Raw genomic sequence first — 57,671 nt, 5'->3', positions numbered from 1 at the left:
AAATAGACGGGCTTTTATTTCACTAAGGAGTTTTGTGCGATGAGCGAGTTTGAACCCCAAATAGTGGCGTTTTTTTGTAACTGGTGCACATTCACCGCCGCCGATCTTGCCGGTACTTCACGTCTTTCATACCCGCCCAACCTCAAGATCATCAGGGTTATGTGCAGTGGCATGGTTGATCCAAAATTCGTCCTTAAGGCATTCCTGAATGGCGCGGATGGTGTCTTGATCGGTGGGTGTTGGCCTGGGGATTGTCATTACATCAATGGCAACCTGAAGGCACGGCGCCGAGTGGCGCTCCACACCGAGGTTCTGAAACAGTATGGGATTGGTGAAGAGCGTTTCTGGCTTCGGTGGATCGCCGCTAGTGAGGGAACCATGCTGAAGGAAGTCGCAGATGAAATGACTGCGAAATTGAAACAGCTTGGACCAAGCCCCCTTCGGAATATCAGTATGGCAGTTTGAAGACACGGAGATGACTGAAAATGGCTAAATTCGCAAAATTGTCATTTAAGAAAGACGAATTGAATAAGGAACTGGCCGCATTCTCCAAACGCATGCTTGAAAATAGTGCGGTTGATGCTGTCCTCGTTCCGATGGCTCAGACTAAGAAAGGGGTCCGACTTACCCTCGTTACCTCTGCTGACCATACCGCTCAGGTGGATCCTTTTGCCCCGATCGCTGCCGTAAGTGGTGCAAAAATTGCTTCATCGCTTACCTCGCGCCCATCCGGCCGCAAGGTTGCGATGGTCCTGCGCCCCTGTGAGATTCGGGCTGTGGTTGAGCTCGCTAAATTAAAGCAAGTGAACCTCGATGATGTCCTGTTGATCGGTATGGACTGTCTCGGCCGCTATGAAAATACCGATTTTGCCAAATTCCAGGAGCAGGGAGGGACATCCGAGTCTTTCCTGGAGAACGCCCAGGCCGGAAAGACCTCCATGTCGGATTTCGATATCATCGGCTCCTGTAAGATCTGTGAATTTCCGACGGCTGACAATGTCGATATGAGATTGTGTGCCATAGGCGCGGGAAACGGCGCTGTCTTCATCGAAGCCATAACCGAAAAAGGTGAGCAAGCACTGGAAAAATCAGGCTTGAAGGCGGGTGCAGCTCCTGCCGGCCGGGACGAGGCGGTGAAGAAGCTAGTTGCGGTGCGTACCGAGGCCAGGGATAAAAAATTTGCTGAATTTCGGGCTGACACCAGCAGCTTTGAGGCGCTGGCAGACAAACTGGCTGCCTGTGTCAACTGCTACAATTGTCGGGTTGCATGCCCGGTCTGCTATTGTAAGGAATGTGTATTCATCACGGATACCTTCCGGCACACCGGCGAGCAGTTCATGATGTGGGCGGATCAAAACGGTAGGCTGAAGATGCCTAACGACACCTTGTTTTTTCATCTGACCCGCTTGACCCATATGAGCCTTTTCTGTGTCGGTTGCGGTCAGTGTACGAGTGCCTGCCCGAATGGTATTGATCTGATGCCGTTGTTCAGGACATGTGCCGATAAGACTCAGGCCCGATTCAACTATCAGGCAGGACGATCGGTCGATGAAGAACAGCCGATGGCTGGATTCAAATCAGATGAGCTGGTTGAAGTGACCGGTCAAGTCAAATAGGAGCGGTATTATGGCTGAAAAGAAGCCTACAGGCACAGTCCTGGTGGCTGGTGCCGGCATTTCTGGGATCAAGGCGGCCATAGAGTTAGCTGAGTCAGGCTATAAGGTCATTCTGACCGATGATTCCCCCCAGATGGGTGGTATCCTGGCCAAACTTGATTACCAATTCCCGACGGATCATTGCGGCATGTGCAGAATGTTGCCCCTGGTGGGCCGCGAGTATGCTTCGCAGTACTGTATGCGAAAAAGCCTGTTTCATGAAAACATCGAGATCCTGCCGTTTACGAAGATCACCTCGGTCTCAGGCGATGCGGGGAATTACAAGGTTGACCTGCTGAAGATGGCCCGCTCCATCGACCCGGCCATCTGCAACGAGATGGGAGAATGCCTCGACGTCTGTCCGGTCGAGGTCCCAGATGAGTTCAACCAGGGGCTGACCAAGCGGAAGGCAATCTACCAGGCGGTCCCGCATAATACGCCGAAGCTGCTGCTCATCGACAAACAGGCCTGTACCCGTTGCGGTGAGTGCCTCAAGGTATGTACGACCAACGCGATTAATCTGGATGCCGAAGACGAGGTGGAGACCAGGGAGGTCCACTCCATTATCCTGGCTTCCGGTGTGAAGCTCTATAATACCCAGGAATTCGAGGATGCCAAGTCATACGCGGTATCGCCGGATGTCGTCACATCACTTGCCTTTGAGCGGATGTTGAGCGGTTCCGGTACGTATCAGGGTGACGTGATCAGACGGCCCTCCGACGGCAGGCCTGCGAAAAACATTGCCTGGATCCAGTGTATGGGATCTCGAAACAGACGTCAGAAAAGAGACTACTGTTCCTCTATATGTTGCATGTTCGCGCTGAAAGAGGCCGTCCTGGCTAAGGAAAAAGGCGGGCCGGAGGTTGACACCACCATTTTTTATATGGACATGCGGACCTTTGGCAAAGGCTTCCAACAGTACAGAGATAAGGCCGTCGACGAGCACGGGGTGAAGCTTATCCGCTGCCGGGTGCAGGGGGTTATGCTCAAGCCTGACGGCAGTCTGCAGATGCGTTATCTCGATCCCGAGACCAACGAGTTCTTTGTGAAGGATTACGATCTGGTTGTGCTGTCAACGGGCCAGATACCCTTTGAGACCCATAAGAAATGGGCCGATCTGATGAATGCACCTCTGGATTCGCGCGGTCTTCTTGATACTGAGCAGTCCAGTAAGGTCAGGGTTGCCGGCAAACCCGGCCTCTTTCTCTGCGGCTCCCTGATGGGGCTCACGGATGTCAGTGAGGCAATGACCAGCGGTATTGCCGCGGCGGGCGAGGCAACTAAATTTTTGACCGCCTTGGGCGTGGACACGATGCAGGAGGAGGAAATTGCCGAGCCGGCCGCCCATAGGCGGGAACTGCCTTTAGTCTCGGTTGCCCTCTGTAAATGCGGTGAAAAGACAGGGACAGAAGGACTCGATTATGAGCTTCTCAGTGCTGAATTGAAACGCTACCCTGGAGTGGGTGCTATCCATGTCATTGATTCCATCTGCAAGCCGGATGGAGAAACAGCTCTCGTTGACATCCTCGGCGAGACAAAATGCAATCGGTTGCTGATTGGGGCCTGTCAGCCTTTCATGTATAGGCGGAAGCTGAAAAATAGTGCCAGGCAGGCAGGATTCAACTCCTCCATGGTGGAGATCTTTGATCTGTTCGGAATTGCCAGGAGAGGCATGGTCGAGCCGTCAACCGGGGACTGGACCTTACGGGCAGCGAGGGAAGTCAAATCGGATATCGAAAAGCTCAAATTTAAACCTGAGCTGCAGGTGAGCACCTTGCCTATTAACCAGACCGCCCTGGTGATCGGTGGTGGTATCGGTGGGATGCAGGCTGCCCTGTCGCTTGCCGATCGGGGTGTGCCGGTTCATCTGGTTGAAAAGGAAGCGCACCTGGGCGGGTATCTCGGTACTCAGGTGGAGCATACGGTTGATGGACTGGCTCCTATTGCGATGGCTACGGATATGAAGCTGAGGGTGTTCGAAAGCAAGAACATAACGGTCCATCTGAATTGTGAGGTTGAGAAAACCGTCGGCACCCTGGGCTGCTTCGAGTCAAAACTGCATTGTAAGGATAGTGACGAAAACACGTATCTGCATCACGGTGTGGTGATCATGGCCACGGGCGCGCATGAGGGAGCCACCACCGAATACGGTTACGGGGCCTCAGAGACGGTGCTGACCCAGGCTGAATTGAAGAAAGGTCTGGCCAGCGGTGATATCGATGCCAGTGAAGTCGAGAATGTCGTGATGATCCAGTGTGTGGGTTCACGGCAGAAGGAAGGGCGCCGGTACTGCAGCCGCATCTGCTGCATGGGCGCGATTGGCAATGCCTTGACGATCAAGGAGAAAAATCCCGATGCCCGGGTCTTCATTCTCTACCGCGATATGATGACGTATGGCTTTTATGAGCAGTACTATACCAAGGCGAGGTCAGCCGGGATTATTTTTATGAATTACAGCCTGGATGATAAGCCTCAGGTGGAGATGGTCGAGGGCAAACCGGTCGTCAAATTCATGGATCCTGTCCTGAAAGAAGAGATGGAGCTGCCTGCGGATCTCTTGGTTCTTTCCACCGGCGTGGATCCGGAAGAGTCCAACCAGAGACTTGCCGAGGCCTTCGGTGTTTCATTGACCGAGGACGGGTTCTTAGCCGAAGCGGATTCCAAATGGCGTCCGATTGAATTCCAGAAAGTTGGACTTTATCTTGCCGGTACGGCCCATTCGCCGATGCCGTTAAAGAGTGTGCTCCTGCAGGCCGAAGCCGCGGCCCAGAAGGCCTATACCTATCTGTCCGGACGTGAGGTGCATACGGCCGCGGTCACTTCCATGGTGAAAGACGCCCTCTGCATCCGTTGCCAGAGATGTGTAAACATCTGTCCGTATGGGGCGAGATCGTATGATGAGGTGGATAGGTGCATCAAGGTCGATGCTGCCGCCTGTCAGGCCTGCGGCATGTGTGCGGTTGAGTGCCAGAACAATGCGGCTGAGGTCAGAGGCTGGAGTGACAAACAGTTGATGGCTGTCATTGATGCAAAGCTCATGGATGTTCTTCTCTCGTCAACTGTGGGATAAGAGGTGGTGATTATGGACTTACAAGAAGGATCGACCAAGGATCTCTGGAAAGATATCTACAATACAGGTAATCTCCATTACTGTTTCAACTGCAGCACCTGCGTATCCGGATGTCCTGCCTCCCATGGGGATCCGCCGCTCCTGGTCAGAAATCTGGCCCGGAAGGTGATCCTGGGACTTGAGGAGGAGCTCCTCGCAGATGACACTCCATGGGCCTGTGTCTCCTGTTCAAGATGTGAGGAGATGTGCCCGATGGATGTCATGCCGTTCGAGATGATTCTCGCCATCCGGCAATGGCAGTGCAGAAACGATGAGACCCTGATCCCGCCGGCAATCGTCGAGATCTACAAGCGGGGCTATACTCAGGCTGTCGGGGTGAACACCGAGTTACGCGAGTCCTTGGGGTTGCCCCCCCTACCCACCATAACCAACAATCCTGAGCAACTGGAATTGTTTCGTGAAATGCTCATGAAGATAGAGCTACTCAGCGACAACGACTATATGTTCAAGGGATGAAAAAAGTGACTCTCAGTTGAACCTGGTTGTTTTCCTTCACAATCATAGGTGAACTGTGAAAATGATCGGTCGCCGCCTGGCTTTGAGCGATCATTTCATACACATGAGGACAAAGAGATGCAATTATGTTTCTTCCCGGGCTGTAATACACCTGCCATCCGACCGGATGTGGAGCGGGCCATAAGGGCGTCAATGCCCGTTCTGGGCATTGATCTGGTGGATGCCGACAACTATGTCTGCTGTCCGGCATTCGGTGCTTTCCCGTCTGCCGATGAGGAGGCCTGGATGGCGACTAGCGGCTGGAATCTTTCCATTGCCGAGCAGAAGGGGTGTGATTTCGTTGTGCAGTGTGGTTCATGTTACAGTTCCCTGCGCATGGGACGGGAGCATTTGATGCATGATGCTGAAAAGCTGGCGCACACCAATGAACTGCTCGAGCCGACCGGGCGGCAGGTCACGGGAAAATCGAAGGTACGCCATGTGTCGGAAGTCCTCTTTAGGGAAATAGGCCCGGAGAAGATTGCCTCGCTGCTCAAAAAGAGTCTGAAGGGACTCCATGGTATCGTCCAGTATCCCTGCCATACCTTGTTCCCGAGTGAGGTCGTGGGGTTTGAAAAATCCGCCAGGGCGCCGGAGGGCATGCGGCGGTTGGTGGAGGCGCTTGGTGCCACGGTGGACGGCTATAGTCGTGAACTGCAATGCTGTGGCGGCGCCGGCGGATTCATGAAAAGCACTCCGGAGCAGGCTATCGAGTTTGCCAAAACCAAGTTCGATGCAATACTCGATGAAACCAAGGCCGATTTTATCGCAGTCTCCTGTATCACCTGTCTGATGCATATGGAAAGGGTTCAGAATACCCTCAATGAACAGGTTGGCGAAGAGCGCTACAAGATACCGGTTTTCGATTACAACCAGCTGCTCGCCCTCTGTCTGGGATTTGATCCGAAACAGGTCGCATCGATATGCAACGTACCGAGGGACTCCGTCATAAGCCGCCTGGTGGACGTCAACCCGAATGCATAACGGGGCCTCAGCGACGAGATCGTAGTATCACCGCACCAGAACTTGCCGCAGACATCGCAGAGGCCTCCGGGAGTCGTCGTGGTTGAACTCGCCGGAAGCAGTGCGAGCCTATCGAAGCGGAGTCGGGGCGCGTTACACCATGTTGTAAGTGGTGCCGTCAGCAGGTTATTGACTTCACGCTCTCGTCCGTTCTCGTGATGGTCTCCGTCCTCGTCCCTTCGGGGGATGCCGTAGCCCGGTCCTGCACTCCCGTTGAGAGGATCTGGACTTCTATTCACAAACAGGCGCGGGATTAAAAAATCCGGGGAAGCTGCTTCTTTATTATAGTTATTCTTAATAGAATGATTTTTACCTCTATCAAGGAAACGCTAAAGTTTTGCCCTTACCTGGGATCATCGAGGCGGAACTGCGTGGCCGCTAAATCATCAACCTGGTAAATCTGACTTATTTCTCACCCTGGAAAATTCTGGGGGCCAACTACGCCGCAGGGGTCATTTTGGAGGCCGTGGCCAATACCTTCCTCAAAGACCAGGGCGGAGTCCTGAACCTTGTGAGCCGGACCCGGGAGAGCGATTACACAGGCGTAAGAGAGGTGTTCCGGTTTCCAACTAAAGCCAGATCAGGAAGGGATAATGCTGATGGCTAAAGCATCAGGCATCACAAAATAGGCATGGGGTTCTGACGACCTTCTTCTGGCCGGCCTTCCCCGCCAAGAGCGCACCCACCCTTTACCTCCCCTCCCCCCCCTTCCATTGACTTACCCCAGATCGTGGCTCAGACGATGCGTGGCGCATTTGAGAGGCAACCTGAGCAACTTACCACTCAAAATTGGAGTTCTCCTCGCTGGCCGGAAGCATGGCCTCTCCGGCTTACTCTCCGAACTAATAATCTATTTGGAATTTTATTATCGCCATGACAGACCCCCTCGTCCGGGTGTTCCTATCCCATAGAAGAACGGCCTCCGTTGGCCCGATTTTCGATGATTTTGTATTTGGGTGTTGGGGATAGTGTTGGGGGGAAATAAATAAGGGTTAGGCCGATTGGCCTAACCCATTGATTTCATTATGGCGGGGACGACGAGACTCGAACTCGCGACCTCCGGCGTGACAGGCCGGCGTTCTAACCAACTGAACTACGCCCCCGCAGGGCTGGTAGGCGGAACAGGGCTCGAACCTGTGACCCCCGGCTTGTAAGGCCGATGCTCTCCCAACTGAGCTATCCGCCCGCCTACTGTTTTCACTTGCAGTGTGTATACACCCGCTGGTGCCGAGGGTGCGAAAAATCTGATCTCTAATTTGCTGTAACACCATCTCGCTTGGTCACGGGACTATTTTACCACCATATCCTAGTTTGTAAATAGCCGTGAGAATTTTTCATTGCGGTTTAACAAGATCACCCGGTTATTGGTAAGTTCCCTAATTTGATTATTTCAAAAAATCCTTTTCTTCTCCCAGTCCCTTCTCTAAGGCGCGTTTATAAACCGCCAACCCCAGGGCGAGATCCTGAATAATTAGGCCGGTGGAGTCGAACACGGTGATCTCTTCCGGTGCTGTGCGCCCTGGCTTCTTACCTGCCACAATTTCTCCTAAAGAGCCATAGACCTGCTCCGGATTCAGTCCGCCTCGGGCCAGGGGAACGTTGATTTCTCCGGAGTGGGAAGCCTGGGCCCAATCGTCCACCACCACCTTGGAGCCGGTGAGGATGGCCGAGTCCAGTTCCTGTTTGCCGGCAGCATCCGCGCCGATGGCATTGATATGGGTGCCGGCCGAGACCCATTCCCGCTTAACCACTGGGGTCCGGCTGGGGGTGGTGGTGACCACGATGTCCCGATCCATCACAGCCTCAGCGGCGGCGCTGGCAGCCTGGGCTTTTATGCCGTAGGTCATGGCCAACTCATCCGCCAGGGCCTGAGAGTGTTCCAGATGGCGGTCGAACACCATGATGTCCCTGATAGGCCGCACCTTCAAAATAGCCGCCACCTGGGTACGAGCCTGGGCCCCGGCCCCAATCAGTCCCAACCGGGTGGCGTCGGCCCGGGCCAGGTATTGGGCTGCCACTCCACCCGCGGCTCCGGTGCGGTAGTCGGTGACATGGGTCCCGTCCAGGTCGGCGAACTCCAGACCGGTTTCCGGGTCATTTAGGAGGATCTTGGCCATCACGGTGAGCAACCCTTTGGCCGGGTTATCGGGATGGACATTGACCCACTTCAACCCGCAGATGTGGTCCTCGGGCAAGAAAATTTCACCGTACATGGCCCGAAAGTCTCCGTGAGCCAGAGTTAAATAGGCCTTGGGGGGCATGTTCGCCCGGCCTTCACCATAAGCCCGAAAGGCATCCCGGGCCGCGGCCAGCGCCAGATCCATATCCAATACCCGCATCACCTCGGAAGCAGTAAGGACTAAACTCATAGAGTAGCTCTCTTTCGACGCAAGATTCCACGATCGCGGAGAAAATCCACAGTATTAAGAGAATTAGTCCGCCCCGAAGAGCGGGACTATCTGGAAACGGTCCACGTCCACCAGCCCCAGATCGGTGAGTTTCAAGGCCGGGATAACCGGCAAAGCCAGAAAAGACAGGGCCATGAAAGGATCTCGTAAGGTTCCCCCCAGCCCTTGATAAGCTGCTTGGAGAGCACCATAGGCCTCCGCCACCTGTTCCAGGGGCCTCGGGCTGATCAAGCCGGCGATGGGCAGCGCCAAATCGGCCACTACCCTGCCGCCAGCCACTACCGCCATACCGCCCCCCAGATCCACTAAATGGCGCACTGCCTGCAGCATGTCCGCCTCGTTGACCCCAACCACGACGATATTATGGGAATCATGGGCCACCGAAGCGGCCAAGGCACCCTGGCGCAATCCGAATCCCTGGACCAATCCCAGACCCAGATGTCCGGTGCCATGGTGTCGTTCCACCACCGCCAATTTTAAAATGTCCTTGGCGGGGTCCGTCGCCAACCGGCCTTCCCGGACGGGCGCAGCCAGGAGGCGTTTCTCGGTGAGCAGCTGACCGGGAACCAGACCGATAACTTTGGCCATGCTCCCGGTAGCCGGAGGCGAAAGAGCCTCCAGACGCAGGCCTCTTACGTCCATTGATGAGGCCGGGGCCGGAATCGGAGGCACCTCCGGCTCGGCCACCAGTTTGCCTTTATCCACCACCAGTTTGCCGTTTTTCAGAACCTTGTCAATGTGAAATTCTTGGAGGTCTTCCACTACTACCAAATCTGCTGCCAGTCCCGGTGCCACCGCGCCACGATCCCGGAGATGGAAATATTCCGCCGGATTCAAAGTGGCCATAGTTATTGCAGCCAGGGGATCCAAACCCCAGGATACCGCCTGACGCAGGAGGTGGTTGAGATGACCGGTGCGGACCAGGTCTTCAGGATGGCTGTCATCAGTGACCAACATGGTGCGACGGAGGTTGGCGGGAGTTACTGCCGGAAGGAGATCGAATAGGTTCTTGGCCAGGCTGCCTTCCCGCAGCATCAGGTAAAACCCCAATCTCAGCTTCTCTTGGGCTTCCGCCAAAGCGGTGCATTCGTGATCGGAGGCGATACCGGCGAGCCGATAGGCGTTGAGGGCTTTACCTGAGAGCAGCGGGGCATGGCCGTCCACCGGACCCTCGGGAAACAGAGCGAGCTTGGCCAGGAGACCTCGGTCTCCGGCCACCAGGCCGGGAAAATTCATCACTTCCGCCAGACCTAGAACTCGAGGATGGTGAAGGTATGGCTCCAGATCCCGGGCCTCCAAACATGCTCCGGAAGTCTCCAGGGGGGTGGCCGGGACACAGGAAGGCAGCATGAAGAAAAAATCCACTGGCAGACCTGCGCTGCTGCCCAACAAATAATCCAGGCCCCGGGTGCCCCAGACATTGGCGATCTCGTGGGGGTCAGCCACCACGGTGGTGGTCCCCAGGGGCAATAAAGCTCGGGAGAGTTCCCGGGGAGTGAGCATGCTGCTCTCCAGATGGAGGTGGCCATCAATGAGACCCGGGAGGATGCAGCGACCGGTCACCGGTAACCTGGGCCCGGCATAATCCCCCAAACCCGCGATGACCCCATCGCACAGGGCCACGTCAGTTTCCTGCCACTCCCCGGTATAGACATTAGCAACCTTGCCGCCGGTAAGCACCAGTTCTGCCGGCTCTTCTCCCCGAGCAACCCGAAGACGTTTTGACAGTCTTTCCATCTGCATTAAGGGCCTCAAGCATTTATCAAAAATAATTGGTTTGGGGGGCAGTTTAATGGAAAATCAGGGTTGATGCAATAAGGAGCAGGGATAACCGTATGGTCAAACGATTTGAATGAAGTTAAGTAAGGCTGGTACTCAAATGCAAACAGGCGGGTTTGCGCTTTGCAGACTGTCTCTGAGCTAAGTTTTCTCCCAAGGACCACGCTCGAACCGCCGGACAGGGACAGGCCAACTCATCGGTTTATGAGCATCCTGGTTTTGGTAGTGCTGACTCCATTAAGGTCTGAATCGAGGGTGACCAGAATATTATCGGAGCTTCCCGCATGATCGCCATGGAGCGCGAGATTATTTTCCCGGCGCAGTTCAATTTCCAGTCGATCCTGATCTTCGTCTTGCTTGCGGGCCATGACCAGCATACTGAAAATAGCCAATAATACCAATCCGCCCAACGCCACACCGACGAAAAACATTCCATAAGATGAAAGGGACAAGATCTTCCTCCCTTCCGGCCAGTTTCCGGCCGATTTCAGACTTCTTGGGTGTATTCCCGGAGCTTATGTCTAAGGCGATACATGGCTTGGGTATGTAACTGAGAAATGCGGGATTCAGTATAGCCCATGATCTGACCGATTTCCTTCATGGTAAGTTCTTCATAATAATATAATGATATTAATAACTTTTCTTTGTCAGGCAGAGCTTCGATGGCCTGCACCATGGTTTCCTGGAGTTCGGAAAAATGTACCGCCAATAAGGAATCCCGGGCATTATCGTCTTGAATAGTCTCCAGGAGTTCATGCTCCAGGTAACCTGCATACCCGCCCACGCTTTTTCTGCTGTCTTCCAGAGCTACCAGGGATACGGCTTTGGTTTCATTCAGGAGTTGGTGAAATTCAACCAACTCCAAACCGAGAAGTTCAGCCACCTCTTCGGCTTCGGCCGGCCTCCCCAAATCCTTTTGTAATTGGGCAAAAGCGTTCTCGACGAGATGAGACTTTTTCCGTACGGACCGAGGGATCCAGTCTAGACTCCGCAATTCATCCAGCATCGCTCCCTTGATGCGGAATTCCGCATAGGTTTTAAAGTTGATATTCTTGGAGGGATCGAACTTCTGGACCGCATCAATCAACCCAATAATACCGGAACTGACCAGGTCTTCCAGGGAGATGTGAGACGGCAGGCGCAACGCCAGGCGAGAGGCGATATATTTGATCAACGGCGCATACTGCAGCACCATCCGCTCTTGGCAGTCGGAATCTAATTTCTCGGCACCATAGCCAGGGATAGCTTCCAGGTTCATCTGGACTAAGGACGGCTCTTCCATGATTTCCCCGCTTTCGCTCACCTGACGCGCTCAAAGGAAGCGACGCCAAAATAATTTGATATTGCCGTCAATCCCTGACGGTCGGGATGATTCCCACAGACTTTGCGCTAAAGCCACAAAAGATTTACTGGCTGGAGTCCGGGGGTAGAGAGCCAAGACCGGCTGTTGTCTCATAACCGCTTGGGGCACCGCTGCATCGAGAGGGATAAAACCGAGATAATCTAAGGAAATCTCCTGTCCCAAGAAGCGCTCCGTCACTTTGAGCAGGGTACGGTAGACCAACACTGCTTCCCGCTCATGGGCCAGACCGTTTACTAGAAGTCTGAAGCTTTTCTCGCCATATTGGGTCGCCAGAACCTTAATCAAGGCGTAAGCATCAGCAATGGAGGGGGGTTGGTTGTTGACCACGACGATACGTTCGTTGGCGGCAATATTGAAAAATAGAACATTGGAAGAGATGCCGGCCCCAGTATCAATGAGGACGACATCGACATCCTCGGTGTAATGGTCCATTTCATCGAGCAGGAAGAGCTTTTGGGATTCATCCAGCATCGCCAGTTCGGAGATGCCGGAAGAGGCCGCGAGAATTTTGAGGCCACCGGGACCTTCTACGATGACATCCGCGAGCCTGTGCCGCAGGGACAAAATATCCTGGATGGTAAATTGCGGGGTCAGGCCTAAAAGAATATCCAGATTACCCAGACCTAGGTCGGCATCGATAAGGAGCACTTTGAGTCCCTGCTGGGCTAAAGCCAATCCGAGATTAACCACGATATTGGACTTGCCCACCCCACCTTTGCCGGACGTCACCGAAATGACCCTGAAGGGGCCAGACCTCTTCCCTCTTTGAAAAAAGGGGGTTTCCCGGAGCATTTGATCCGGTTTGGTTATGAACGATGCCGGTCTGAGATCTGATTCCATGCTCCCGGTCCCTCTGGATCAGAGGTCCTCATCCTGACAACCCCTGATCAACTCTAAGCTTGCCTATTCGTTAATCAGGTTGAGCAATGATTATGCCAAGTCCAAAACTCCTCAGTTAACAGCCCCGGCTGGACGGGCTTTCGGAACTTTGTCTCATAGAGCTAATGTGATTAACATGCTGTAATAACATGCTAATAATGCTTTACAGTGGTCTTTTGAGTCGGCCACATCCGAGAGCTTGCATCGGCTAAGCCCTTGGGAAGCGAAGTAAAATCTTTCCTAACCTTGCAGGCTTATGTCAGATTTTTGACGGTGGGAGAATTTTCATTGCGAAAATTGGGGACGTATGCTAAAAGAAACTTAATTAATTTACTAAGATAGGCATTTTACCGTATGCCTCGCCCTGGGCAGCCCGACTTTTACCGGACCCGGGCCCGGGCCGAAGGATATGTAGCCCGGGCCATTTACAAGCTCAAGGAAGTGGATGAAAAATACCACCTCTTTAAGGCGGATCAACGGGTTCTGGACCTGGGGTGCAGCCCGGGGTCATGGCTCCAATATATTGCCGGGCGCACTGGGCCTCGCGGTCTGGTAGTGGGGGTGGATGCGAACCCGGTGGAAATCGAGGTAGCGCCGCCCCTATACTTCGTGCAGGGAGAAGTCACAAGTATAGACTTAAAGACCATCAAGGCCATAAGCCCGGTTTTTGATGTGGTGGTCAGCGACCTGGCCCCCAAGACTACAGGCATGCGCCAGGTGGATCAGCAGCGTTCTTTGGAATTGGCTTTCCTGGCCTGGGAATGGGCCACACAACTGCTCCGCGCCGGAGGCCATTTCCTGGTCAAGGTCTTTGAAGGGCCGGATACCGGTTCTTTGCTGGCGGTTTTGAAGGCAAGCTTCGGGAGCTGCCGACCGGTGAAGCCGGCCGGGTCCCGTCCGGCCAGCCGGGAAATCTATTTTTTGGGCCTCAAGAAGCGGAGCGTCCCGCCGGGCGGCGGCGCCATTCAATCCGATCCTCGGTTGCCTTAAGCACGTCCAGAAGCCAGAAGTTAAGTATAAGGAGGAGCATGCCCAGATGTCTGGTCATTCCAAGTGGAGTACCATCAAACGGAAAAAAGGGGCTTTGGATGCCAAGCGGGGAAAACTCTTCGGGAAATTGGCCAAAGAGGTCACCGTTTCGGCCCGCCTGGGGGGAGGCGACCCCATGGGCAATCCCCGTCTCAGGGCGGCTATTGCTGCGGCCCGGGCGGAAAACATGCCCAATGACAATATTAGCCGGGCCATTAAGCGCGGCTCCGGGGAAAGTGGCGGTGCTAATTTTGAAGAGCTGACTCTGGAAGGGTACGGTCCCGCCGGGGTAGCCCTGATGGTGGAGTCCCTCACGGATAATAAGAACCGCACGGTGTCCGACGTCCGTCATCTCATTACCAAGTACGGCGGCAGCCTGGGGGAGCCCGGTTGCGTGGCCTGGATGTTTGACAAGAAAGGGGTAATTGTTTTCGATCGGGAAGGCCTGGATGAAGAGCAGCTTATGGAGGCCGCACTGGAATGCGGCGCCGAAGACCTGCAAAGCGACGAGAGCCAGTTCGAGGTGCTCACCGACCCCATCAACTTTATCGAAGTCAATGAAGCCCTGGAGGCTCAGGGGTTTAAGCCCCTCCTGGCGGAGGTGCAGTTGCGCCCCAAGACCACCGTGAAAATCGATGAAGAGAAATCCGCCCAACAGGTGCTCAAGCTGGTGGAATTGCTGGAGGAGCACGATGACGTCAGCGACGTTTTCGCCAATTTCGATATCCCGGACCAGTTGCTCGAGGCCTTGATGTGAGCCCGGTCATCCTGGGTGTGGACCCCGGTTCCCGGTATACCGGTTTTGGGGTCGTTCGGGGGGAAGGGAATCAACTCATCCACCTGGCCTCCGGCAGCATCAAGGCCGGTTCCCGGCCGCCGTTGGAATCCCGTCTCTGTCGGATTTTTGACGGCCTGTCAGAATTAGTTCACCAACATCGCCCCCAGGCCATCGCGGTAGAGGAAATCTTCCTGGCTACCAATGTCCACAGCGCCTTCACCCTGGGCCAGGTAAGGGGTGTGGTGCTCCTCCTGGCGGCCCGCATGGAGGTGCCTATTTTTCATTATTCCCCTTTAGTGGTGAAGAAGGCGGTGGTGGGCTACGGCCAGGCCTCCAAAACTCAGGTGCAACTGATGGTAAAGCAACTTTTAGGGGTCGAAGCCGAAAACGAGCACGCCGCCGACGCCCTGGCGGTGGGCCTGTGCCATTTCTTTCATAGCCGCTGGCCAGCAGGGTCTTCATGATCGGATACCTGGAAGGCGAGCTCATGGACAAATCCCCGACCCTTATCCTGGTTAAGGTGGGGGGCGTGGGCTATCAAGTCGCCATTCCCCTCTCCACTTTTTATGCGTTGCCCGACCCGCCGGCGCAGGTTGCCCTCCAGATTCATACCCGCCTGCAAGAGGACGCCTTACAGCTCTATGGCTTCAGCACCCTGGAAGAAAAGGACGTCTTTCTGCAACTCCTGCGTATTCCCCGCGTCGGCGCCCGCACCGCATTGAATATTTTAAGCGGCATCAATCCTGAAGACTTTGCCCAGGCCCTGATGCAGGGCGATGACAAACGTCTGGCCGGTATTCCCGGTATCGGCAAGAAATCCGCGGCCCGGATCATGCTGGAACTGAAAGATAAGCTACCCCCGGCGCGGCGCCCGCGTCCTGCCTCGCCTAAGGAGACCCTGATCCAGGACGCCCTTTCGGCACTCATTAATCTGGGATATCACAAAAATATGGCAGAAAAGGCCCTGGACGCGGCCCAGGCCCACGGAGCGGGGACCCTGGAGGACTTGCTGCGCCAGAGCCTGAAAATGCTGGCGAAATGAGAGCTTGGCACCAACGTCCCTGCGAATGCTATTTTTTTGTAACCCAATAATAGAAGAAGCTGAGGGATTTAATTATGAAATTCCAATCCCTTCTTGAAAACTTTTTCAATTTATTCCTTGAACTATTTAGTCTTATATCATTGCTAATTGTTTTGATCTTACTTGTTATTAAAAATTTAGCGCCGATCAAGATATTAATATTTTATTTTAGTTTTCAAGGAACTGTCTTCCTGGCTGGTGCGTTTTCAGTAAGCATTTGGCAACTTGTTTGCAATTGTAATGAGATAAGTTTATGGGAAAACATAAAGAAATTTCGCAACAATTGTCAATTTGAAAGTACCGTAAAATTTGATCCTTTGTTATTCCTTCTTGGAATAATCTTCCTCTTACTATCATCAACTTTTAACGCATTATTTTGAAATGAGCACTACTGCCAAAATTTATCTCGGTGACAGCCGATTGATGACGGAAGTGGATGACGCAGGCATCGACCTGGTGGTGACCTCCCCGCCCTATTGGCAGATCAAGGATTATGACGTCCCCGGCCAGATCGGCTACGGCCAGAGCCTGCACGAGTATCTGAAGGACCTATACCACACCTGGCGGGAATGCTTCCGGGTACTCCGGGAGGGGGCCCGGCTCTGCATCAACATCGGCGATCAGTTCGCCCGGGCCTCGGTCTACGGCCGCTACAAAGTCATTCCCCTCCACGCCGAGTTCATCAATCAGTGCGAGCAGATCGGGTTCGACTTCATGGGGGCCATCATCTGGCAGAAGAAGACCACCATGAATACCAGCGGCGGCGCCACCATCATGGGCTCCTACCCTTTTCCGCCCAATGGCATCGTGGAGATTGATTATGAATATATCCATATTTTCAAGAAACCAGGGCAGAGCAAGAAGGTCTCGAAAGAGATCAAGGCAGCCTCTCGCCTGACCAAGGAGGAGTGGAAGGAATATTTCGCCGGGCACTGGTATTTCGGCGGGACCCGTCAGGTGGGGCACGAAGCCATGTTTCCCGAGGAGCTGCCGCGGCGGTTGATTAAGATGTTCACCTTTAAGGGTGATACGGTCTTGGACCCCTTTTTGGGGAGCGGCACCACCGTGAAGGCGGCCCTGGATTTGGCCCGGAATGTTGTGGGCTATGAAATCAATCCCGATTTTCTACAGGCAATCCCTCAAAAAATCGGTGGAGTTGATCGCTTACCGTTTTATAGCGAAATCCAAATAATTAAGACCCATAAAAAAATTGAGGAACTGCCGCAAATCGATTATACTCCGGCAATTCGCGATGCCGTGGGCCGGCCGGAAGGCCACCGCCCGCAGTTGAGCCCTGACCGACTGCACAGGGTGACCGAGATTATTGATGAGCAGACCATCGGATTGGATAACGGCCATAGGGTCAAGTTCTTAGGGGTACGGATCGACCGGAAAGACGAGTCCATAGAGTATCTGCGGACTCGGATTCTGGGCAAGCAGGTCCTCCTGAAAGAAGATGGTAGCAATGATCACGAGATAATTTCAGCCTATGTCTATTTAAAAAATAAGATATTTATCAATGCCCATTTAATTAAAAGCGGGATGGCTTCTCCGGATTTAGCGGTTAACCATAAATTAAACCAAAAGTTTATCAAGCTAAAAGAGCAAAGAGAAGAGATTAAGGCAGCAATAGCCATAAAGGGTGAATAACAGTTCGGCCATAACCCCATTCTCCGATATCCTCGCCCGGCGAGGCCCACAGGGGGTTGACACATGAAGAAAGACCTGAAGCATCAAGGCATCAGAAACGTCGCCGCGGTCCACTGGAACCTACCCACCTCGGCTCTCTACGAAAAAATCGTCAACCAGAAAGAAGGACTCATCGCCCACCTGGGGCCGGTGGTAGTGCGCACTGGCGCCTATACCGGCCGCTCTCCCAAGGATAAATTTATTGTCGAAGAGCCCTCCAGCTCCGCCCAGATTCATTGGGGGGAAGAGAACCAGCCTTTTACCTCGGAAAAATTCGATCTCATCCATTACCGGCTGCTGGCCTATCTACAGGGCAAGGAGATCTTCGTCCAGGACCGCCACGCCGGTGCGGACCGGAATTACCAGATGAATATCCGCCTGATTACCGCCACGGCCTGGCAAAGCCTCTTTGCCCGCAATATGTTCCCGGCCCCGGTGGGCCCCGGCGAACCCGTGCATGTCGGCCCTGATTTCACCATTATCAGCGCCCCGGGCTTCCATGCGGTGCCGGAGCTGGATGGGACCAATTCCGAAGCCTTCATCATGGTCAATTTCGGCAAAAAGCTGGTCGTCATCGGTGGCACCTCCTACGCCGGGGAGATCAAAAAATCGGTCTTCACCATCTTGAACTACTACCTGCCCCAAAAGGAAGTGCTGTCCATGCACTGCGCCGCCAACGAGGGGCGGGATGGGAAGACAGCCCTGTTTTTCGGCCTGTCGGGGACCGGCAAGACCAGCCTCTCCGCCGATCCGGCGCGCAAGCTCATCGGCGATGACGAACACGGTTGGGGCAAAGGCGGCATCTTTAACTTCGAAGGGGGCTGCTACGCCAAGGCGATTCGCCTGAGTCCCAAGGCGGAGCCGGAGATTTACGAATGCACCCGAAAGTTCGGCACCATCCTGGAAAACGTCGGTATCGACCTGGCCACCCGCCGCCTGGACCTGAATGACGCCAGCTTGACGGAAAACACCCGAGCCGCCTATCCCATCACCCACCTGCCCAATATCGTCCGCGCCGGGGTAGGGGACCATCCGAACCATATCTTCATGTTAGCCTGTGACGCCTTCGGGGTCTTGCCTCCCATCTCTCGCCTGACCCCGGAGCAAGCCACTTACCATTTTCTATCCGGTTACACCGCCAAGGTGGCCGGCACCGAGCGGGGCCTGGGAAAAGAACCCCAGGTAACCTTCAGCACCTGTTTCGGAGCCCCCTTCCTGCCGATTCCCCCCGCGGTTTACGCCCGTTTGTTCCGGGAGAAGGTGAACCAACATAAGCCCACCTGCTGGCTGGTGAACACCGGCTGGACCGGCGGGCCCTTCGGAGTGGGCCATCGCATTGAGATCGCCCACAGCCGGGCCCTGTTGCACGCGGCCATGTCCGGTCATTTGGATGAAGTCCCCACTTACCAGGAGCCCTTTTTTGGGCTGACCGTGCCCACCACCTGTCCGGGGGTGCCGGATGCCATCCTTTATCCCCAAAAAACCTGGTCCGACCCCCAGGCCTACGAGACCACCGCCCGGGATCTGGCGAAGCGCTTCCGGGAAAATTTCACCAAATACGCCGCCAACGTGGATCCGGAGGTGCTGGCCGCCGCACCGCGGTGATGCTGAAGATTGTGAGGCGGGATGCGCTGCGCTTCCCGCCCTACGGCACTACGGCGCTCCGCTAGAAGATGGCGAAGCAGAGCTTTCGTCGGAAAGTATCGTTCCCAGGGCTTGCGCTTGGGAACGAGGTTTTTTTATAAGAGGCCGTTTGGAAAGGCGAAAAGGGCAGGAAATAATATCCCCCCACTTCAGGCAATAATCCATTCTTTTTCCACTCTCCTTAAGACTGCATAACCTAAAAACCTTGCAATATCATATAGTTACTAACTATTAGAAATTATCTAGAATTACTTAATAATATCAAGTACTTTCATATTCTTTGGATATTTTAACTCACCTTGCACCCTTGTAATGTTCCGGTTAGCTGGGTTTTGGTGAAATATGCGGGACAATAATGCGTAACATATCGATAATGCTACGCTTAATGTCGCCATCTATCGCCTGGGGGCCGCCTGGTGTCGCTTTGGGGCCGCTTACTTCCGGCTCGCAGCCGGGGTTGTGCCGCTGGCCGAGGCCCGGGTTCCGCCAAAGATCCACGTGGTTGCAGGATATTTCGCATGGAGGTTGCCATAGCGGCACACGTCTCAAATAGCCGGCAGGTTAATCTGATTAAAGGAGCCATAAGAAATCTCGATTCATATTCAAGTACAGCTTAAGCATGGGGCGTAAAAATATTTCTAGCGCAGAATTTGCCTTGACATCAAAGGTGACGAAGCAGAGCTTCGCCGGAAATTTGCGTTCCCAGGGCTTGCGCTTGGGAACGAGAAGAAAACGCAGGCTAAAGCCTGCGGCCTGGCTCTCATACCGAGTTGCATTCAAAGGAACTTTGATAGACGTAGGCTCTGGCCTACGCCTGCACAGGCGAGACGCCTGTGCCACCATTTGAATGCGACCTGGTATCACTATAAAGGCTGGGCAGGAGATTGCCAGAACTGGGGCAACGGTTGACCGGGTTTATAGCGTTTTCCAAAAATTACGTCGATTGCTAGGGGGCTGTTTTTCGGAAAGTCGGAAAGCGCTGAACTAACCATGGAGACAAATGCCGGTCGATGATGGCCGCCACCTCAGCCGCCCCGGGTTCGGTATAGTGGAGGTAATCGTAATAATAGGCGGAGTTGCGGGGCAGTTCCCGGGCCAGGTCGATCAACAGCACCCCGTGTTTTTGGGCCACCTGCCGGGTTACTTGGTTATACAGTTCGATAAAGTCGTACATCGTCCGGCCGTTGAAGTGGTCCTGGACTTTAATGGCGGCAAGATTCACCCCGGTGACCGGATCGACACCCGGACCATAAAGGGTCGGCTGGGTGATCAGAACCGGTTCGATGCCATGGGCCCGGGAGATTTTGATGAGCTTTTCCAACCGCTGGGTAAAAAAAGGCAAAGAGCTGGTCCGATAATCTTGGAGAGTTTGCGGCGCGGTGGCTTCTGAGGGCTGCTCCAGGGTTTCAACTTCTCTGAGGTTAATTTCCACATGCCGCAGCCCCCGGCTCTGGGCAATGAGATAGTGGTAAAGATTTTGCTCTAAGGAATAGACCTCGCTGCGGTACAAGAAACCCCGCCACAGATTTCTCAAATAATGTCCCCGGTGCTCGGTCGCGTCCAGGTTGCCGGCCCCCACGTCATTGATGCCGATCAAGAATAGCACCACCTTGGGCCGCAACTTGATAAGGTAATCCTCCATCAGGATAAGGTGTCGATAGGTGGTGGCCCCGTCCAGACCCGCATTGTTGATCCAGACCCGGTTAAAAGCGCGGGCAAGATCTTGCCCGAGGAGATCCGGCCAGGTGCGGCCGTCGGAGAGGTAGAAGCACTCCGTGGTACTGCCGCCGATGGTGACGATAGTCAGGTCATCTTTGAGATCGGCGGGAGGCGGAGCCCCGCGGAACCCCAAGGAGTTCTTGGTGTGAATGGTGGTTGGGGGTAGCTTGGTGAATTTGCCGACGTTGTTGATAATATAGCGCTTGTTGACCGGGAGGACGATGCGGTCGGGCTTAAAGCGAATTTCCAGAGGATTGTAGACCCGCAGCAACAGCTCCAACACCACCAGGGCCACCAGACAGCCAAGCACTATTAAAGAAAAATTTTTTAGATAATTTTTGAAGCGCATGAGGTCCTAGACAGCGTGAGGCTCATTAACTACCAAGGGAGCCTCTTCAAAAGTCTCCGTCTGTCACTCTGAGGGAGTGAATCTACCGAAGAATCTCAATAACCATAGCTAAATACGAGATCCTTCGCTGCGCTCAGGATGACAATATGCACGGCGACGAAGTTTTGAAATGGCTTGTAGCACATTAAAGTGATTCTGTCCAAAAATTGTATATCGGTCCAAATGACAATCCGAACAATGCAAACCAAATAATCTCTTCGATGGGTATACCAAATAAAATGAGGCCTGAAATATTTTTCACCAGCCACCAATCGTTAATCAAATGAGGATATATTATTAATATAATCTCATAACCTATGATTGATATAACTAACATAGAGAAGCCACTCAACAGAGATTTTTTTATTAATTCAGGCTTTAAATCAAAAATCATCAACGTTGTAATACCATAACCAATCTGGCTTGAATATATTGAATTTAATCTTAAACCATTTGTAAAAATGAGCATCGAAAGGGCAATAATAGCGATTGGAAGAATAAAATTAAGTAATTTAAATTTACTATTATCTTTGATGGGAACTATATAAATAACTGATACAATCCCTCCCAATAAAAATGCAAAAATAGATTCCTGATAGAGGAATGAGGCCACAGAAATATATCTTAATGGATTCCAATAGTCTTTTAAAAACCAGATAAATTCTAAAGGTATTGCCAACAGAACAACATATAATCCTACTAAAACCATACTCTTTCTCTGAGCCTTTCTGATAAAGAATAAAATCAACCAGATGGGGAAGATTATGATAGTCCCGGTCAAATAAACATAGTGATACATTCAATAGCTCACAGATTCATTCGGTGAGGAGCTTTGGGGTTCCTTCGGCTGAGGTATTAGAGTTGTGCCCTTGAACCCTTTGAAAGCCCGCTTGCACCAGATTCGCAAAGGCCGGCAGGGAACATTCAAAAAAGGCGTGATGCCCTGCTTTGTTCCAGTGCATATCTCCCCGGGGAAGATACAGGGTTTTTTGGGTTTCGGAATACCATTTTGCCATAGCGGCAGTGGGATCGATGCAGATGATGCCATGCTCCCGGCAGCAGGCGGCGATTTTTTGATTGGGACCCATAAGATTGAACCGGGAGGCTTCTAAGCCATACTCTTCTATGGCTCTGACCCAGTCTTCGGGTTGCACCTGATACCGTTGGGGAAATATCTGCACTGCGAAGAGGATGTGGTGTTGGCGGCAGATGAGCGCAAACGCTTCCAAGATGCGAAATAACCGCTGATAGGCCGCCTCGATTTCAGGAGACAGGGGATCGGCGAACACCCCAAAGCCGTTGTTAGGGTCGAAGAGACTGAGGTTATCACGGTCGCCCCAACTGGTGATGGCCTCATGCTGTTGATAGAAGCGCCGCAATAATTGTCGCCTGGTTAACCACCGGCCGGCTCGGCGGATAAACTTCTCCGTTGGGGTCTCGGACTTTAGATACTCCGGCGGAATCTTAATGGCCGCCAATTGTTCAAACCCAATCATGGAGTTTTGGTTTTTCTCAATATGCACCACGCCGTTTTCCGTGGTGAGGATATACCTGCCATTGGGGTCCAGACCCTGGTAGGCCTGGACAATATCATTGCCCAGGGTAATGCCTAAGAGCACAATCTGCGGTTTCAACTGCAAGCCGAACTTGTCCAGATAATATAGGGCGCTGCTCGGATCTTCGGTCTCGGCCACCAAAATCTCGGCCGGGCCATAGTGCCGGTTAATCCATTCATTCCGCCAAGTTGACAAGGTCTCAGCCTGGCCTACCCGGAATCCGGCATTAAACGAATCGCCCAAGGCAAGGATGCGCAAGACCCCCGGGAGAGGCTCCCGGCTGAATTCCCGATCGCTGCGAAACCCCTGGGCGTTGGTGGTCCAGCGTACCTGGCCGCCCAGACCGTCGGTTACGTAAATGTTTAAATTCTCCTTGAGATATCCTCCCCACCCTAATGGTTGGAAGCGCTTGGTATCGGCATAATCGAGGACGGACTTTTTCGTACGGCTTTCCTTGACTCCTAAGCACACTTCCGCTAAGACCGCGGCGATGGCCAGGGAGAGGAGAACCGATACCAGGACGAATCTGATCTGCCTACCTGTAAAGCTCATAGGGTCCCCAAACCGAGAGTGGCGGTAACTGTCTGTAACGAGGGCAACAGCACCATGACAAAACTGGCCACCAGCATAACCAGTTTGGTGCGGGGATCGAGGCGATGAATCCAGGTGAGGCGGGCTTGCGCCCCGGAAAGATTATTTCCTTGCATCTGAGGTTAACTTTTCCGAAAATCAGACTCTAAAATATAAATACTTATTTTTGCAAGGAACGGTATGATGGTCAAACATGTAGTCCTGGTGTTAATTTTACTTGATGTTTTGCTCAATGTCACCGGCCAGTTATCCCTAAAATACGGCATGGCCAAGATCGGCAATTTTTCATTGTCTCTGTCCACCCTCCCGCCGATCTTTTTGAAGGCGGCCACCAATCTCCATGTGCTGTTTGGGCTTCTGTGCTATGGCATGGGATTTATGGTCTGGCTGATTGTGTTGTCCAAGTCGGAAGTCAGTTACGCCTACCCGCTGATCAGTTTGGGGTACGTGTTCACCGCTATTCTGGCCCGGGCCTTATTCGGTGAGGCGGTAGGCGCCACCCGCCTGGCGGGTATCTGCGTCACCTGTTTAGGGGTGCTTTTGATAGCTCGGAGTTAAGAACACACAGAGAAGTTGTCCGGATATGAGGAGGACCGGGGTTAAGGAGGTCCCCACAACTTCTGAGGTGTTCCCGGCTTAAGGGAAAAGCCTAAATTGAACGCAGGCGGTCCAGCAAAGAACCTCCGGCCGATTCTTTGGGCTTTTCATCTTCCTGAGACGGTGGCATATCTCTTTGGCGAGGCTCATCTTCCGGGGCTATCCAGATGATGTTTCTCTTATTTAAGATCAACACCCTCCCCGTTTTACCTTCCGCGGTGGCGTCGAATACGACAATGAAAGGATCTTTGACCTTGGTAAAAAGATCACTGACTCTGCCGATATCGACATCGCTGCGATGCAAGTTGATCTTGCCATTAACCAGGGAGCCATCCACCAACTTGATGGTAACCGTGCGGGCATCAACTTTTCTGCTGATTATGGAAACCGACATTTTCACTCCCGCCGCGGCAGAGGTTGTTCATGCGAGCCTCTCTGCCGCATACGCGCTGTTCTCCCCAGATTAGCCTCTGGGGGATACCAGGCAGTGAGAAACGAGATCTCACACCATCACCGCCGGCTATAGACTTATCGGCAAGATATCTTTATTCCTCAAGAATATTAATACCAAGTTGCATTCAAAGAGCAATGTTGGGTAGCCGCAGGCTTGAGCCTGCGCCTGCACAGGCGAGACGCCTGTGCCACCGTTTGAATGCGAATTGGTATAAGAACCAAATAAGCCTCTGGCAAAATTGAGCACAGGCTGGAAAGCCTGTGCCACCTTATCCGTGGCGGGACGCCAGGTTGCCGACCTTTTTGGCCAAGAGCCCGCCGGCCAATTCCCGGGCCCGGGCCAGGGTCTCCTCCAGGTCAAAGGAGAGCAGGCGCCGGTCCTGCACCAGGATGCGGCCGTGCACCAGGACCGTCTGGACATCCGCGCCGGTGGCGGCATAGACCAGGTGGGAATAAGGGTCATAGATGGGGGTCAAATGGGGCTGATCCAGATCGATCACGATGATATCCCCCTTCAGACCCGGGACGAGGGCACCCACCTGGTTTTCCAGACCCAGGACGCGGGCGCCGTTTAAGGTGGCCATCTTAAGCGCAGTGGGCGCCGGCAGGACAGTGGGGTCCAGGCAGTGCACTTTCTGAAGTTTAGCCGCCGTATCCATTTCCTGCAGCAAGTCCAGATTGTTGTTGGAGGCGCAGCCATCCGTCCCCAGAGCCACCGTTACCCCCCGCTTGAGCAGTTCCGCCACCGGGGCAATCCCTGAGGCCAGCTTCATGTTAGACTCGGGGCAATGGGCCACCCCGGCGCCGCTGGCCCCCAGCAGCATAAGGTCCGCCAGGCTCAATACCACGGCATGGTCCGCCAGAAGCCTCCGGTTGAGCAGGCCCAGGCGGTAGAGATGCCCCACCGGCGTTGCCCCGTAACGGCTCTGGCAGTCCCTCACCTCTTGAGAGGTTTCGGACAGATGGATGATGAGGCGGGTGTCGTACTTTTCCGCCAACTCCCCACATTCCAGCAATAAGTCCGGCGAGCAGGTATAGACCGCATGGGGCTGGATGGCGACCTTGATCAGGGGATGATCCCGGAAGGTACGGCACAGCTCTTCGCTGAACTTCAGCCCCGCGGCGGGTGGGCCGTAATTGGGCGACGGAAAATCATAGAGCACTTCCCCCACCACCGCCCGAATGCCGGTTTCGACCGCGGCCTTGGCCACGTCTCCGGCAAAGAGATACATATCGGTGAAGGTGGTGGTGCCGGAGAGGAGCATTTCGGCTATCGCCAACTTGGTGCCCCAATAGACAAAATCGCCATTGACCCGGCTCTCTGCAGGGAAAATGTGGTTATTGAGCCATTCGTTAAGGGGCAGGTCGTCGGCCAGGCCCCGGAACAGGGCCATGGCGGCATGGGTGTGGGCATTGATGAGGCCGGGGGCGATCAGACCCTGGGGATAATCCAGGACCTGGGCCGGGGCGTAGCGACTCGAAAGTTCAGCTTGAGAACCCACCGCGACGATTTCCTCTCCATTAAGGGCCACGGCCCCCGGGGAAAAAACCTCGTGCTGCGGGTTCATGGTCAACACCCAAGCACCCTGAATGAGCAAAGAAACCGGGGTTTTCTCCAGGTTGGACATCATGCCTCCGTGATTTTATTTCTTAACCCCGGCACCGCTGCCACCCTGGAGCGGCTGCGCCGGACGCATGGCCGCCTCAAAGCGGGGGGTCGATCCCTTGGGAATTTTCAGGCGATAGGTCCCGGCACCGAGGGCGTCTCCCTTGATCCAGGGGTTGAGGGTCTTGATGACCTTGTAATAGGTGCCGCTGGCCTCCGCCAATCTCCTGATGGGCACCTCCTGGGCCAGGGTCAAGCGCACTTCGTCATAATCCTGGGGGGAGTAAAGCTGATCACCGGGAATATCATAGCCGTACCGGGCCGGGTCCTCCAGGATGGTTTTGGCCGCCAGGACGCGAAAAACATAGCGTTCGGTCTCCTCCGGCAGGCTGAGGCGATAATAGTCATGAACTCCCTGGGCGACTATGGCCTTCTGGACGCGCCCTTCCCCGGCGTTGTAGGCCGCCAGGGCCAGGGGCCAGCTATGAAATAACTGGTATAGATTGGTCAGATAGGTCAGGGCCGCGTCCGTGGCGGCGCCGAACTCCAGGCGTTCGTCCACGGCTTTATCGCAACGCAACTGGAAACGCTGGGCCGTGGGACCCATGAATTGCCAGGGGCCGAGCGCGCCCGCGGAGGATTTGGCCTGGGTGCGCAAGTCGCTCTCCACCAGGACCACATATTTCAGGTCTAAGGGCAGACGCCGGGACCGCAGTTTGCGCTCGATTTCCGGGAAGTAACGGGCAGCTCGCTTCAGCCACATGGTGGTTTGGGCGCGGCTCCAAACTTCGACGGTGAATTCCCGGTCCAGGGCTTCCCTGACCCCGGGATCGTCCAGGGGCACCGGCTCCCCGCAGAGATACATTTGAGACGGCGGCGCATAGTAAGGAAGACGCAAGGCCTCGGAGGGCGCAACCTGGGGCGGCGTGCCCATGGGGAGGCCCGGACCCGCCCCCACCCCGGCGGGGAGGAGCCACAAGCCAGCCAGCATACATATGACGATCAGCACCATGATGGCATTCCTGATAATCCACAATATATATTATTCATATGCATTTATCCCACCGGAAGAGGTCTGTCAACCCGCCGAGTCCTGGAATGTGCTAAGGCAACTGTTGTATGGCCGGCCAGGGGCCTGCTGCCTATATTCGGCCAAAAATAGGAGTTGGGGAAAAATCTATTGATTCCTGGTGGATTCTCTTTTATGATCTACTATGAAAAATATGAAACTTACGTCAAGGAGGTGATCCTGGTGTATCGGTCGCTCTGGTTTACACCGCTGAGGTCCTGAAGTAGCGGCGTCCGGAGAGCCTTGGTAAGGCTCTGGATTCGGAGGCCGGATAAGGGTTGGGCTGATCACTGGGAATCCTCTTTTAGCTACCTTCCTGCGTCAATCCCCCCCTTGAATTAACCCCGCAGATTCATCCCGCAGGTTTTCGGCCTGCCGACCCAACGCCGCTATCTTCTCAAGTGGATGGTGCAGGTACGCCTTTGCCTTGCCCTGACGCGGGCAACGGCCACCCCAACCGTAAGGTTAGGTCCGGGCTGCACCCCAGAGCTTAGCGTCTTCGCCAATCGTCTAACCCATATGGACCCGGCTTGAGTGAAATTCGGGCGAGGAGACCCCACCCCTATAGGTTTAGGTGAACCGAATTGGGTGGGATTATGGCGGCTAATCCGTTTTAAGAGGCCGATCCAGTCAAAGTGAATTTATTGGAAAACCCCGGCAAGTCCAAGCCTGGTCAGCCCGAGACGCTGGTCGTGGAACGCGGCCAGGTGCTGCGATGCCCTGACCTGGATTGGAAGGTTTGCCTGACTTGGCTGTATCATTTTCTGAGACTGGCTCTGGCCGGAATCTTCATCTACGCGGGGGTGATAAAGCTCCTGGACCCCAAGGCCTTTGCCCACGCCATCGCCCAGTATGACCTGGTGCCAGAGGGCTTGCTGCCCCTGGTGGCAACTGGGCTCCCGGCCCTGGAAGTGCTGGCGGGCCTTGGATTGATTTTGGAAGTCCGGGGCAGCCTGACCATCACAGCGGTTCTGCTCCTCGTGTTCCTGTTGATTCTGGGATACGCCGTCTCGCAGAACCTTGACATTGACTGCGGCTGTTTCACCGCAGACGAACTGGACGCCCAACACAATGTTACGACCGCGTTCTGGCGTGACCTGATGATGATCGGCGCAACTCTTTTCCTTTACTGGCGGCGGCGGAGTCGAGCACCCCAAGGCCTCTGGATCAGAAGGTTAACATTACGGTTGAAAGGAGAAACAACCCAATGACCAAAAATCGCATGTATTTCGTGAGCGGGCTCATGCTTATCGCGGCGCTGGCCCTGGCGGGCTGCGGCAAATCCTGGTCCGGCAAAGAACTGGATACGGAGAAATCCGCCGTGACTTTGTCCCGGGAAGTGGCGCGGGGCGGCTACAAACTGGTGACTACCGAGGAACTGAAGGGCTGGATCGACCAAAAGAAACCCATGATGATCATCGACACCATGCCATTACAGGACAGTTATGTGAAGCAACATGTCCCCGGTGCGGTGCAGTATGAGTTTCCCATCCCGGAAGTGAAGGAGATGGATGACGCCGCCAAGGCGAAATTCGAGCAATTCCTGGGACCCGACAAGGATAAGACCCTGGTGTTCTACTGCGGTTTCGTCAAATGCACCCGCAGCCACAACGGCGCCATGTGGGCGGTGAAGCTGGGTTATAAAAACGTCTACCGGTATCCCGGGGGCATCAAGGCCTGGGCGGAGGCCGGCTACCCGGTAGCCAAAGGGGATAAATAGCCTCCTGCCGCAGCACTTAGCGAACTGGCTCTCCCCGGACCCGACCCTGCTCGACAGCCGGACCTGGTGGGGGCTCTGGGCGCGGCGTTGCACGGGGAACGAGGGCGGCGGAAGCCCCTTGCCGAAACTGCTGCCGCATCTTAAATTATTATCTGAGGAGAAAGTCAGACCATGTCGAAACAACAACTGGACTGCCGGGGCCTGGCCTGTCCCAACCCGGTGATTAAGACCAAAGAAATTATCGAGCAAAAAGACGTGCAGCAGCTTACGGTGCTGGTGGACAATGCGGCCGCCCAGGAAAACGTCAGCCGGTTTTTGGAGCGGGCCGGCTTTACCGTCAAGGTAGAAAGTAAAGGGGACGACTTCGCCATCTCCGGCTCCCGGGCGGACACCGGCACCTGTCAGGTTTTTGTGGAAAAACCGGAGGAGACCTCGGGCAAAACTCTTGTCCTCATGGGCTGCGACACCCTGGGGCGGGGCGATGATTTTTTGGGAGGCCGCCTCATCGCCAGTTTTATCGCCACCCTCAAAGAGATGGGGCCGGAGTTGTGGTGCGTGGTCCTGTTGAATAACGGGGTCAAGCTGGCCGTGGCCGGCTCCGAGGTCCTGCCCGGACTCAAAGCGTTAACGCGGTCCGGGGTCCGTCTGCTGGTGTGCGGCACCTGTCTCAACCATTTCCAACTTTTAGAAAAGAAACAGGTGGGAGAAACTACCAATATGCTGGATATCGTCACCGCCATGCAGTTAGCCGACAAGGTGATCACGCTGACCTGAGGGGTTAGTGAAATTTAATATTACAGCATCACAATATGTTCGCCGGGGGAGCTCTGTCTCCTCCGGCCGCTGGAAAGGTTGTCATCTTTCTCATCCGTGCTTTACGCCCTCGCAATCTTGAGTTTATGCTTACTCCATGCCTTGCCGGGATAAAAGCGGATCACTGCTGGCCAATTTCAGGAAAATTGGCAGGCTCCAGCCGTTCCGTCTGTGCCGCGTCCCGGCACCAGGATGCCAGCCCGTCATTAATTCATTGATATTATTAACTAAGTCATACGAAAGCCAGATTTTTACCCCGGGACAGGGGCGGCACAACCGTGGCTCCGCCTCGACCGGATCGCGCTTGCACGCGGGTTTAGACCGGGTATATGGCGGGTATATGGCGAGGACACCTCGCCAATGTCCCGGCACATGTGCCAGGTTTCCCCCCCCAACCGGCCCGCGCCCGGCCATTTTCGGCGATTTTTTGGGTCGTCTGGAGGGACTAAAAGCCATTTCAAAACCGTTTTTCTCTATCATCCTGAACAAGGATTATGAGATTCTTCGCTACTCTCAGAATGACAATTCTTCTCGAAGGCAGGTTTTGAAATGGCTTTTCCCCGGCCCGTTCTCTTCCCCTTTTCCCCGATTTCATTGGAAAATTGAGCCCTGATAAGATATATATTGAAAAATAAAACCCTTAGCCTGACTTTTTCTCTTATGAATATATGAATACTGCCGACCTGCGGCTTTATTTCCGCCTCCTGAAGTATCTCAAACCCCACAAGTGGCGCATGAGCGCGGCCATCGCGGCCATGCTGGGGGTCTCGGCCATCACTGCACTGTTGGCCTATATGGTCAAGCCGGTCCTGGACGACGTTTTTTTTGCCAAACGGGAAAACATGCTCTATTTGCTGCCGCCCCTGGTGGTGATCCTTTATCTCGTCAAGGGGTTTTTGTCCTACACCCACAACTATCAGATGAGCTATATCGGCAACGCCACCGTTACCCGCCTCCGGGATGAGCTCTTCGCGTCCATCCAGCGCCAGCCCCTGTCCTTCTTCGACGGCGAGGCCACCGGGGTGCTCATGAGCCGCCTGACCTACGACGTCAACCTGCTCCAGGACGCGGTGACCCGGGTCGTGACCAGCTTCTTCAAGGATTCCTTTACTGTCATCGGCCTCACCGCAGTGATTTTTTACCGGGAATGGCGCCTGGCCATCATGGCCATGGTGGTCTTTCCCGTGGCGGTGCTCATCATCGTCCAGTTGGGGAAACGCATGCGCCGTATGTCCCACAAGACCCAGGTGGCCAACGCCCATCTCTATACCGTGCTCCAGGAGTCCTTGATCGGCCAGCGCATCGTCAAGGCCTTCGCCCGGGAGGATTACGAGGAGCAGCGTTTCTCCAAGGCCAATTGGGACTACTTCCGCATTCGCATGAAGTTGAATGCCACCCGGGAACTGTCGCCGCCGGTCATGGAGCTTCTGGGCTCTTTAGGGATGGCCGGGATAATATTTTACGGCGGCTATGCCGTGATCCGGGGCACCTCCACCCCCGGGACCTTTTTCTCCTTTCTGGCCGCGCTCCTCATGCTCTACCAGCCCATCAAGAGCTTAAGCTCGGTCCAGAATATCGTCCAGGAAGGTCTGGCCGCTGGCGCGCGGGTCTTCGGCCTCATGGACCGGGAGCCGGAGATCAAAGACGCGCCCAAGGCTGCGGTCCTGACGCCCCTGGCCCAGGAGATCGACTACGTCCGGGTTAACTTTGCCTACGATGGGCGCCAGAATATTCTCCACAAGGTTGAGTTCAGCGTGCGCCGGGGGGAGGTGGTGGCCCTGGTGGGGCCTTCCGGTGCGGGCAAATCCACCCTCTTGAACCTTTTGCCCCGGTTCTATGAGGTCACCGATGGCGTCATCCGGATCGATGGCAACGATATCCGTGACGTAACGCTCGCGTCGCTCCGGCGTCAGATCGGGGTGGTCACCCAGCAGACTATCCTGTTCAACGATACCGTGCGCCACAATGTGGCCTACGGGCGGCTAGCCGCCGCGGAAGAGGACATCTTGGGCGCGCTCAAGGCCGCACATGCCTATGACTTTGTCATGGCCATGCCTGACGGTTTGGACACCCTCATCGGGGAGCAGGGGGTGCGCCTCTCCGGCGGCGAACGCCAGCGCCTGGCCATCGCCCGGGCGCTCTTGAAAGACCCGCCCATCCTCATCCTGGACGAAGCCACCTCGTCTCTGGACTCGGAATCCGAGCGGGAAGTGCAACAGGCCCTGGACCTGCTCATCAAAGGCCGCACCACCTTAGTCATCGCCCACCGCCTCTCCACCGTGCGCAATGCCGACCGCATCATCGCCTTAGAAGACGGGCGCATCATGGAAATCGGCACCCACGCCGAGCTTTTGGCCGCGGACGGCCTCTACCGCCGTCTCTATGAAATGCAGTTTTCCCGGGAGGAGGAACCGGATAGCCCTGCCGTCGACGCAACTCCGATCCGGGAAGCCGCACAGTAATGACCCTACAATGGTAAAAGCCTCCATATTTATGGCAATAACGTAGGGGCGGGTTTTAAACCCGCCCCTACACAGGCAGCCAGAGACGGCTGCCCCACCATTGTTATATTTCACCTTCGGACAATCGGACGATCCTTCGGCCAAATTCTTCCTGTGGAAGCAATTTGCCCGAAATTAACCCACCCTTGCTTTCCCCCTGATAAGCATTAGTTTAATTTCAATTAAAGATGCCCCTTTGATCCCGGCCTCGATTCCGGATGCAGGAGTGAGCGCCCATGGAAGACAGCCTGAAGGATAAATTTCCCCACCTGCCGGAGCGTCTGGCGGGTCTGGGCGAGTTGGCTTCCAACCTGTGGTGGAGCTGGCACCCCGAAGCCCGGATGCTTTTTAAGAGGTTGGACCGCCCGGCCTGGAAGGACACCCACCACAACCCGGTGAAACTCCTAAAGGTCTTGCCTCCCCAAATCCTGGAGGGCGCGGCAGGCGATCCGGAGTATCTCCGCCACTATGACCCGGTCTTGGCCCAGTTTCATCAAGATGTGGAGACTCAGATCTGTTGGTTCACGGCTAACATTACTGAAGAGGAGTGCGAGCCCATCGCCTACTTCTCCCTGGAGTACGGCCTGCACCACTCCCTGCCCTTCTATGCCGGGGGTCTGGGGTTTCTGGCCGGAGATCATCTTAAGGAGGCCAGCGACCTGGGGACCCCGTTGGTGGCCGTGGGCTTCATGTATCCCGACGGCTATTTGCGCCAGATGATCAATGCCGACGGCTGGCAGGAAGGCGCCGACGAAGTTTTGGACCGGGACGCCGCCCCCATTGCCCGGGTGTTAAACGACAAGGGCGAACAGCTCGTGGTGCAGGTGCCGGTGTGTGAACCGCCCATTTTCGTGTCGGTCTGGAAGGTCATGGTGGGGCGCATCCCCCTCTACCTGATGGACACGGACCTCCCGGCCAACGACCCGGCCTACCGGCGGATTTCCGACCACCTCTATATCAGCCAGATGGAGGAGCGGCTGCTCCAGGAAATCGTCCTGGGGCTGGGGGGCACAGCAATTTTGGCCGCCCTGGGCATCAAGCATTCAGTGCTTCATATGAATGAAGGGCATCCTGCCTTTGCCTTACTGGAGCGCATCCGGGAGCGCATGGAAGAGGGCAAGATGACTTATGAGGACGCAGTCAAAGAGGTGCGGGCTACCTCGGTGTTCACCACCCACACCCCGGTGCCCGCGGGCCACGACGTCTTCCCCTTTGACCTGATAGACCGTTATTTTTCCAGCTATTGTTCTCGCCTGGGGCTTAGCCGGGATGAATTCTTCAACCTGGGACGCAACCCCGCAGACCCCGACGCCGGCTTCAACATGACCGCTTTTGCCCTGAAGCTGTCGGATTACCACAACGCCGTCAGCGTCAAGCATGGCGAGGTCTCCCGGAAGATGTGGCAGCCCCTTTGGCCGGATAAGCCGGCAGACCAGGTCCCCATTATTTCCATCACCAATGGGGTCCATGTGCCCACCTGGATTTCGCCCGAAATGAAACTCTTGTTTGACCGCTATCTTGGGAATAATTGGCTGAAAGATCACGATAATCCAGCCGTATGGGAGAGGTTGGACGACATTCCTCCCCAAGAATTTTGGGAGGTGCACCGCCAGCAGAAGTCCAGGCTCATCGACCTGATTCGGGAGAGGACCCGGCTGCGTTGGGGCAACGAACACTCCAATTGCGCCAACGTGGTGGCGGGCGGGGTGATGCTCGATCCCACCGACCTTACCCTGGGGTTTGCCCGGCGGTTTGCCACCTACAAGCGGGCCGATCTGATTTTTCAGGACCTGGAGCGTCTAAAAGCCATCCTCCACAAGCCCTGGCAAAACGTGCAGATCATCTTTGCTGGCAAAGCCCATCCAGCCGACGACCCGGGCAAACGCATTTTGCAGCGGATCTTCAATTTTGCCCGGGACCCCGAGTTGAAGGGGAGGATCGCCTTTGTAGAAGATTACGGGGAACTGCTGGGTCAGTCCCTGGTCCATGGCGTGGATGTCTGGCTCAATAGCCCCCTGCCGCCTTTAGAGGCCTGCGGCACCAGCGGCATGAAGGCCTCCTTAAACGGTCTGCCTCAGTTGAGCATTCTGGACGGCTGGTGGATCGAGGGCTTCAACGATAATAATGGCTGGGCCTTCGGCGGTAACGGCGAGGATAACCGGGATGCCCTGGACGCCGCGGCCATTTATGATATTCTGGAACACCGGGTGGTGCCCCTCTATTATAAGAACGACGATAACGGCATCCCCCAGGGATGGGTGCAACTGATGAAAAACGCCATCAAGAGCACCGCGGCCCGCTTTAGCGCCCGGCGCATGGTGAAAGAATACGCCCAGAAATGTTATCAGCCAGCCTTGGGCATTTCCATGAAATGAAGCTTTCTGTCACCCGAGAGTGGCGGCATCCCGGAAAGGTTGCCAGGAAGCGCCGAAATCGTCTATAACGTAACCTATGCGGCCCTATTGGCATAATCTGTTCCGGCGGCTCCAGGGGGCGGATGACGCCGGACCACCCCCTAACGCCGGACTCACTGCGGCTGCCATGATCGCCTCCCGGTTCTACGGCCTGGGGGCCGGATTGCGGCGCACCCTCTACGCCCGGGGTTTGCTCCGGACGAAAAAGCTGCCGGCCCCGGTCATCAGCGTGGGGAACATCACGGTGGGGGGCACCGGTAAGACCCCTGTGGTGGCCTGCCTGGCCGCACTCTGGCGGGACCGGGGCCAACGGGTGGCCATCCTCAGCCGGGGTTACGGCGGCCGCATCCAGGCCCCCACCCGGCTTTCCGACGGCGAACGCCTCTACCGTAAGCCCCCCGAAGTGGGCGAGGAGCCCTACTGGCTGGCCCGGACCCTGCCCGGCGTGGCGGTCTATACCGGCGCCTGCCGTTATGCCGCGGGACTGGCCGCTTGGGAGGAGTTCAAGCCGGACCTCTTCCTCCTGGACGACGGCTTCCAGCATTTTCAACTGCACCGGGACCTGGACCTGGTGCTGCTGGACGCGGCTTCTCCCTTCGGGAACGGCTATCTGCTGCCCCGGGGGCCTCTGCGGGAACCGCTAACCGCGCTGAACGCGGCCCAAACCATTATCCTGACCCGGTTCGACCACCCGCGCCATCAAGCTAATCTGTTGGCCATCCAAAAGCGCTTCCCGGACAAAATGGTGTTGACTGCGAGCATCTCCCCGGTGCGGGTCACGTCGTATCCCGGCGGGCAGGCCGAGGCGCCGGAGGTGGTTCGCCACCGCGCCCTGATGGCCTTTGCGGGCCTGGCCCGGCCTGAGGTGTTCACCGCGACCTTGCAGGATCTGAGGGTGGACCAGAAAGGCTTCCAACCCTTCCCCGACCACCATAATTATACCCCCCGGGAAGTGCATGACCTGGCGGCAACGGCCCAAGCCCGGGGAGCCGAAGCCCTCATCACCACCGGGAAGGATTGGGCCCGTTTAGGGGAGCGTTGGCATGAGGGCGTGCCCCTATGGGTCCTGGATGTAGAAGCCCGGTTGAGTGAACCCGAATGCGTACTGACGTTTTTAGAGCGTTAACCGGCTCCAGCATCTCCTTACTCCCCGCCGCCTGGATACGCTGCTGGCCGCCTCCCTTTAAGCTCCCCCTACCGTATCAGCCGAAAATGTTTTACAATGCCTTATACCGTGCTCTAGAAGCTTCTTCGGGTAGTCGCAGGTTGTAGCCTGCCCTTGCACAGGCGAGACGCCTGTGCCACCATTTGAATGCCATTGGTATTAATAGCTTATTTGGAGAGGGTCGCCCCTTTAGTTAGTTTTCATCCAGAAACGCCTTTAAAATCCCCCCCTTTACCAAAGGGGGGTTAGGGGGGATTCATAAGTACCCGAAAATCCCCCTAAATCCCCCTTTTTCAAAGGGGGACTTTGAAGGCCGTTTGCATCTTTAAACGTTTTCGGATGAGAACTAGTTAGCCCCTGTATATGAATCCTGTATCCACAGAAAAAACTCGCCAGCCTCAAGAACAGCCCCTGCCCCTCGAGGTCCGGCAGCGGTTTGCCCAGCTGCAGGTATCCCGCCGGTTTGCCCGAGATCCGGAAGGGGTGCGACGCGTGCTGGTACGCGCCCCCAACTGGGTTGGGGATGCGATTATGAGCCTGCCGGTGCTGGCCGGGCTCAAACGGCTTTTTCCCCTGGCCGGGATCACCGTGCTGGCGGTGCCCCGCGTCGCTCCGGTCTTCGTCAGCCAGTCCGGGGTGGTGGAGATTATTCGATATCCCTCGGGCCGGGGCAAATGGCAAGTCCTGTGGGAGATGCGCGGGCGCTTCGACGTATCCCTGGCCTTGCCAAACTCCATGGAATCCGCCCTGGGACTCTGGCTGGTGGGGGTCCCGTCCCGGGTGGGATATAATACCGATGCCCGGGGCCTCTTCCTCAAGGAGGCCGTGTCCGGCCGCAGCCATCTCGACGGTTTGCACACCGTTTTCTATTTGCTTGGGTTGCTTAAAGCTCTGGGAGGAGTGGCCACCTTTACACCCCCTACGCTCTCCTTGGAACCGGAAGAAGTGGCCGGTGCGGCCCAATTCCTGCAAGAAATCGACCTCCCTGGTGAGGGTCCCTGGGTGGGATTGAGCCCGGGAGCGGCTTACGGTCCGGCTAAACGCTGGCCGCCGGAACGCTTCGCCGCCTTAGGGCGGGCTCTGCAGCAGGAGTTCGGGGCGCGTCTGGTGCTCCTGGGGGGTGCCGACGAGCGCCCGGTAGCGGACCTGGTCAAGGACTATCTTCAAAAGCCGGTGGTCGATCTGGTGGGACGCACCACCCTCCGCCAGGCCCTGGGGGTGCTGTCCCAACTCCGCCTCCTGGTTACTAATGATTCCGGATTGATGCATGCGGCGGCCGCGCTTTCGGTGCCGCAGGTGGCCCTGTTCGGCTCCACCGACCCTGTGGCCACCGGCCCTTTTTCTGCCCTCGCCACGGTGATTCGCCATCCCTGGCCGTGCAGCCCTTGCTTCAAACGTACCTGCGAGGTAGGCTACGCCTGCCTGAACGCCATAACGGTGGACGAAGCCCTGGCCGCGGCCCGGGACCGGCTTAAAGGAGGCGCATGAGTCACCCCGCGGTATTTCTGGACCGGGACGGCACCATCAACGAGGAGATGGGCTATATCAATCACGTGAGCCGTTTCCGGCTGCTGCCCCAGGTTGGCCCGGCCATCCGCCGGCTTAACGAGGCGGGGTTCAAGGTGGTGATTGTCACCAACCAGTCCGGGGCCGCCCGGGGCTACTTTCCCGCGTCTTTAGTGGCTGAAGTCCATGAACACCTGAAAACGCTCCTGGCCGCGGCAGGCGCACAGCTGGACGGCATCTACGCCTGTCTCCATAGTCCGGGGGAGAACTGCGCCTGCCGCAAGCCTCATCCTACGCTGATACAGCAGGCGGCCCGGGAGCTGGACCTGGACCTGACCCGGTCTTATGCCGTGGGCGACCGTTACAACGACATTCAGACCGCGGCCAACGCCGGGGTCCAGGGTATCCTGGTGCTTACGGGCTATGGCCAGGGCGAATATGGCTACCTCCGGGCGGCGCAAAAGGTGCAGCCGGTCCATGTAGCGCCGGATCTTGGGGAAGCAGTGGAGTGGATTTTGCAGGACTTTAAGAGTGGATGATTTTGGAATGAATTATTCTCTTGCTCCACGGTTAGGTGCTTAAATTCTTGAGAACTCTTCCGGGGTGGACTGGGCGTAGGCTCATTATTTTGCCGGGCATTTAGGCCCTCCTCCTTGTCCTGCCCTACCAGTTTGGCCCCTTTATTCCCTTGCCGTTTTCCGAAGTAGGGATTACTTCGGCCGGTCTTAACCATCTCAGATTCATTTTTTCTTTCAATCACACCTATTCTTAACTAATAAATAACTTTAGTCTCATTTAGATAGGGCTATCCTGAGCCTAACTCACAGCATCACTTCGACAACTCGGATTGTGACTGACTTTAATTAAATCCTCTATTTGTTTTAGTATATTACAATTAATTATACTTTATTTAATTACTTACTAATTAATACCTAGTTCTACTTTAATATTGTTGTTGTAAAAAGGTCACCAGAGTTCTGGAAGAGGAGGTGACCTGGCCAACAATCCCCAAAAACCTCGCAAAGCACTTGAGACTATCGATGTTATCAAACGTTAACCGAATGACTTGAAAGGAGGAATCCATGCGTTATCGTGGTATGAAAACCTGGTTGAGCGCCCTGGCGGGGCTCAGCCTGATCCTGTGGACCGGCCTGGCGTCGGCCGATATGCCCAAGAACGTCATCCTCATGATCAGTGACGGTCAAGGTTACAACACCGTCAAGGCCACGGATTACTTCACGGGCACCAAGGGGGTCTATGAATCGTTCCCGGTGCAATATGGCATGAGTACCTTTTCCGCCGGGAAACCGGGAGCCCCTTCCACCGGCTATGACCCCAGCCTGGCCTGGAGTGATTTCAATTATGTAAAATTCAGGCCCACCGATTCCTCTTCCGCGGCGACGGCCATGGCCACGGGCGTTAAAATCTACGACAGCGTCCTCAATACCGATACCAGCGGCAATAAATTAAAGACCATCACCGAGATTGCCCAGGGTTTGGGAAAGGCCTCCGGGGTAGTCACCACGGTGGAGTGGAGCCACGCCACCCCTGCGGGCATGTATGCGCATAATGCCAGCCGGAACAACTATGCCGCCATCGCCAATGAAATGGTCGCCAGCGGCAGCCCTTTGAACGTCATCATGGGCGCCGGGAACATCAACTACGACAATAGCGGTAACTATCAGCTAACCCCCAAAGACGCCAAGTACGTGGGGGGCACTGCCACCTGGAGTGCCCTGAATGCCGGGACTCTTAATGGTTACACCCATATTACTGATAAGGCGGCTTTTGAAGCCCTGGCCAATACCACCAATCCTCCCGTCACCAAGGTGGTCGGCACCTTCGAGGCTTATGAAACGACCCAACAATCCCGGAATGGAGATCCAAAGGCCGCTCCCGGGGTCGTCCCTTTTAACACCAACGTGCCTTCCCTGGCCACTATGAGCAAAGGAGCTCTGAACGTCCTCAATAAGGACACCGACGGCTTCTTCCTCATGATCGAAGGTGGCGCGATTGACTGGGCCAACCACGCCAACCAACTGGGTCGCATGATCGAAGAGCAGATGGATTTTAACGCTTCGGTCCAGGCTGTAGTAGATTGGGTCAACGCCAACAGCAGCTGGAGCGACACCCTGCTCCTCGTCACTGCAGATCATGAATGCGGGTATCTGGGGGGGCCGATCCCCGGAACCTTTAATGAGGTCGTGGACAATGGCGCAGGTGTGCTGCCTGGAGCCAGTTATAATTCCGGCGACCACACCAATGCCCTGGTTCCCTTGTACGCCATCGGCGCCGGCTCCGAATTGCTGGCCGGTTATGCCGATCTGTATGACCCGATCCGCGGGCTGTACGTGGACAATACCGAGCTCTTCCGGGTCATGAACGGCACCGCGGCGCCCGTCCCCGCCTCGGTATTGCTTTTTGGCTCCGGCCTGGTGGGCCTGGGCTTCCTGCGGTGGAAACCGCGCTCCGCCTGAACTAACTCCCCGCTCCCCCAACCCTCCCCTCCTGAGGCAGGCCAGCCTGGCCTGCCTTTTATTCTGCAATGCGCCAAGATTGTCACCAGGGTTGGTGGCCTTTAGGAAAGCGACCTGCATGGCCCTCTTGCGGAACCAATGGCTTCCAGGTTTTATCGCCTGTCTGGCTGAATAGTGCGGGCATAATTTCAGGGTGTATAATATATAAAGAAAACCCTAAGATATGATTCCAGGGGAGAGAAGCGCCAGGCGCTGGCGTCATGGAGGCGATGGTCACATAGGGCAACCGTCTTTGGGATCATGAACCGCGAAGCAGAATAATGGTCAGTCATAATTCCCCCCAACCGCGGATTTTAATCGTCAAACTGAGTTCCTTCGGGGATGTACTCCATACTTTGCCCACCCTGGAGGCCCTGCGGTCGGCCTATCCGTCCGCCCGGATCACCTGGCTGGTGGAGGCCGCGTATGCGCCGCTGCTGGCGGGGCACCCGGCCTTGGATGAGATTTGGGAGGCGCCCCGCTTGCACCCCGGCGAACTGCTGGGCGGCTCCAACCCGGCCAGGCTGCGTGGTCTCCTCAGCCGCCTCCGGGCCCAGCCCTTTGATCTGGTCCTGGACGTGCAGGGCTTACTCAAGAGTGCGGTCTGGGTGGCCCTGGCCCGGAGTCCCCGCAAGGTGGGCTATGACCGGACCCGGGAGGGCAGTTATCTGGCGCTCACCGAACGGGTGGACCCTTTCGACCCGGAGGCTCACGCGGTCCTGCGCTACCTCAACCTGGCCCACTACCTGGGGGCCCCCCCTGCCCTGCCCCGCTTCCGCCTGAACCTGGATGCTGGGGTTGATACTTCGGAGTTGATTCCGGAGGAAGCCGGGCGGCCCCTGGCAGTGCTCCATCCCGGCGCCCGCTGGGCGTCGAAACTCTGGCCTGCCGCGTCCTGGGCGCGTCTGGCGGGGTGCTTGACCGATGGAGGATTCCAGGTGGCCATGACCGGCAGCCGCGCTGATGAAAAACTGGTCGCGGAGGTCACCGGACAGACCCGGGCACCGATTTTCAACCTGGCGGGACGCACCTCCCTGGCGGAATTGGCCGGGGTCTTAAGGCGGGCACGGTTGGCCGTTACCACCGACACCGGGGCTATGCACTTGGCCGCGGCCCTGGGAACGCCGGTGGTGGCCCTTTTCGGCCCTACGGCCCCCTGGCGCACCGGCCCCTTCGGCAAAGGGCACCAGGTGGTGCGCCTTAAGTTGCCCTGCAGCCCGTGCTTTAAGCGTCAGTGCCCCGAACCCCGGTGCCTCAATGAACTCACACCGGAGGTTGTAAGGGCTGCGTGCGAGAATATCTTGTCTAGAGTGGAAATTAGTTGATAGTATGGATAAATATAGGGCGTGCCGTGCACGCCGACCAATGGCGGCCATGGGCCGCCCTATGGATAGTGGGCACGGTCCACCATAAAACTGATAGTGCGGACTAATCTCTGAATAAATTGGAGGCCTCATGCCCATCAGCAAAGATCTGCTGGAAATTTTAGCCTGCCCCAAGTGCAAGGGGGATATTCGCTTAAATGAGAAAGGGGACGGGCTCATCTGCGATAAGTGCCGTCTGGTTTACGAAATTAAGGATGATATCCCCATTATGCTCATTGACGAGGCCAAACCGTTGAAATAGTGGCCAGTGGTCAGTGATCAGTGGTTAGAAATGAAACTGGCAATTGATAGCTGACAACTAAACCATGCTTAAACTTTCAGTCTTCATAATCGCCCTGAACCAGGAAGCCAATATCGGCGAGTGCCTGGCGTCCGTCAGCTTTGCAGACGACATCGTGGTGGTGGACACGGGCAGCACCGACCGCACCGTGGAGGTGGCCCGGGCCTATACCGATCGGGTCCTTATCGCCCCCTGGCAGGGTTTTGGCCGTACCAAGAATTTTGCCCTGGATCAGGCTCAAAATGAGTGGGTCTTCAGTCTGGATACCGATGAGCGGGTGCCACCGGCCTTAAAGGATGAAATCCAGGCGGTGGTTAAAGCGAACGGACCCCTGACCGGCTACCGGGTGGCCCGGAAGAATTACTTTTGCGGCCGCTGGATCAGGCACTTGGGCTGGTATCCTGATTACACCCTGCGCCTCTTTCGCCGGGACCAGGGCCGCTTTCGGGATCAGGAGGTCCACGAAGAGGTGCTGGTTGCCGGGCCGGTGGGGAATCTTCAGACGCCTTTGGACCATTACAGTTACCGTTCGGTGAGCGAATACGTCACCCGCATGGACCGTTACGCCCGCCTGGCCGCGGTGGAGCTGGCCAAACGCGGCCGGCGGCCCTTTCCCGGGGAACTGGTCTTTCGACCTTTTTTCACCTTTCTCCATCTCTACATCGTTCGGCAAGGATTTTTGGAGGGCACGCCGGGCTATACTCTGGCGGTGCTGATGAGCATGTATAAGTTTTTGAAATACTACTATCTCCGGGAGCTCTCCCGGGGGAGGGACCTCGATGGCCATTGACCCCAGCGCCAGGATAGCCCCCGGGGTGGAACTGGCGCCGGATGTTTCCGTGGGACCGGGGGTGATCATTGACGGACCGAGCACCATCGGCGCCGGCACCCGCATCCTGGCTCACGCCTATATCGGGCCTTACACCACCATTGGCAAAGACAACCTCATCGCCTTCGGAGCCGTCGTGGGCTATGACCCCCAGGATTACGCCTTTACGGGGGAAGAGAGCTACACCATTATCGGCGACCACAACCGTATCCGGGAGTACGTCACCATCCATCGGGGCACAACCCCCGGCAGCGCCACCCGGGTGGGCAACCACAATTTTCTCATGGCCATGAGCCACATGGGCCACAACTCCTCCTTGGGAGACCATGTGGTGCTGGTCAACGGCGCTCTGCTGGCCGGTTATGTGGAGGTCGCGGACCGGGCCTTTATCGCGGGCAACTGTCTCCTGCATCAGTTCATCCGGGTGGGCACCCTGGCCATCCTGCGGGGCGGCTCCAAGGCCTCCCGGGACATCCCGCCTTACAGCATTATTGATGACACCCACACCGTCATGGGGGTTAACCTGGTGGGCTTGAAGCGGGCCGGCCTGGCTTCCCCCAATATTGCCGCCTTGCGCCAGGCTTTTCGTATTCTGTTCTTCCGCCGGGTCAACCTCAAAGCAGCCATGGCCCGGGTGGAACAGGAAGTCCCCATGACCCCGGAAGTGGTGAACCTCCTTTCGTTCATCCGCGCCTCCAAGCGGGGCGTGGCCATGGGCCCCAAAGCTACCCGCAATGCCGACTCCGAGTCCTAAGCGCATCCTGGTAATCAAGCTCAAGCAGCCGGGAGACGTCTTGGTGAGCACCCCGGTGATCGCAGCTTTGAAAGAGGCCTGGCCTGAATCGCACCTAACCTACCTGGTCCCCAAGGGCACCGAGGCCATGGTGGCCGATCACCCTGGCCTGGACGAGCTCATGGTGGTGGACCGGCGGGGTGCGACCTGGGTAGAAACGCTCAACTTCATCCGGAAACTCCGGCGGGGGCGCTTTGACCTGGTCTTAGAGCTGTCCATAGGTGACCGGGGGGCCACTTATGCGTTCCTCACCGGGGCGAAGGAGCGCCTGGGCTTTGCGCACCCGCGGCAGCCCTTCTGGCAGCGGTATGGCTGTTTCACCCGGTTGTTGCCTCGCCCCCCGATTAAAATGCACATGGTGGACCAAAACCTGGCGGCTGTGCGGGCTCTGGGTATTCACCCCAAGCACCCCCGCTTGCAATTCTTTTGGAAGCCCCAAGTGGAACAACGCGTGCATGACCTGCTCGTCTCTCTGGGATTGGCTGAACGGCCTTTTGTGGTGATGCATCCCGGGGCTGGCTGGCGTTTCAAGTGCTGGACTCCCACCGGCTATGCCCGGGTGATTGAAGCCTTTGAACAGGAATGGGGCCTGCCCGTGGTGCTCACCGGGACCAAAGCCGCACATGAGCAAGATTTGCTGAAAGCCGTGCTTAAAGAATGCCGGGCCAACCCCATCAATCTGGTAGGGCGCCTGAGCCTGAAGGAGTTGGGAGCCCTCATCAATCGGGCGCGGCTGTTCTTCGGGATGGACAGCGCTCCCATGCACCTGGCTGCAGCGGTTAACACCCCGGCGGTGGTGCTCTTCGGCCCCAGCGGCGTGTTCAACTGGGGGCCATGGGGAGAAGGGCACCTGGTGATCAAAAAGGACTGGGAGTGCCTGCCCTGCGGTAAAGACGGCTGCGAGGGTTCCAAGGTCAGCCGCTGCCTGATGGAAATCCAACCGGATGAGGTGCTGGAGGCCATGGGTCGGCATTTCGCAAATTTATTGACAGAGCAGTAAGATTTTTTTCTGTTTTTGGTTTTTTATTTTCTGTAGTTCACATAAGGCGGGATGCGCTTCGCTTTTCCGCCCTACGAGTTGGTCGAACTGACCCCGGGAGAAGTTTTAGCGGCCATGGCGAATCACTTTGGCGAATGATGGTTTCAGTTATCAATATGGCTTGCGCCCGCACAGGCGAGACGCCTGTGCCACCGATATTCTATGAAGATCGCGCTTCTGCGACAGCGAGTGACCGCGCTTGGCGGGGCCGAGACTACCCTGGGCTATCTGGTCCGGGGCCTGGCCGCGGCCGGGCACGATGTGACAGTGTACGGCACGGACGGGGAAGCCGCGGCCAGGGCTGCACTGGGGCCTGAGGCGGATTATGTGCGGGTGCCGGTCTGGGGCGGCAAGACGCTGCGAGTCCTTACCTTTGCCCTCAATAGCCGCCGTCTCTTGAACCAGGTCCGTGGCCAGGTAGTGTTCAGTCTGGAGCGGGTGCTTTCTCCCCAGGTCTACCGCGCCGGGGATGGCTGCCACCGGGAATGGCTGGCCCGGCGAGCCCCATATCTTTCCCCCCTGGCCCGAGCCACGCAACGCCTCAGCCCATTTCACCGGACAATGCTTCTGGTAGAGCGCCGACTCTTTACTTTTCCGGACCTGAAGCGGGTAATCGCCAATTCGCGGCAGGTACGGGATGAAATAATCCGGCACTTTAACGTGGAACCGGCCCGCGTCCGGGTGATTTACAACGGGTTGGACCGGCGGCGTTTCCAGCCGTTGGAGGCCGAGGCCCGGTCCGAGCTGCGCGGCCGCCTGGGGGTCCCGGATGATACCGGAATAGTATTATTCGTGGGCTCGGGTTTTAAACGCAAAGGTTTGGCTTTCCTGTTGCAGGCTTTTAGCAATCTCAGCGATAAGACCTGTCTTTTATGGGTGGTGGGCAAAGGCAACAGCGCTCCTTACCAACGGGCGGCGGGACGCCTGGGGGTGGCTGACCGGGTCAGGTTCTGGGGGCCGACGCACGAGACCGCGCCGTTTTATCAGGCCGCCACGGTGCTGGCCCTGCCCACGCTCTATGACCCGTGCAGCAACGTGGTGCTGGAGGCCCTGGCGTGTGGCCTGCCGGTAGTTACCACCGCGGCCAACGGCGCGGCGGAATTCCTTGCCCCCGGCGAAAATGGCGCCATTATCTCGCAACCCGACGATATCACCGGCCTGAGTGAGTCCCTGGAAATGTTCCTGGACCAAAGCCGGGACCCTCAAATTTGGCAATCGGCTACCAAAGCTGTGGCCGGACTCAGTTGGGAAGCCACCGTGGCCCAGACCCTGGAGGTGTTGGAGGAAGCGGTTTCGTAAGCTCTGCTTGGAAAAGCTGCCAGTGGTCAGTGGTCAGAAAAAAACCGTGGGCAATAAAGTAGGGTGGGCATGGCCCAACAGCACAGGTTAGAAACCTGTGCCACCAAGTGTGGCGGGCGGGGACGCCCGCCCTACCGAGAGCCCAAGGCTCATGAGCGACGCTGAGAGCTTTTATGCTATCACTCTATTTCGACGGACAACCGGCAATTAAAGACCTGGCCCGGCCCCAACCCGGTCCCGACGAGGTCCTGGTGCGGGTCTCTCTGGCCGGCATCTGCGGCACCGACTTGCAAATTCTTAAAGGCTATCACAATTTTCGCGGCATCATGGGCCACGAGTTCGTGGGAGAGGTGGCCGGCCCTGAGGATTCCCCCTGGCTGGGGCAGCGGGTGGTGGGGGAGATCACTAGCGGTTGCGGAGAATGTCACCTGTGCCGTCGGGGGCTTGCCAGACACTGTAGGAAGCGCCGGGTTCTTGGGATAATAAACCATGACGGGGCCTTCGCCCAGTACCTTGTCATTCCTGCAGCCAACCTCCATCCGGTGCCGCCCGAGGTCCCGGATGAGGCGGCGGTCTTCACCGAACCCCTGGCCGCGGCTCTGCGGGTCGTGGAATCAGCTCTCATTTCTCCGGAGGACTGTATCCTGGTGATAGGAGATGGCCCGCTGGGCCTGCAGATCTCCTGGACTCTTGCTTTGAACGGGGCTCAGGTTAACCTCGCCGGCCACCATCAAGAGCATCTGGCCCTGGCCCGGCCTTACGGGGTGGAGACTTTTCTGGCTAAGGACTTGCCCGCCGGAGATTACCAAGTGGTGGTGGAGGCCAGCGGCAGTCCTTCCGGTCTGGAACTGGCGCTCTCCCGGGTCCGGCCCCTGGGGACCGTGATCCTGAAAAGCACCTATATCGAACGGTTTCCCCTGGACCCTGCGACCATTGCGGTGCCGGAGGTGCGTTTGGTAGGGAACCGCTGCGGCCCTTTTCCCCCGGCCCTGCGCCTCTTGCGCCGGGGATGGGTGGACCCCAGGCCCCTTATAAGCCAAACTTTTCCACTGAACCAGGGACTTAAAGCTTTGGCCTGGGCCCAGCGTCCGGGGGTGTTGAAGGTCTTGCTGGATTGCCGGGAGGGTGGTTGAAGGCGGGGCCGTCGTTAATCCGATCAAGAAGAACTAGTGGTGCCCAAGCAGAGCTTGGGCTGAAATTGGCATTCCCAAGCTGGAGCTTGGGAACGAGGATGCGCGGGCGCATCCTATAGGAGGACTTACATGCATTTGCGTTGGCGATATGGGGTTATTTCCCTGGGATTGGTGGCGGTCGTCCTGTTGGCCATCTGTCCGCCGGCTCCGCAGCCGGCTTGGGGAGTTGCCGCGGTGGGACTCCAGGATGACTTCATCCAAGTGGCCGAGCAGGTGATGCCCTCGGTGGTGAGCCTGAAGGCTGTCCGAGTAGTAACGGTGCGGCCTTTCGGCGTACCCGATGACTTTTTCCGGGGCACCCCTTTTGAAGGCATGTTCCGGGAATTCGGCGGCGGCCAGCCCATCCAGCGGCGCATGGTGGGCCAGGGCTCGGGCGTTATCATTGACAACCGGGGGTACATCCTCACCAACAACCACGTGGTGGCCGGGTCCCAGCAACTCCTGGTACACTTGAACGATGGCCGGGAAGTGACGGGTCAACTGGTGGGCTCCGACCCCCGATTTGACATAGCCCTGGTCAAGGTTCCGGCTACAGGCCTGAGAGCCGTGAAAATGGGGGATTCCACCAAAATTCGGGTGGGACAGTGGGCCATTGCCATCGGCAGCCCTTTCGGGTTGGAAAAGACCATGACTGTGGGTATCATCAGCGCCACCGGCCGCCGGGGGCTGGGCCGGGGGACCTATGGGGACTTCATCCAGACGGATGCGTCCATCAACCCCGGCAACAGCGGCGGGCCTTTGCTGGATATCAACGGCCAGGTGATCGGCATCAACTCCATGATCTCGGCCCAGGGCCAGGGCATCGGTTTTGCCATTCCCATCAACATGGCCCGGCAAATCGTCTCCCCCTGGATGAAGTGAGCCGTGACCCCGGAAGAATACGCCACCCTGGAAAGCCATTTCCACCAGGTTAAGTCCATCATCGAGGATCAAGAAATGTGGGAACGCGTGCCGGAGCGCGCCCGGCACTTCTCCCCGGACAACCTCGAGGGCCTGGTGAAGTTCGCCTATTTTGGCGGGTTCATTGACATGGCTTTAACCCGCCGGCTCCTGTTGGTTGACCGGCAAGGGATTCGCCAGCTCCTGACCAAATGGTACGAAGAGATCCGGGAGCAGGGCTGCTGGCTCTGTTAGAGGCTGCTTGTCTTGGACCAGATTTTTGCAAACGATGGTGAATAAACCTTCCATTTGGGAATCAAATGATTATATAAAAAGAATCACCGAAGGAGAGGGCTATGCGGGAATATGTCATCCACCCCCTGGTGGTGGGCGCCAATGAAACGGATCAGGGTATCATGACGTATCTCAAGGGTTACGGCAAGCGCATCTGGATTCCCATCTATGTGTTCTACCTGGAGGGGGGACCGGAGAAAATCCTGGTGGATACCGGTCTGGAACAGTTTATGGTTCCTCCTGAGGTGGGGGAGCAGTACGGCCTGAAGATCCAGGAGTTTGAGGAGGCGCTGGCCTGTTACGGCCTCAAACCTGAAGATATCGATATCATTATTCACACCCACCTGCACAACGACCACTGCGAAAACGACTACAAGTGCACAAATGCCCGAGTCTACGTGCAGAAGAAAGAGTACGAGTTTTTCAAAGAGCCCCACCCGGTAGACCACCGCTACTTCCCTGACCTCCTGGATGACGTGGAAGTAGTGCAGGTGGACGGGGATGCCCAGATCGTGGACGGCATCAGCGTGCTGCTCACACCCGGACATACCGTGGGAGGCCAATCCGTGGTGGTCAACACCAAGGCCGGCAAGGCGGTGATCACCGGATTTTGCTGCAACGAATTGAATTTTCCCGCGTCGGGGCCGCCTATTCCTTCAGGGGTTCACATTAACGTCATTGACGCCTATGACAGCGCCCGACGGGTCAAAGAGATGGCGGACATCATTATCCCCCTGCACGATCTGGCCGTGGGGCGGCAGAAGAGCATTCCCGCTTAAAAGGAGGAAAAAATCATGAGACGTTTATCGATGGTATTAACGCTGTTGGCGGTGGTCCTGTTATTGGGGGCCCAGGCATTACAGGCCCAACCCAAATCAGTGCCAATCTTCCCTCCCAATGTGGCTCCCCGATGGGCACCGATCCCCGAAGTTCCCGGAGTATATTATGCTCCCAATCTGGGCCAAGATGTTTTTCAGTACGGCAATCAATTCTACTCTTTCAATCAGGGCCTCTGGCAAATAGCCCAGGCCCTCATCGGCCCCTGGCGGGTAATTGCCGAACCTCCTCGAGTTTTCTATAATATCGGCCCGACTTATTTCAGAAGCCCCCCGGGCTGGGCCAAGGGCAAGAAAACCGGGTGGGGAGGAGCGCCGATGCCACCGGGGCAGATGAAAAAAATGGAGGGAGGCGGTTCTTTGCCACCGGGGCAGATGAAGAAATTGGACAAAGGCGGTCCTTTGCCGCCGGGACAGATGAAGAAATTTGATTGAGCCAACAGTATTGAAAAACCGCCCCCGTCCAAAAAAAGGCTTTGGGCAACGGCTGTCAGAACGCGATGCGATTAGCGCTGCACTTCTAGTCGGATAGTATCGCTCGTCTGGGGTGACATCAGCAAGCCGTTGCCCATGGGGTTAAGCTGCCCCACATAATTGTCATCACTGAGCCTGGAATAGAGCGTCACCGCGCCCGTCCGGTTGACCCAACCATCCATGATAATTTTGCCATTTCTCTCTATATAAAATTTACCACTATCCGTAAGCCAACCGATATATCTCGTACTCCCTTTAATAGCGACCACTTGTTCCCTGGCGGGTGCCGGAGCGTTTTGAAAAAGGTTATGGTCACCCTTCTTTTCATCCTTGGTGATCGCCGGCGTGGAGAACACGACCACGACCAGGGCCATCAGGGCCAGAATGGTTACCAGACGCATATGGGACCTCCGGCGCGAGTGTACGCCTCGCTTTTGGTGAAAGGGTAGCAGGCCTCAGCCTGGAAATAAACTGGTTAATTAAACACGTGCGCTCTTTTGCGTTCTCTGCGCCTCTGCGGTGAAAAATAATTAATCGCAGAGGCGCAGAGGGCGCAGTCACTCATGAGCCTTTGGCTCTCTCAAACCCATGAAACCCCGGTAGGGCGGGCGTCCCCGCCCGCCACTCTACTTTGAACTTTGAACCTTGAACTTTTCGTAACAGAGATAAATATGTAAAATTATTTATGACGCTAGGTCTAATTCCCCGGATCATAACTCGAACCTGGCGGCGATGGGGATGCGCCGGCCCATGCCGAAGGCCTTGGAGGTGATCTTCAGGCCCGGCGCGGCCTGGCGACGCTTGTATTCATTGCGGTCAATGGCGCGGATCACCCACCTCACCGTTTCCGGGTCAAACCCCTGTTTGACAATATCCTCGTAGGCGCAGCCCTCCGTGAGGTAATAATTCATGATCTTATCCAGGATGTCATAAGGAGGCAGGGTGTCCTGGTCCTTCTGGTCCGGGCGCAACTCCGCGGAGGGGGCCTTGTGGATGATCTGCCAGGGGATGGTTTCCCGATCCCGGTTGAGCTCGTTCGCCAACTCAAAGACCATGGTCTTGGGCACGTCGGCCAGGACGCAGAGCCCACCGCTCATGTCGCCGTAAAGGGTGCAGTAGCCCACCGCCAGTTCGCTCTTGTTGCCGGTGGACAGGACCATGTGGCCGTACTTATTGGAGATGGCCATGAGGATGTTGCCCCGGATGCGGGCCTGGATATTTTCCAGGGTCACTTCGATTTCGCCCAGTTCCAGGGGTTCTTGTAAGGCTTGCCGGTAGCTCTGATAAATGGGGGTGATGGGAATGAGCCTGGTTGTAACACCCAGGTTGCCGGCCAGAATCAGGGAATCGTCGATGCTGGGCCGGGAGGTGTAGGGCGAGGGCATCAATACTCCCAGGACGTTTTCCGGTCCCAGGGCTTGGCTTGCCAGGCAGCACGTGACCGCAGAATCCACCCCGCCGCTCAAACCCACCACGGCTTTGGCAAAGCCGCACTTGCCCAGGTAATCCTTGAGGCCCAGGACCAGGGCCTCGTGCACCGTGGCGATGGGCGTTGCTGGCACATATAAGCCCGGGGCGCCGGGTTGGGCCAGGTCCACGGTGACCACCGCCTCTTTAAATCCCGGCAGCACCGCCATGGTATCGCCGGCTGGATCAAAGGCCAGGCTGCGGCCGTCAAAGATGAGCTCGTCGTTGCCCCCCACCTGATTGACATAGACCAGGGGCACCTTATGTTTCCGGGCATGGGGCTGAAGCAGCCGGTGGCGCAGCGCTTCTTTCCCCACCTGGAACGGTGAGGCGGATATATTGATGAGCACGGTGGCGCCGCGCTCGATCTGGATCTTGATGGGGTCCAGGGGGTAGAGGCGCCGGAACCATAACTCCGGGTCGTACCAGGCGTCTTCGCAGATGGACACTCCCAGAATTTCGCCTTTGAAGGGGACGACCTCCACCGCCGTGGCGGGATCGAAGTGCCGGGTCTCGTCGAAGACATCGTAGGTGGGCAAAAGCGATTTGCCCTGACGCAGCAGCACCTGGCCCTGATGGATCAGCACCGCGCAGTTGCACAGGCCTTTGCCGGTATCGCGGCCTGTGGGCAAAGGGGCCCCCACCAGGATGCCGGTGTCCGGGTAGCGGGTCGAGAGGATTACCAGATCATCGAGGGCCTCTTGGACCCGAATGATGAGGGCCGGTTTTTCCAACAGGTCCCTCGGGGGGTAGCCCGACAGGAAAAGTTCGGAGAAGACCACCAGGTCGGTAGTGCCATACACCTGTTCCAGGGTGGATGCGACTTTCTTGAGATTGCCGCTGACATCGCCCACCACGGGGTTGAGTTGAGCCAGGGTGATCTTCATGGGGTTGATTATAACGGGTTATGGAGGAAGAATGCTAACAATTGTGCCCTAAATTCCTGTTCAGCGTTGAAACTGGTCAGAGTTCACGTTTAAGGTTCAAAGCCAAGTGAGGGTGCACGGGAGGGAGAGGAAGAGGTGTCCAAGCAGAGCTTGGACGAAAAGTGTCGTTCCCAAGTGCAACTTGGGAACGAGGTCGGGAAGGTTCGAAGTTCGAAGTAGCGTGGCAGGCGGGGACGTAGGGGCGGGTTTAAAAACCCTCCCCTACAAGAAACATCTCATTGCAGGCAATTTACTATCAGGCCGACTCGTTTCCGTCCGTGGGGACGGTAAAGGTGATTTTGGTGCCCTTGTCTTTTTCGCTGGTTATGGTGAATGTGCCCCCCAGGGAGCGGATACGCCCTTCCATGAGGGCCAGACCCATCTTGCGGCCGGCATTTGCTCCCAGGGCTTCGGGCACTGCCTGGAATTCCTTGCCGTCTTTGGTTACCACAAACGGCACCCCGCCCACCAGCCAGGCTTTGTCCGGCGACGACTGGATCTTCTCGCAGAAATCCACGCGGGTAGTGTTCATCTGGAACCCGACGCCGTTATCGGCCACCTGGAACCGGATTTTTCCTTCCTGCTTTCCGACTTCCAGGGAGACCCGGTTGGCCTGGGCGTGCTTGACCACGTTGACCAGGGCTTCCTGCACAACCCGGTAGACCATCACCTGGGATTGGGGCGCCAGCAATTGGTCGAGGTCCGGGACCTCATAAGCCGCGTCCATCTGGAAGTACTGGGTGAAGTGGTCCCCCAGGTGCCGCAGCGCCGGAGTCAGGCCCAGGTCCAGGACTTGAGGGCGCAAGCCCCAGGATAACTCCCGGGCCTCCTCCACCAGGCCGTCAATGCTCTTCACCGCCTGGTCCAGGTCTCCCTTCACCTCTGGCTGATTCTCTGGAAGGTGTGATTCAATGTTCCGGAGTTTGAGTTTTAAGGCCACCAGGTTTTGGGCCAACTCCTCGTGGAGGGCCAAGGAGACGGATTGGCGCTCGGATTCCTGGGCGCTCAAGAGTTCGTTATTAAGATGTTTGAGCTTCTGTTCCGAGTCCTTTAAGGTCTCCTCCATCTCCTTCTGGAGGGTAATGTCTTGTAACGCCAAAAGCATGAGGTCCACGCCCGCCTCTTGACGGAGACGCCGGGCGTTGAGGATTAAGACATGGCGGCCGAGACCGGGAAAGTCCCGGTCCACCTCAAAGTCTTGAATTACGGTGTTCCGGGGGAGAATCTCTTCCAGCAGGGTCTTGAGTTCGGGAACATCGAACTGCCGGTTGCCCAGTTCATAGACCAGGCGGTTCTCGGTCTCCTGGGGCAGGATCTGGAAAAAGTCGTAAAAGGATTGATTGGCGGAGACCACCCTGAGGTCGCCAGTCAGCACCAGCAGGGGTTCCCGCAGGGTTTCGACAATGGCCTGGGCGTAGTTCCGGGCCTCTTCCACCTGCAGAAGGCTGGCCTTGAGGACGCTAATGTCCGCCAGGCTCAGCACCAGGCCCTCGATCTTGTGGGCCGAGGTCTTATAGGGCCGAATCTGCAGTTGGTACCAGCGCCCCCGGTCATCCTGCACCTCACGGGTCTCGACCTGCAGGTTGTCGATGGTCTGGCGGAGCAGCGTTTCAAAGGCCTTGATTTCCAGGCCGGTTTTGATATCACCGATGGGCCGGCCCACGTCCGAGGGAATGAGGTGCAGCACTTCTTTGGCCATGGGGTTGAAGCGCCGGATGCGCAGATTTTGGTCTAAAAAGAGGATGGGGAGGTTGACGGTGCCCAGCAGGTTCACCAGATCGTCGTTGACCTGGGTCAACTCGGTGTTGCGGTTCTCCAGTTCCTCGTTGACCGTGGCCAACTCTTCATTGGCCGATTGCAGCTCTTCCCGGGAGGCTTCCAACTCCTCGTTGAGGCTTTGCAGCTCTTCGTTGGAGGACATGATCTCTTCGTTGGTGCTCTTGAGCTCCTCCAGGGTGGCTTCCTGCTCCTCGATGGTGGCCTGGAGGTACTCCTTGGTGGCGGCCAACTCGTGTTCCAGATCGTCGATGCGCTCGGTTCCGGGAGTCGTCTTGCCTTTGCGGGCCTTGGCTGCGGATTTTTCCGCCTCGGGGGGCGCCGGCGGGGTGACGTCTTCGAAGATTACCAGATAGAACCGCTCCCTAAAGGTGCTGGGACTGACGGGGAAGACCTCAACGTTAACCATCAGCCCTCGGCCATTGTATCTGGCTTTAAGTCTTTCCTTGCGCACCGGGGTGCCGCCTTGTATGGCCTGGTGCAAAGCGGCCCCCACCTCGGCCCGCAAGCCCTCCCGGACCATGCGCAGCAGGTTCAGACTGGCCTCGCCGGGCATGGGCTCCAGAAAGGGGCCGGTATGGCCCCGGAACTGAAGAATCTTCAGGTTCTCGTCCACGACCACACCCGCAGGCGTAAAGCGGGCCAGGACAATGCGGTCGGCCTCTCTCATCAGGTCCAGGCCGGTGGGTGCTTCTTCCGGCGCCATAACCTGGACCGACAGGTCTTCACGGGCCGCGTAGGCCTCCAGGGAAAACTTCAGGGGCAGCCGTCCCGGGAGGTCCTTCTTGATATAAAATTTGAGCTTCTTGTCTGCCAGGGTGAACATCTCCTGGAAGGCGCTGATGGCCTCGGATTTGCCCAGGATCAGAAAGCCGCCCGGTTTGAGGGCGAAGTGGAAGATGGGGATGACCCGTTTTTGCAGCACCGGACCCAGATAGATCAAGACGTTGCGGCAGGAAATGAGGTCCAGGTGGGAAAAGGGCGGGTCTTTGATGAGGTCCTGCCGGGCAAAGGTGCAGCGGTCCCGTATGGACTTTTGAATCTGGTAGCCCGACTCAATTCTGACAAAATAACGGCCCAGACGCTGAGGGGAAATGTGTTCGAGGACGTGTTCGCCGTACTTGCCGGCCCGGGCCATATCAATGGCGGCGTTATCGATGTCGGTGCCGAAAATCTGTAGCTGCGCTTCCTTGCCAGACTCAGAAAAAAACTCCAGGAGAGCAATGGCCAGGGAGTAGACCTCTTCCCCGGTGGAACAGCCGGGGACCCAGATGCGGATGGGGCCATCTTGGGGCCGATCCTGCATCAGGACCGGGAAGACTGATTGCTTCAACTCGTCGAAGACGTCGGGGTCCCGGAAAAAGGAGGTGACATTGATGAGAATGTCGGCATACAGGGCGGAAATCTCATCGGGGTGCTCTTTGAGATAGGCCAGATAGTTGCCGAGCGCTTCTATCTTGCGCAGCGCCATGCGGCGTAAGGTGCGGCGCTTGATGGTGCTGTGCTTGTAGAAAGTGAAGTCCACCCCGGTGGCGCGTTTGAGGAGGGTGAGAATCTGGCCGAAGACGCTCTCTTCCCCCGGTTTCAGGACTTCCTCGGCGCAGGGACCGACAAAGGGGTGCCGGGCGAGGCGGGACAACTCCCTGGCGATGCCTTCGGGGGTAAGTATGAAGTCGACGCAGCCCGCGGCGACGGAACTCTGGGGCATGCCGGGGTACTTGGCGGTATGTTCGTCCTGGGCGAAGGTGAGGCCCCCGGCCTCTTTGATGGCCTTCATGCCCTGGACCCCGTCCGAGGCGGTGCCGGAGAGGATGACCCCGATGGCCTGGCCGCCTTTGTCTGCGGCCAGGGAGGTCAGGAAGGTGTCCACCGGCAGGTAGCGGCCTTCGGTCTCATTCCGACTGGTCAGGCGAAGCGCCCCCTCCCGGATTTCCATGACCTCGCCGGGGGGCAGGATGTAAACGTGATCGGCCTCAGGCACCGAGCCTTCCATGGCTTCCGCCACCGGCAGCACCGTGGCCTTGTTCAAGATCTGGGCTAACATGCTGTGCTGCTTGGGCGGGAGGTGCTGCAACAGGACGAAGGCCATGCCCGTGTCTTTGGGCAGGTGCCGCAAGAGATCGGTGAAGGCCTCCAGGCCGCCGGCGGAGGCTCCCACCCCCACCACCAGGGGGGATGACGGCGCGGGCGGTGGCGCGGCTTTCTGGGCGCGGCGGGGCTTGGCGGTGGATTTAGGTTTGGGTGCGGCTTTGGGTGCTTCGGCCTGGGGTGTGGTCTTGGGCGGGGAGGGAACTTTGGGGTCCGCGTCCACCGGCGGTGCTGCCGGTGCGGCGGCGGGGTTTTTCTTCCTGGCCATGGAGGCTCCTGGAGGGAAGGCTTTATTTTGTTTAAATTAATCACTCATTCAGGTTTCACAATAGCCTTATCTGAAGAAAATGAATAGAAAAAAACGGGAGGTGCCCAAGCAGAGCTTGGGCGGAAAGTGGCGTTCCCAAGCTGGAGCTTGGGAACGAGGAGCGAAAGCTGGAGCTTGGGAACGAGGATCGAAGGCTGAACTTACAAACGAGGGTCATCCAGGCGGCTTAGGAGCGGGAAATGAGGAGTCAGATCAGGGGGTAAGCGAAAAGCAAATCCCCCCAAACCCCCCTTTTTCAAAGGGGGGCTTTAAAAGCAGTGCTTCATAGGGGGGGTTCATACCTAATCCAATGCGAACTCTTGGCGCCAGTCGCCGGTTTCCTGCCAGGCGGGCTGGTCGGTTTTGGCGAAGAGAAAATCGCCCAGGACCAGATAATCCATTTCGGTGCGCATGAAGCACTGGTAGGCGTGTTCCGGGGTGCAGACAATGGGCTCGCCCCGGACGTTGAAGCTGGTGTTGACGATGAGGCCGCAGCCGGTGAGTTCCTTGAAGGCCTGGATCAGCCGCCAGTATTTCTCGTTGGTCTCTTTGTGCACCGTCTGGATGCGGGCGGAGTAATCCACGTGGGTGATGGCCGGCACGTCGGAACGCAGGTGGTAGAGGCGGTCAAAGAGTTCCAGGTTTTCATAGCCTTCGGGCAATGGGTTGCGCCGGTTTTCTTTAACCGGGGCCACCAGCAGCATGTAGGGCGAGGGCCGGTCCAGGTCGAAGTAGGTGGCGGTCTCCTCGTGCAAGACCGATGGAGCGAAGGGCCGGAAGCCCTCCCGGTATTTGATCTTCAGATTGAGGCGCTTTTGCATCTCGGGGTGCCGGGGGTCCCCCAGGATGGAGCGGTTGCCCAAGGCCCGGGGGCCAAACTCCATGCGTCCCTGGAACCAACCCACCACCTTGCCCTGGGTCAGAATTTGCGCCACGTCCCGGCTGAGTTCATCAAAGTCGTCATAGCGCCGATAAGGGGCCCCATGCCGCCGGACCACCCGGAGGATGTCATCGGCGTCGTATTCCGGGCCCAGATAGGCCCCCTGCATGTCGTCCATGCGAGGATTGGCCGCCTGGCGCTCCTGGCCTTTCCAGATGTGCCAGGCCGCCAGGGCCGCGCCCAGAGCGCCACCGGCGTCGCCCGCGGCGGGCTGAATCCAGATGTCCTTAAAGGTGCCCCGGCGGATCAGCTTGCCGTTGGCCACGCAGTTCAAGGCCACGCCGCCGGCCATCACTAGATAATCAGCCCCGGTGAGCTTCTTAGCGGTCTCGGCCATGGTCAGGACGATGTCTTCCGTAGCCTGCTGGATGGCCAGGGCCAGGTCCATATGCTGCTGGTCCAGCAGACTTTCCGCGGACCGGCGGGGCACCCCGAAGAGGGACTCCCATTTGTCGTTCTTGCACATGGTCAGGCCGGTGGCAAAGTCGAAATAATCCATGTTCAGAAGCAGCGAGCCGTCGGACCTAAGGTCCACCAATTCCGAAAGGATCAGGGACTTCCAGCGCTTGACCCGCTCGGCGTCAGGGTTGCCGTACGGGGCCAGCCCCATGAGCTTGTATTCGCCGCTGTTGACCTTGAAGCCGGTGTAGTAGGTGAAGGCCGAATAGAGCAGGCCCACGGAGTGGGGAAACTGGAGTTCCCGGAGGATGGTGATGTCGCGCCCTTGACCGAAGCCGATGGTGGTGGTGGCCCATTCCCCGACGCCGTCAACCGTGAGAATGGCGGCCTCCTGGTACGGCGACGGATAGAACGCGGAGGCCGCGTGGGACAGATGGTGCTCGGGAAAGAGGACGAGAGGGTCGCCGGCCCCGGCCTTGGCCAGTTCATCTTTGAGCATGGTGCGCATCATGAGCTTTTCTTTGATCCACACCGGCATGGCCATGATAAAGCTCTTGAGCCCACGGGGAGCAAAGCCGTGGTAGGTCTCAAGCAACCGCTCGAACTTAAGGTAGGGCTTATCGTAGAAGGCCACCGCGGTCAAGTCCGCCGGGGTGAACCCCGCCTCGGCCATAACATAGCTCATAGCGTTGGCCGGGAAGGCGGGGTCGTGCTTCTTGCGGGTGAAGCGCTCTTCCTGGGCGGCGGCGACAATCTGGCCGTCAATAAGCAGAGCGGCGGCACTGTCGTGATAAAAGGCGGAAAGACCGAGAATCGCTTCGGACACGCAATAGTCCCCTTAGTGCAAGTTTTCATAAATTAGGGTAACGGAGTCAAAAGCCCCCCTCACCCTAACCCTCT

The 57,671-nt window shown here is 56.7% G+C and carries 49 protein-coding genes and 2 tRNA genes (1 of these 51 running past the window's edge); 33 read left to right on the top strand and 18 right to left on the bottom strand.

Annotated elements, in window-relative coordinates; genetic code table 11:
• The 6 genes from WC600_02255 to WC600_02230 form a co-directional block, all read left to right on the top strand.
• Positions 1-26, top strand: partial view of an FAD-dependent oxidoreductase gene (locus WC600_02255; GenBank protein ID MFA4901546.1) — the 3' end only. Its footprint begins 3,349 nt before the window's first position; 26 of the gene's 3,375 nt are visible here — the last part of the coding sequence; its start codon lies beyond the left edge, outside the window; the stop codon is at positions 24-26.
• A gap of 13 nt (positions 27-39) precedes the next feature.
• Entirely contained in the window at positions 40-465 is a 426-nt protein-coding gene (locus WC600_02250) for a hydrogenase iron-sulfur subunit (protein ID MFA4901545.1), read from the top strand.
• 20 nt (positions 466-485) lie between these two features.
• Positions 486-1,616, top strand: coding sequence for a Coenzyme F420 hydrogenase/dehydrogenase, beta subunit C-terminal domain (locus WC600_02245; GenBank protein ID MFA4901544.1), 1,131 nt, complete (start codon positions 486-488; stop codon positions 1,614-1,616).
• Positions 1,617-1,626: 10 nt separating this feature from the next.
• A complete protein-coding gene (locus WC600_02240) occupies positions 1,627-4,725 on the top strand; it encodes an FAD-dependent oxidoreductase (GenBank protein ID MFA4901543.1) in 3,099 nt (1,032 codons plus the stop codon).
• 12 nt (positions 4,726-4,737) lie between these two features.
• Positions 4,738-5,241, top strand: coding sequence for a 4Fe-4S dicluster domain-containing protein (locus tag WC600_02235; GenBank protein ID MFA4901542.1), 504 nt, complete (start codon positions 4,738-4,740; stop codon positions 5,239-5,241).
• Between the two features lie 117 nt (positions 5,242-5,358).
• Positions 5,359-6,264, top strand: a complete 906-nt coding sequence (locus WC600_02230; protein MFA4901541.1) for a CoB--CoM heterodisulfide reductase iron-sulfur subunit B family protein — start codon at positions 5,359-5,361, stop codon at positions 6,262-6,264.
• Between the two features lie 1,065 nt (positions 6,265-7,329).
• Here the strand turns inward: WC600_02230 and WC600_02225 are convergent.
• From WC600_02225 to WC600_02195, 7 genes are all read right to left on the bottom strand, one after another.
• Positions 7,330-7,406, bottom strand: a tRNA-Asp gene (locus tag WC600_02225).
• 7 nt (positions 7,407-7,413) lie between these two features.
• Positions 7,414-7,489 (bottom strand) — tRNA-Val (locus WC600_02220).
• Positions 7,490-7,688: 199 nt separating this feature from the next.
• A complete protein-coding gene (locus WC600_02215; GenBank protein MFA4901540.1) occupies positions 7,689-8,672 on the bottom strand; it encodes a hypothetical protein in 984 nt (327 codons plus the stop codon).
• Between the two features lie 63 nt (positions 8,673-8,735).
• Entirely contained in the window at positions 8,736-10,454 is a 1,719-nt protein-coding gene (ade, locus tag WC600_02210; protein ID MFA4901539.1) for an adenine deaminase, read from the bottom strand.
• A 230-nt stretch (positions 10,455-10,684) separates the two neighbouring features.
• On the bottom strand, positions 10,685-10,942 hold the full coding sequence (locus WC600_02205) for a hypothetical protein (GenBank protein MFA4901538.1): 258 nt from the start codon (positions 10,940-10,942) through the stop codon (positions 10,685-10,687).
• 35 nt (positions 10,943-10,977) lie between these two features.
• Complete coding sequence (locus WC600_02200; protein MFA4901537.1) at positions 10,978-11,772, bottom strand: FliA/WhiG family RNA polymerase sigma factor; 795 nt, start codon at positions 11,770-11,772, stop codon at positions 10,978-10,980.
• A gap of 30 nt (positions 11,773-11,802) precedes the next feature.
• Positions 11,803-12,582 (bottom strand): MinD/ParA family protein, encoded by a 780-nt coding sequence (locus tag WC600_02195; GenBank protein ID MFA4901536.1) that lies wholly within the window; start codon positions 12,580-12,582, stop codon positions 11,803-11,805.
• Between the two features lie 504 nt (positions 12,583-13,086).
• Between WC600_02195 and WC600_02190 the strand changes: the two genes are divergently transcribed.
• The 6 genes from WC600_02190 to pckA all read left to right on the top strand — a co-directional run bounded on the left by WC600_02190 (position 13,087) and on the right by pckA (position 18,914).
• Positions 13,087-13,722 carry an RlmE family RNA methyltransferase gene (locus WC600_02190; GenBank protein ID MFA4901535.1) on the top strand — a complete coding sequence of 212 codons (636 nt, stop codon included), beginning with the start codon at positions 13,087-13,089 and terminating at the stop codon, positions 13,720-13,722.
• 46 nt (positions 13,723-13,768) lie between these two features.
• Positions 13,769-14,518: a YebC/PmpR family DNA-binding transcriptional regulator gene (locus WC600_02185; protein MFA4901534.1), complete on the top strand. Its 750-nt coding sequence runs from the start codon at positions 13,769-13,771 to the stop codon at positions 14,516-14,518.
• A complete protein-coding gene (gene ruvC / locus WC600_02180; GenBank protein ID MFA4901533.1) occupies positions 14,515-15,003 on the top strand; it encodes a crossover junction endodeoxyribonuclease RuvC in 489 nt (162 codons plus the stop codon). Before WC600_02185 ends, ruvC begins: the two co-directional genes overlap by 4 nt.
• A complete protein-coding gene (gene ruvA / locus WC600_02175; GenBank protein ID MFA4901532.1) occupies positions 15,000-15,581 on the top strand; it encodes a Holliday junction branch migration protein RuvA in 582 nt (193 codons plus the stop codon). Before ruvC ends, ruvA begins: the two co-directional genes overlap by 4 nt.
• A gap of 462 nt (positions 15,582-16,043) precedes the next feature.
• Positions 16,044-17,270, top strand: coding sequence for a DNA methyltransferase (locus tag WC600_02170; protein ID MFA4901531.1), 1,227 nt, complete (start codon positions 16,044-16,046; stop codon positions 17,268-17,270).
• 63 nt (positions 17,271-17,333) lie between these two features.
• Positions 17,334-18,914 carry a phosphoenolpyruvate carboxykinase (ATP) gene (gene pckA, locus WC600_02165; GenBank protein MFA4901530.1) on the top strand — a complete coding sequence of 527 codons (1,581 nt, stop codon included), beginning with the start codon at positions 17,334-17,336 and terminating at the stop codon, positions 18,912-18,914.
• Positions 18,915-19,899: 985 nt separating this feature from the next.
• Here pckA and WC600_02160 read toward each other — a convergent pair.
• The 4 genes from WC600_02160 to WC600_02145 form a co-directional block, all read right to left on the bottom strand.
• Complete coding sequence (locus WC600_02160) at positions 19,900-21,021, bottom strand: SGNH/GDSL hydrolase family protein (protein ID MFA4901529.1); 1,122 nt, start codon at positions 21,019-21,021, stop codon at positions 19,900-19,902.
• A gap of 184 nt (positions 21,022-21,205) precedes the next feature.
• Positions 21,206-21,769, bottom strand: coding sequence for a lycopene cyclase domain-containing protein (locus tag WC600_02155; GenBank protein ID MFA4901528.1), 564 nt, complete (start codon positions 21,767-21,769; stop codon positions 21,206-21,208).
• 106 nt (positions 21,770-21,875) lie between these two features.
• Positions 21,876-23,168, bottom strand: coding sequence for an SGNH/GDSL hydrolase family protein (locus tag WC600_02150; GenBank protein ID MFA4901527.1), 1,293 nt, complete (start codon positions 23,166-23,168; stop codon positions 21,876-21,878).
• The gene (locus WC600_02145; protein ID MFA4901526.1) at positions 23,165-23,323 is read right to left on the bottom strand and encodes a hypothetical protein; all 159 of its coding nucleotides are present in this window, start codon (positions 23,321-23,323) and stop codon (positions 23,165-23,167) included. Before WC600_02145 ends, WC600_02150 begins: the two co-directional genes overlap by 4 nt.
• Before the next feature lie 64 nt (positions 23,324-23,387).
• Between WC600_02145 and WC600_02140 the strand changes: the two genes are divergently transcribed.
• A complete protein-coding gene (locus WC600_02140; GenBank protein MFA4901525.1) occupies positions 23,388-23,765 on the top strand; it encodes an EamA family transporter in 378 nt (125 codons plus the stop codon).
• Between the two features lie 91 nt (positions 23,766-23,856).
• Here WC600_02140 and WC600_02135 read toward each other — a convergent pair whose 3' ends face one another.
• From WC600_02135 to WC600_02125, 3 genes are all read right to left on the bottom strand, one after another.
• Positions 23,857-24,198, bottom strand: coding sequence for a hypothetical protein (locus WC600_02135; protein MFA4901524.1), 342 nt, complete (start codon positions 24,196-24,198; stop codon positions 23,857-23,859).
• Between the two features lie 328 nt (positions 24,199-24,526).
• Positions 24,527-25,888: an amidohydrolase gene (locus tag WC600_02130; protein ID MFA4901523.1), complete on the bottom strand. Its 1,362-nt coding sequence runs from the start codon at positions 25,886-25,888 to the stop codon at positions 24,527-24,529.
• A gap of 12 nt (positions 25,889-25,900) precedes the next feature.
• Positions 25,901-26,875, bottom strand: coding sequence for a lytic transglycosylase domain-containing protein (locus tag WC600_02125; protein MFA4901522.1), 975 nt, complete (start codon positions 26,873-26,875; stop codon positions 25,901-25,903).
• Between the two features lie 692 nt (positions 26,876-27,567).
• On the opposite strand from WC600_02125, the gene WC600_02120 reads away from it, so the two are divergent.
• The 20 genes from WC600_02120 to WC600_02025 all read left to right on the top strand — a co-directional run bounded on the left by WC600_02120 (position 27,568) and on the right by WC600_02025 (position 48,829).
• A complete protein-coding gene (locus WC600_02120; protein MFA4901521.1) occupies positions 27,568-28,143 on the top strand; it encodes a MauE/DoxX family redox-associated membrane protein in 576 nt (191 codons plus the stop codon).
• The gene (locus WC600_02115; GenBank protein ID MFA4901520.1) at positions 28,140-28,652 is read left to right on the top strand and encodes a rhodanese-like domain-containing protein; all 513 of its coding nucleotides are present in this window, start codon (positions 28,140-28,142) and stop codon (positions 28,650-28,652) included. The genes WC600_02120 and WC600_02115 overlap by 4 nt, the downstream gene beginning before the upstream one ends.
• A 171-nt stretch (positions 28,653-28,823) precedes the next feature.
• A complete protein-coding gene (yedF, locus tag WC600_02110) occupies positions 28,824-29,426 on the top strand; it encodes a sulfurtransferase-like selenium metabolism protein YedF (GenBank protein MFA4901519.1) in 603 nt (200 codons plus the stop codon).
• Positions 29,427-30,133: 707 nt separating this feature from the next.
• On the top strand, positions 30,134-31,927 hold the full coding sequence (msbA, locus tag WC600_02105; GenBank protein ID MFA4901518.1) for a lipid A export permease/ATP-binding protein MsbA: 1,794 nt from the start codon (positions 30,134-30,136) through the stop codon (positions 31,925-31,927).
• Positions 31,928-32,202: 275 nt separating this feature from the next.
• Complete coding sequence (gene glgP / locus WC600_02100) at positions 32,203-34,341, top strand: alpha-glucan family phosphorylase (GenBank protein MFA4901517.1); 2,139 nt, start codon at positions 32,203-32,205, stop codon at positions 34,339-34,341.
• A 76-nt stretch (positions 34,342-34,417) separates the two neighbouring features.
• Positions 34,418-35,506, top strand: coding sequence for a tetraacyldisaccharide 4'-kinase (gene lpxK, locus WC600_02095; GenBank protein ID MFA4901516.1), 1,089 nt, complete (start codon positions 34,418-34,420; stop codon positions 35,504-35,506).
• Positions 35,507-35,908: 402 nt separating this feature from the next.
• Positions 35,909-37,033, top strand: coding sequence for a lipopolysaccharide heptosyltransferase II (gene waaF / locus WC600_02090; GenBank protein ID MFA4901515.1), 1,125 nt, complete (start codon positions 35,909-35,911; stop codon positions 37,031-37,033).
• On the top strand, positions 37,030-37,590 hold the full coding sequence (locus WC600_02085; protein ID MFA4901514.1) for an HAD family hydrolase: 561 nt from the start codon (positions 37,030-37,032) through the stop codon (positions 37,588-37,590). The genes waaF and WC600_02085 overlap by 4 nt, the downstream gene beginning before the upstream one ends.
• Positions 37,591-38,133: 543 nt before the next feature.
• Complete coding sequence (locus WC600_02080; protein ID MFA4901513.1) at positions 38,134-39,528, top strand: alkaline phosphatase; 1,395 nt, start codon at positions 38,134-38,136, stop codon at positions 39,526-39,528.
• A gap of 320 nt (positions 39,529-39,848) precedes the next feature.
• Positions 39,849-40,892: a lipopolysaccharide heptosyltransferase I gene (gene waaC / locus WC600_02075; protein ID MFA4901512.1), complete on the top strand. Its 1,044-nt coding sequence runs from the start codon at positions 39,849-39,851 to the stop codon at positions 40,890-40,892.
• 130 nt (positions 40,893-41,022) lie between these two features.
• Positions 41,023-41,193 (top strand): Trm112 family protein, encoded by a 171-nt coding sequence (locus tag WC600_02070; GenBank protein ID MFA4901511.1) that lies wholly within the window; start codon positions 41,023-41,025, stop codon positions 41,191-41,193.
• 64 nt (positions 41,194-41,257) lie between these two features.
• On the top strand, positions 41,258-42,022 hold the full coding sequence (locus WC600_02065) for a glycosyltransferase family 2 protein (GenBank protein MFA4901510.1): 765 nt from the start codon (positions 41,258-41,260) through the stop codon (positions 42,020-42,022).
• A complete protein-coding gene (gene lpxA / locus WC600_02060) occupies positions 42,012-42,815 on the top strand; it encodes an acyl-ACP--UDP-N-acetylglucosamine O-acyltransferase (protein ID MFA4901509.1) in 804 nt (267 codons plus the stop codon). The genes WC600_02065 and lpxA overlap by 11 nt, the downstream gene beginning before the upstream one ends.
• Positions 42,796-43,854: a putative lipopolysaccharide heptosyltransferase III gene (rfaQ, locus tag WC600_02055; protein ID MFA4901508.1), complete on the top strand. Its 1,059-nt coding sequence runs from the start codon at positions 42,796-42,798 to the stop codon at positions 43,852-43,854. The genes lpxA and rfaQ overlap by 20 nt, the downstream gene beginning before the upstream one ends.
• 201 nt (positions 43,855-44,055) lie before the next feature.
• Positions 44,056-45,192: a glycosyltransferase family 4 protein gene (locus WC600_02050; protein ID MFA4901507.1), complete on the top strand. Its 1,137-nt coding sequence runs from the start codon at positions 44,056-44,058 to the stop codon at positions 45,190-45,192.
• Between the two features lie 173 nt (positions 45,193-45,365).
• Positions 45,366-46,325: an alcohol dehydrogenase catalytic domain-containing protein gene (locus WC600_02045; GenBank protein MFA4901506.1), complete on the top strand. Its 960-nt coding sequence runs from the start codon at positions 45,366-45,368 to the stop codon at positions 46,323-46,325.
• A 129-nt stretch (positions 46,326-46,454) separates the two neighbouring features.
• The gene (locus tag WC600_02040; protein MFA4901505.1) at positions 46,455-47,246 is read left to right on the top strand and encodes a trypsin-like peptidase domain-containing protein; all 792 of its coding nucleotides are present in this window, start codon (positions 46,455-46,457) and stop codon (positions 47,244-47,246) included.
• A gap of 3 nt (positions 47,247-47,249) precedes the next feature.
• Positions 47,250-47,519, top strand: coding sequence for a hypothetical protein (locus WC600_02035; GenBank protein MFA4901504.1), 270 nt, complete (start codon positions 47,250-47,252; stop codon positions 47,517-47,519).
• A 101-nt stretch (positions 47,520-47,620) separates the two neighbouring features.
• Positions 47,621-48,337 (top strand): N-acyl homoserine lactonase family protein, encoded by a 717-nt coding sequence (locus tag WC600_02030; protein ID MFA4901503.1) that lies wholly within the window; start codon positions 47,621-47,623, stop codon positions 48,335-48,337.
• Positions 48,338-48,352: 15 nt separating this feature from the next.
• The gene (locus WC600_02025) at positions 48,353-48,829 is read left to right on the top strand and encodes a hypothetical protein (protein ID MFA4901502.1); all 477 of its coding nucleotides are present in this window, start codon (positions 48,353-48,355) and stop codon (positions 48,827-48,829) included.
• A gap of 71 nt (positions 48,830-48,900) precedes the next feature.
• Here WC600_02025 and WC600_02020 read toward each other — a convergent pair whose 3' ends face one another.
• The 4 genes from WC600_02020 to WC600_02005 form a co-directional block, all read right to left on the bottom strand.
• Positions 48,901-49,269, bottom strand: coding sequence for a hypothetical protein (locus WC600_02020; GenBank protein MFA4901501.1), 369 nt, complete (start codon positions 49,267-49,269; stop codon positions 48,901-48,903).
• Positions 49,270-49,578: 309 nt separating this feature from the next.
• Positions 49,579-51,222: an NAD+ synthase gene (locus WC600_02015; protein ID MFA4901500.1), complete on the bottom strand. Its 1,644-nt coding sequence runs from the start codon at positions 51,220-51,222 to the stop codon at positions 49,579-49,581.
• A gap of 295 nt (positions 51,223-51,517) precedes the next feature.
• Positions 51,518-55,393: a chemotaxis protein CheB gene (locus WC600_02010; GenBank protein MFA4901499.1), complete on the bottom strand. Its 3,876-nt coding sequence runs from the start codon at positions 55,391-55,393 to the stop codon at positions 51,518-51,520.
• A 341-nt stretch (positions 55,394-55,734) separates the two neighbouring features.
• The gene (locus tag WC600_02005) at positions 55,735-57,597 is read right to left on the bottom strand and encodes a carbamoyltransferase (protein ID MFA4901498.1); all 1,863 of its coding nucleotides are present in this window, start codon (positions 57,595-57,597) and stop codon (positions 55,735-55,737) included.
• Positions 57,598-57,671 lie beyond the last annotated feature (74 nt).

Source organism: Desulfobaccales bacterium, from assembly GCA_041648175.1.
Lineage (GTDB): Bacteria > Desulfobacterota > Desulfobaccia > Desulfobaccales > 0-14-0-80-60-11 > 0-14-0-80-60-11.
Note: the sequence above shows the minus strand (reverse complement) of the source record. Positions and strands in the feature narration are given on the sequence as shown.

What these genes read in the sequence shown, in the direction of transcription:
- WC600_02250 (MFA4901545.1), top strand. Translation starts at nt 40, where the DNA reads ATGAGCGAGTTTGAACCCCAAATAGTGGCGTTTTTTTGTAACTGGTGC.
- WC600_02245 (MFA4901544.1), top strand. Translation starts at nt 486, where the DNA reads ATGGCTAAATTCGCAAAATTGTCATTTAAGAAAGACGAATTGAATAAG.
- WC600_02240 (MFA4901543.1), top strand. Translation starts at nt 1,627, where the DNA reads ATGGCTGAAAAGAAGCCTACAGGCACAGTCCTGGTGGCTGGTGCCGGC.
- WC600_02235 (MFA4901542.1), top strand. Translation starts at nt 4,738, where the DNA reads ATGGACTTACAAGAAGGATCGACCAAGGATCTCTGGAAAGATATCTAC.
- WC600_02230 (MFA4901541.1), top strand. Translation starts at nt 5,359, where the DNA reads ATGCAATTATGTTTCTTCCCGGGCTGTAATACACCTGCCATCCGACCG.
- WC600_02215 (MFA4901540.1), bottom strand. Translation starts at nt 8,672, where the DNA reads ATGAGTTTAGTCCTTACTGCTTCCGAGGTGATGCGGGTATTGGATATG.
- ade (MFA4901539.1), bottom strand. Translation starts at nt 10,454, where the DNA reads ATGCAGATGGAAAGACTGTCAAAACGTCTTCGGGTTGCTCGGGGAGAA.
- WC600_02200 (MFA4901537.1), bottom strand. Translation starts at nt 11,772, where the DNA reads ATGGAAGAGCCGTCCTTAGTCCAGATGAACCTGGAAGCTATCCCTGGC.
- WC600_02190 (MFA4901535.1), top strand. Translation starts at nt 13,087, where the DNA reads ATGCCTCGCCCTGGGCAGCCCGACTTTTACCGGACCCGGGCCCGGGCC.
- WC600_02185 (MFA4901534.1), top strand. Translation starts at nt 13,769, where the DNA reads ATGTCTGGTCATTCCAAGTGGAGTACCATCAAACGGAAAAAAGGGGCT.
- ruvA (MFA4901532.1), top strand. Translation starts at nt 15,000, where the DNA reads ATGATCGGATACCTGGAAGGCGAGCTCATGGACAAATCCCCGACCCTT.
- WC600_02170 (MFA4901531.1), top strand. Translation starts at nt 16,044, where the DNA reads ATGACGGAAGTGGATGACGCAGGCATCGACCTGGTGGTGACCTCCCCG.
- pckA (MFA4901530.1), top strand. Translation starts at nt 17,334, where the DNA reads ATGAAGAAAGACCTGAAGCATCAAGGCATCAGAAACGTCGCCGCGGTC.
- WC600_02160 (MFA4901529.1), bottom strand. Translation starts at nt 21,021, where the DNA reads ATGCGCTTCAAAAATTATCTAAAAAATTTTTCTTTAATAGTGCTTGGC.
- WC600_02155 (MFA4901528.1), bottom strand. Translation starts at nt 21,769, where the DNA reads ATGGTTTTAGTAGGATTATATGTTGTTCTGTTGGCAATACCTTTAGAA.
- WC600_02150 (MFA4901527.1), bottom strand. Translation starts at nt 23,168, where the DNA reads ATGAGCTTTACAGGTAGGCAGATCAGATTCGTCCTGGTATCGGTTCTC.
- WC600_02145 (MFA4901526.1), bottom strand. Translation starts at nt 23,323, where the DNA reads ATGCAAGGAAATAATCTTTCCGGGGCGCAAGCCCGCCTCACCTGGATT.
- WC600_02140 (MFA4901525.1), top strand. Translation starts at nt 23,388, where the DNA reads ATGATGGTCAAACATGTAGTCCTGGTGTTAATTTTACTTGATGTTTTG.
- WC600_02135 (MFA4901524.1), bottom strand. Translation starts at nt 24,198, where the DNA reads ATGTCGGTTTCCATAATCAGCAGAAAAGTTGATGCCCGCACGGTTACC.
- WC600_02130 (MFA4901523.1), bottom strand. Translation starts at nt 25,888, where the DNA reads ATGATGTCCAACCTGGAGAAAACCCCGGTTTCTTTGCTCATTCAGGGT.
- WC600_02125 (MFA4901522.1), bottom strand. Translation starts at nt 26,875, where the DNA reads ATGGTGCTGATCGTCATATGTATGCTGGCTGGCTTGTGGCTCCTCCCC.
- WC600_02115 (MFA4901520.1), top strand. Translation starts at nt 28,140, where the DNA reads ATGACCAAAAATCGCATGTATTTCGTGAGCGGGCTCATGCTTATCGCG.
- yedF (MFA4901519.1), top strand. Translation starts at nt 28,824, where the DNA reads ATGTCGAAACAACAACTGGACTGCCGGGGCCTGGCCTGTCCCAACCCG.
- msbA (MFA4901518.1), top strand. Translation starts at nt 30,134, where the DNA reads ATGAATACTGCCGACCTGCGGCTTTATTTCCGCCTCCTGAAGTATCTC.
- glgP (MFA4901517.1), top strand. Translation starts at nt 32,203, where the DNA reads ATGGAAGACAGCCTGAAGGATAAATTTCCCCACCTGCCGGAGCGTCTG.
- lpxK (MFA4901516.1), top strand. Translation starts at nt 34,418, where the DNA reads ATGCGGCCCTATTGGCATAATCTGTTCCGGCGGCTCCAGGGGGCGGAT.
- waaF (MFA4901515.1), top strand. Translation starts at nt 35,909, where the DNA reads ATGAATCCTGTATCCACAGAAAAAACTCGCCAGCCTCAAGAACAGCCC.
- WC600_02085 (MFA4901514.1), top strand. Translation starts at nt 37,030, where the DNA reads ATGAGTCACCCCGCGGTATTTCTGGACCGGGACGGCACCATCAACGAG.
- WC600_02080 (MFA4901513.1), top strand. Translation starts at nt 38,134, where the DNA reads ATGCGTTATCGTGGTATGAAAACCTGGTTGAGCGCCCTGGCGGGGCTC.
- waaC (MFA4901512.1), top strand. Translation starts at nt 39,849, where the DNA reads ATGGTCAGTCATAATTCCCCCCAACCGCGGATTTTAATCGTCAAACTG.
- WC600_02070 (MFA4901511.1), top strand. Translation starts at nt 41,023, where the DNA reads ATGCCCATCAGCAAAGATCTGCTGGAAATTTTAGCCTGCCCCAAGTGC.
- WC600_02065 (MFA4901510.1), top strand. Translation starts at nt 41,258, where the DNA reads ATGCTTAAACTTTCAGTCTTCATAATCGCCCTGAACCAGGAAGCCAAT.
- lpxA (MFA4901509.1), top strand. Translation starts at nt 42,012, where the DNA reads ATGGCCATTGACCCCAGCGCCAGGATAGCCCCCGGGGTGGAACTGGCG.
- rfaQ (MFA4901508.1), top strand. Translation starts at nt 42,796, where the DNA reads ATGCCGACTCCGAGTCCTAAGCGCATCCTGGTAATCAAGCTCAAGCAG.
- WC600_02050 (MFA4901507.1), top strand. Translation starts at nt 44,056, where the DNA reads ATGAAGATCGCGCTTCTGCGACAGCGAGTGACCGCGCTTGGCGGGGCC.
- WC600_02045 (MFA4901506.1), top strand. Translation starts at nt 45,366, where the DNA reads ATGCTATCACTCTATTTCGACGGACAACCGGCAATTAAAGACCTGGCC.
- WC600_02040 (MFA4901505.1), top strand. Translation starts at nt 46,455, where the DNA reads ATGCATTTGCGTTGGCGATATGGGGTTATTTCCCTGGGATTGGTGGCG.
- WC600_02030 (MFA4901503.1), top strand. Translation starts at nt 47,621, where the DNA reads ATGCGGGAATATGTCATCCACCCCCTGGTGGTGGGCGCCAATGAAACG.
- WC600_02025 (MFA4901502.1), top strand. Translation starts at nt 48,353, where the DNA reads ATGAGACGTTTATCGATGGTATTAACGCTGTTGGCGGTGGTCCTGTTA.
- WC600_02020 (MFA4901501.1), bottom strand. Translation starts at nt 49,269, where the DNA reads ATGCGTCTGGTAACCATTCTGGCCCTGATGGCCCTGGTCGTGGTCGTG.
- WC600_02015 (MFA4901500.1), bottom strand. Translation starts at nt 51,222, where the DNA reads ATGAAGATCACCCTGGCTCAACTCAACCCCGTGGTGGGCGATGTCAGC.
- WC600_02010 (MFA4901499.1), bottom strand. Translation starts at nt 55,393, where the DNA reads ATGGCCAGGAAGAAAAACCCCGCCGCCGCACCGGCAGCACCGCCGGTG.